Origin of the sequence: Algoriphagus alkaliphilus (assembly GCF_900103735.1) — a bacterium.
In the GTDB taxonomy this organism is placed as follows: domain Bacteria; phylum Bacteroidota; class Bacteroidia; order Cytophagales; family Cyclobacteriaceae; genus Algoriphagus; species Algoriphagus alkaliphilus.
In genome coordinates, this window is the sequence record NZ_FMXE01000041.1 from 1 (window position 1) to 40,655 (window position 40,655).

The following is a 40,655-nucleotide window of genomic DNA, read 5'->3' on the forward strand; positions in this document are numbered from 1 at the left end:
AGCTGAGGATTTAGCCCTTCTGCGATGCTTTGCTGCATGTCTCCAGTGGTGAAATACAGGAATCCATCGGTGTCAAAGAGAAGGCGGCTTCCCCAACGTGTTCCCCCGCTGACTAAGATCGAATCCGGAGCTTCAAAAAGTGTCTCTTGCCCCACCCATTGGTAATCCTTTATTTTCCCTCGGACCAATTTGGTCATAGCAGGTGAAGTCCTATCGGCTGTGTTCTTTGGATTATGACTGTAAGCGAAATAGATCCAGCCATTTTCTGAATAGTTAGGATCCAAAGCCAAATCCATCATCCCTCCAACCAAGTCAGTTCCATAGATAAAAGGAATTCCGGTTACCCGTTTGGGATCGATTTTGCCATCGACCACCCAATAAAGCTCCCCTTTGTTTCCTGAGATTAAGGCACGCTTTTCATCCACAAACTCAATTCCCCAAGGGAAAACCAGTCCTTCGGTGACTAGATTCTCCACCTTGAGGGTATAATCTTCAGTGCTGAAAGTCAGGATTTCTTCCGATTTCTCTTGGGTCGGTTGATTTTTTCTAATGCCTAAAATGTAGTCAGTAAGCTCTCCAATTTCGTGTGTGGGCAAGGCACTACCCCACTTAATCATCGTTGTATTGGGTATTCCATTGCTAATGACTTTGCTGATATCGGCAGGTTCATTTCCATACTTTAAGTTTTCTACCAAAAGTGAAGTGCCAGCCGGTGTTCCTTTTAGGTCAGCACCATGACAACCCGTGCAGTACATTTTGTAAACCTTCTCTCCATTTTGAGCTGATGCAGTGAATGCGGACAATAGTAGAGCAGTCAAAAAGATGAGTGATGGTGTAGCTTTCATAGTAAAATTCCTGAAGGGTTTTGCTTTAGGAAGATACGTAATTCTTATCGTGGGCTCATTTGATTTCGATTAGCTTCAAATATCGGTCATCCGGCACCAGACAACCAACATAGATCACTTCTGAAAAAACACCGCCAAGCCATCTTTCCCTGCCACGGCAATGTCAATTTTTCCATCTCCATTCAGGTCTCCGGTCGAAAAGTAAAGACCTGTACCTTTTCCTTCTCCAAATGGCCCATAGCTGATCACATTTTTAACAAATGTCTTTCCGTTCCATCTGAAGTAGTACAAGCCAATATCGTCCAGTTCTCCCGGGTCTTTTCCGTTATGAGCGCGATAACGCTTGCCTGTGATCAGCTCGTTTTTGCCGTCGCCGTCCAGGTCCACCCATTCCAAGGCATGGTATTGGGCGTGGTAGGGATCGATATCATGTTTGACAAATGATATTTCCCCGTCCTTTCTCACCTGTTCCATCCAATACAGGCCATAGTTGTGGCCATTGCCTGCGATGAGGTCATTCATTCCATCTCCGTTGAGGTCAGTGACGATAATAGGAATGCTGGTGTCTCCCAAATTGAAAGTCGGGTGAAAAATCCATTGCCCATACCGCAAATCGGGCGGAGCCTCATACCAGCCAAACGAACTCACCAAGTCCCCCCAGCCGTCTCCGTTGATATCCCCAAAGCCCAAACCATGACCCTGGGTTTCGAATACTTCATGCTTTTCAAATTGATTTGGTGCTACCCATTTGTAAAATGCCAGAGGCTTTCGGGGCGTGTTGGGGACGATTTCCAAGGTGCCGTCTCCATCGATATCCCAAGCCCGGATGGTTTCGATATTGCCCGTTTCGGCGATAAGATGTTCTTTCCATTCGGAGGCCTTGCCCGGATTCTCCTTCCAGGTCAGTTTGCCCTCAAACCAGCCCCCCGTGATAAAATCTACCCGACCGTCACCGTTGACATCCATGGGTATGGTGGAGAAATCCTCGTAATATTCCCCATACCGCTTCACTTGACCGATCAACTGTCGTTCGAGAAATTTCGGCCCTTTGTACCAATAGCTTCCCGAGAGCAAGTCGGGAATGCCGTCCTTGTCCACGTCCATGATCCCAACAGATTCATAGCTTTCGTAGGCGATCATCTGCTTTTCAAAACTGAGATTTTTGGATTGGGAAAAGGAAAGGACAGGTAAGACTAAGGCTAGAAGTGTGAGGCGGGTTTTCATTAATAATTTGTAAAATTTACGAAGTACGGTTTACGAAGTACGAGATACGAAGTACGAATTACGAGGTCAACATGAACCTCAATCCTATGAACAGAGAGTAAGCTCATTTATGCTGATTACTTTGCAGACAAATAGCTTACCATCTAATTTGGAATTTCGGTTTGGGTATTGAATCAACTTAATAACCAATGACTTAATAATCAATAATGAACGATGAATGTAGAATACTGAATAGCGAAGATAGCCGGACAACGATCACCGGACATCTGACATCGGTCATCGGACAACCCCACCAATAACTCAATAACCAATAACCGTAATACCGAACATCGAATTTTGAATGCCAAATATCGAAGATGTCCGAAGCCTGAAATTTTTCAATCTTCCAATTTTTCAATTTTTCAATCAAATCACTTCTCCATCGGATGCGCCTTCAACAGCTCCTCCGGAGTCCAGAAGCCATCCTTGCCCTTGACCTCTTCACGTACCTGTCTGACCAATTCGGGGGAGATGGGACTGGCTTTATTTCCAAAGGAATTTCGGACATAAGTGAGCACTGCTGCTATTTCTGAGTCATTGAGCATGCCTTCATAAGGAGTCATAGGCACTTGTCCGGGGTATTCACGTCCCGCTACTTCGATCGGCCCCATGATTCCTTTCAGGACGATTTTGATCAGTCGCTCGGGACTTCCCGTTACCCAAGGCGTGCCACGAAGTGGAGGGAATTGCGATGCGGTCAAGCCCCCACCGTCAGCCTGATGACAAGTGCTGCAGAAGCCTTCACGCCCATAGATTTCTTTTCCCAACACAAATAACTCACGGTCCGAACCGGTCAGCGAGGACTTGATATCTTCTTCCTTTTTCTGTGTGACTGAAAGTCCGTTCAAATGTGCCACGGCAGTTTCCAGGGTGCCGGGGATCCAAGTTTTGTCTTTGGGTTGTTTTTCGGCTTCCGCCAAAATCGGCAATCCAGTCTCTCTCGGCAACCAGGAAGCAGCCGCAATCGCCTCCATTCTTACTCTTCCGTGAGGATCTTTGGCCGAAGCCAGCAGCAGTTCAGCCTGATCTTTCACCTGATGCCCGGTATAGCGAAGTACCCGGGTGGATGCTGCCCTTACCCGGTGGTCAGAGGATTTCAAGAGTTCTCTCAGCAAGGGTTGATTGACTTTATTTGCTCCCCAGGAGACCCAAAGCGCTTCGAGTCGGTGATGCTCGTAATTGGGGTCATTTTTATCAAGACTTGCCACCCATTTTTCCACAGCGGCAGTCACTTCCCCCGGATCTCTGCCCCGGAGTTCACGTTTGGTGCGATAGCGGGTTCGGTATTCAGGGAGTTTCAGGTTTTCCAGCAATTCGGAGATACTTGCTCCGTCGATTTTGGCAGGTGTGACCAAAGGCCGGGAAGGATAGGTCACCCGATAGATCCTGCCATGCACATGATCTCTCAGCGGATCGCGGGCATTGTGCTGCATGTGCCCGATCAGGATATTGTGCCAGTCCACGATGTAGAGTGATCCGTCAGGAGCGATCTCCATATCCACAGGACGGAAATTTCGGTCAGTGGATACTACCAGATCCTGTCTCCACTTTGTTTTAAATCCGACAGTGTCTTCAAAAACTTGGTGTTGCTTGGTACCGAGGAAACCGATGGTATTGTTGATGATCAGGTCACCTTGGATATCCTCCGGAAAGTGGCGGCTGGAGATAAATTCCAGTCCGGAAGTAGGGCGAACCATGTGATCTTTTTCGATGAGGTTTGGCCCCTTGAAGTTGCTGTTTCCGTATCGTGGCAAGGTCGAGCCTGGAAGCATCCAGTTGACATTGGGGCCGGAGGTTTCGGCGTAGAAGTTTTGCCCCCATGCATCAAAGGCAATGCCCCATGGATTGGGGATGTTCACTTGATTCACTCGTTCCAGCTTGTGCCGTTTGGGTTCAAATCGGTAAAATCCCCCATTGGTAGCCCGAACAGGCCCGTAGGAGGTTTCCACATTGGTGTGGAGGAAAACGCCTTCTGCCATGTAAATCGCTCCGGATTCGTCCGTAGTGAATGCCGAAATCGCGTGGTGGGTGTCATGGTCATCAAATCCGCTGAGCAGGATTTCTTTTCGGTCAGCCTTGTCGTCTCCGTTTTCATCAATCAGGATGATCAGATTGTTACCCTGCGAAACGTAAACCCCTTCCGGTGAGATTTCGAAGCCTACGGGGAGGTGCAGGTTGTCTGCGAAAGTGGTTTGCTTGTCGGCTTTTCCATCGCCGTCAGTATCTTCAAGAATAATCAGCTTATCCTTTGGTCTCGGGTCTCCCGGTTTGTAGTGCGGATAGCTTGGCATGGTGGCTACCCAGAGTCTTCCTTTGTTGTCAAAGGAGAGCTGAACGGGATTGGCAAGATCAGGGAATTCATCCTCTGAGGCGAAAAGTTCGATTTTGTAGCCCTCAGGGACTTTGAGTGTTTTCAGTGCATCTTCTCCGTATTTGTATTCCAGGCTACCATTGGCTTGGGGATTGTAATTGGTTTTGACTTCCGGTAGGCTTCGTGTTTTGGCATCTGCGGCGACTAAATCCTTCACTTTACCAATTGAGGCTTCCCAAATAGCCGTATCCCGAATGGCAGTCATCTGTCGGATTTTTTCCAACTCAAAAGGATAATTATCAGGACCAAAGGGATCGTATCGACGCCCAAAGACATGGACTCCGTTCGGGATTTTGTAGTCATTGGTCCACATCCAATTTTTTTCCATCACGGCCTGATGGATCAGTTCCCGATTTGCTTCGGCATTGTGGTTTTCCTTTCCGAAAAGTTTGTCAGCCAATAAGACAGCCAATTTTGCATAGCCCTTCTCGTTTAGTTGTGAGCCATCAATGGTCAGGGGTGCTTCCGATTCCTTATACCATTTCTGACTTGGGTTAAAGGCATCGACGAAAAGCAATTCATGCTTTGTCGCCACGTCTTTCATTGCCTCAGTATAAAGTTTCAGATTTTCGTTCTCCTTTTTTCCGTCAGGGACGTCCTTTATCGCTGTGATATCTTCAAAGGCAATGGGGGAAACCAAGGCGAGTTGAGGAGTTGTTTTGCCATTGTATTGTTGGGCTATTGAATGAAGAATCCAGGCTTCCAATTCAGCTTTGAAATTTTCAAGTCCTTCTTTACCCTGAAAAGACTCATTAAAACCAAAAAATCCTATCACAATATCAGCTTGTAACCTGGTAAGCCATTGGTCGGGCTTTTCCAAAAACCCTTCACTTCCTGATCTGGTGGCATATTCGGTCTGAAAATCTTCGGCTCCCGGAAAAGCCCAAGGGTCATTTGTTCCTGATCGAGGCCTGAATCCCGGTGTGTCACCCGGGTCACTTAGATTCCGGATGAATAGTGTGCTGTCAGGATATCGGAGGTGCATTTCGGTCTCGAAAAGCCCATAGTCCATCATCCGGGATCCAAGGTTGTTTCCCAGCAGGGTGATTCGTGAATTTTTGCGGAGCTCGAGGGTTTTATCCTGGGAGCAAGAGGAAAAAATCAGCAGAAAAATTAAAAAAAGAAAGGAGGCTTGGGTGATTTTTGGGTTGATCATAGGAAGGATTGCATTTGGTGTTAAGTATAAGCAGAAAGGCGGGGAATTTCAATAAGTATAAAGTATCCCAACACTTAAATAGTATAAATAAAGATCAAATTAATGTCGGTTCAAGTATTCTTATATCTATAAAAAAGGCTGATACTATCCTGTGCTATCCTGCTTGTAGTGGATGTAATAGTACTGGTTATATTTAGTTTTGGATTGTTTTTGGGTTAATTTTTTTTAGGGTCAAGCATCCTGTACTGTCCTGCATTAAAAATTTGATTTTTAGAGGCTTATACATGATAGGGCAGGATGGGGGCTTTTATTTATATGCGGTTATTAGGTGGAAATATTTTCTGTTCAATAAAACCCACCTGTATGAATAACCATTATCTATCTAAGATGAAAATCCGACTATTCGGATTTTTGTTGCTTATGTTTTGCATAAGCGTAACGAGTTTTGGGCAGACGCAGTCTGTCCGGGGTGTAATCTCATCCGAAGGCGAACCTGTACCCGGTGCATTGGTAATTGTAAAAGGCACCCAGCGAGGTACGGTCACTGATATCGATGGGAGCTTTTCCATTCAAGCAGCCGCTGGAGAGACTTTGGTAGTCAGTTTTGTTGGCTACACGACAAAGGAAGTCGCAGTGGTGGGAAATCAGACCTCCTATACAATAGAATTGGCTCTATCTACTTCGAATCTTTCAGAGGTCGTAGTTGTAGGTTATGGTAGTCAAATTAAAAAGGAGGTTACCGGGGCCGTAGTGAGTATTGGCGGTGCTGAACTGAGAGATATGCCTGTTTCCACCATAGCTCAGAAGCTTCAGGGTAGACTGGCAGGTGTTCAGATCAATCAGACTACCGGTCAGCCAGGACGTGGAATGCAAGTGAGGATCCGAGGTCAGCTTTCAGTAAGTGGTGGTAGCGAACCATTATATGTAGTGGATGGATTTCCTATTACCGGGGATATCAATGCGATCAACCCTGATGAGATCGAAGATATCTCAGTATTGAAAGATGCCGCCTCTACTTCGCTGTATGGTTCAAGAGCTGCAAATGGAGTAGTTTTGATTACAACCAAAAAAGGAAAGGCAGGTCAAACCAATGTCAATTTGAACGTGTTTTCAGGTTTTCAGAAAGTTCCTCAGCGAGGCCGCTTGGAAATGATGAATGCTGAGGAGTTTGCTCAATTCAAGAAAGAATATTACGAGGATGCCAAGCAGCCTGTACCAAGTGTTTTTCAAGATCCTTCGATCTATCGGGACAAAACCAACGATTGGTACGATGCTCTCCTTCAGACAGCTCCAATCTCCAGCTATAATCTTACACTTACTTCCAATAAGGAGAGAGTCAATACCTCCGTCGTAGTAGGTTTATTTGATCAAAAAGGTGTCGTTGTCAATACTGATTTCAAGAGATTTTCCCTTCGCTTAAATACGGAGTATCAGCTTTCTGACAAGATAAATATTGGAGTGAATGTCGCTCCGAATTACGTATATGACAACACCCCAAGAACTGATGGCACAAGAGGAACGGGCATTATCTTTAATGCCTTGCATACTTGGCCAGTCATGCCGATCCGTGATGAGTCTGGGGAGTTGACGTTGTTCAACCGTTTTCCTGCTGAGACAGGTAACATCTTCGCTTATCCAAACTGGGTGAGATCGGCCCAAGAACTTACCAATGAGACCACACGATTAAATTTGTTGGCTACTACGTATTTGGAATGGAAGCCAATCAAGGGACTTTCCTTGAAGTCAACGTTCAATGTGGAATTGAACAATTCAAGATTTTTCTTTTCCAATCCTTCTACTGCCACTTCAGCTATAAATCAGGCCATTCCCACGATTGCGGCTTCCATCCGTGATAACAACAACAATATGTCGTGGCTGAACGAAAACATAGCTACTTATCGTAACTCGATCAAAGATCATAATTTTGAGATCTTAGCAGGATTTTCAAACCAGCATTTCCGTCTTGATCAGTCCCGTATTCAAGCAGATACTTATCCGGATGATCGCCTTCTTACTATTCAGTCCGCGGTCAACATCAATCGTGGAGGTACCTTTAACAATGTGCAGGAGTGGAGTCTTACCTCAGTTTTCTCCAGATTTACCTACAATTACAAGGGCAAATATCTTTTCACAGCTTCTGCTCGGGGGGATGGTTCTTCGCGATTTGGAGTAAACAATCGATGGGGGGTATTCCCTTCTACCTCAGTAGGATGGGTTCTTTCTGACGAGGAATTCCTTAAGGGAAATGAGAAGGTTTCCTTTGCCAAACTTAGAGCCAGTTATGGAATCACCGGTAACAACAACATCGGAAATTATACCCAATATGCCTTGATTAACAATACAGTCAATGTAGCTTTCAATAATGTTGTTACTCCCGGTGCCGCGGTTGTTTCATTGGATAATCCAAACCTTGGATGGGAGACCACCGCTCAGTTTGATATAGGGTTTGATCTTGGATTTTTGGACGATAGAATCACATTCAACTACGATTACTTCGTTAAAAACACAACTAACCTGCTTTTTGCGGTTCCGATTCCCCAAGAATCCGGTTTTACCAACTTCAATGATAACATCGGGGAGATCAAATTCTGGGGGCATGAATTCCAAATCAATGCAGTGCCTACCAAAGGAGCATTCAGATGGTCGGTCAATGCGAACCTATCATTCAATCGCAATGAGGTGATTGCCCTTGCAGATGGAATCGACAGAGTTTATGGAGACTTTCATATTACTCAGGTAGGGAAGCCATTTGCACAATTCTATGGACTCAAGAAGTTGGGTAACTATGCCAACGCTCAAGATTTGGCTAATTCCCCTGTTATTCCCGGTAGATCTACAGTGGGTAGCATCAAGCTGGAGGATTTCAACGGGGACGGTGTAATTACGTTTGGAGGAGATCGAGATGACAGGCAAATCATAGGTAACCCTTTTCCTGACTTCTCCTACGGGATTACCAACAATTTCAACTACAAAAACTGGGATATGAGCATTGTAGGCTCTGGATCTCAAGGACAAGACGTGTATATGAGACACCTTTTCTCTACTGCCAATTTGGATGGGGTATTCAATATGGTGAGAAGGGCTGGTGACCGGTTTAGATCCCCGGAAAACCCTGGTGCAGGCATATTTGGTACGACAGTAGGTGGAGGTAACGTCACGGGAATTGAACGAGACTGGCCCAACAGTAACTTCGTTTGGGATGCGTCCTTCTTTACCATCCGAAACATCACGCTGGGATACACCCTTACCAAGCTTCCTAAAGTAATTAAATCAGCCCGTTTGTATGCTTCGGCGCAGAATGTATTTGTATTCACGAATTATTGGGGAGGCCAAAATCCTGAGGTAAGTATGCAAAACAACGGTCAGGGAGATGGAGGCAATCTTAGCCCGGGAGTAGATCTAGGCCCGTTTCCTGTGCCGCGTACGATCACCTTTGGTGCAAACATCAATTTTTAATCATGGCTACTTAGTAGTTGATTACTTCCTAAACTGAACTAAAATGAAAAAATATAGCATTTTACTATTGATCCTGCTGATGTCATTCACCAGCTGTGATGACTTTCTGACCGTCGTGCCGGAGACACAGTTGAGCTCGGCTACCTTCTTTAAAACAGAAAATGATTTTATCCAGGCAGTAAATGGAGCCTATGCTCCTTTGCGAGCATATTATAATGGGCCTGCTTGGCTTTTAGGTGAATTGCACTCGGACAATACCTTTTACATGCGGAATGTCCTATTTGGGGCTGTTGAAAACTCCGAAAATCTAGCGGATTTCTCGGTGCCTGTCAGTAACGGAACTACTCCAAATACAAATGTCCTCGCCGCTTGGCGACAATTGTATCTGATTATCGCCCGTGCTAATCAAGTATTGGCTCCGATTGATGCAGTTGCGTTCAATCAGGAGTCCAAAAACAATGTAAAAGGTCAGGCACTGTTTCTAAGAGCGTTCGCCTATTTTCATTTGGTACGCTACTTTGGAAAAGTACCTCTCCACATTATTCCTGTGCCAGGCCGTGATGGTTCAGGTCTTCCACTGTCTGAGGAGGCGGCAGTCTTTGACCAGATTATAAAAGACTTGACAGAGGCCGTTCCTCTCCTTCCACAGAAAGCTCAGCAGCTACCGGGTCGAGTGACTCAAGGTGCTGCCAGAACGCTCTTGGCTGATGTGTTTATCTATCGCAAGAGATGGGCCGATGCGGAGCAGGTTTTGGCACCGGCGATCTCATCGGGACAGTACGCCTTGATGGCCTCTTATGCGATGGTCTTCCCTAAAAATTCAACCAATAAAAACAACTCCGAATCAGTCTTTGAGATACAATATCGTGAAGGGGCAGATGGTCTTCAGGGGACATTCTTGTATCAGCATTTACCCTTACCGCTTACAGTAGCCGAAGTGAGGGCTTTGTTTAACACAGGTAATCCTCAGCCATTGGATGGTCAGGGAAATAATATTCCCACACCGGATATTATTGCAGCATATGAGACTGGGGATCTCCGCAAGGATGTATCGATCGATGTCATCACCGTTTCAGGAAGGCCAGGTTCCAATAAGCTTACCCCTGTTATTAAGAAGTTTCGGGATAATCATGCCCAGCATAACAACCATGGGGTAAACTGGCCGGTATATCGCTACGCGGAGGTGTTGCTGTTGATGGCAGAGGCACTTAATGAGCAAGGGAAAACAGCTGCAGCGATTCCTCTGTTAAATCAAGTCCGTACTCGGGCAGGACTTGCTGCCACTACGGCTTCAAGTCAAGCGAATGTCCGTGAAGCAATTTTTAAGGAAAGAAGAGTTGAGCTTGCATTTGAAAATAAGCGGTGGTTTGATATCATGAGAACTGACCGTATCCAAGAGATTATTGTACCTTACGGTCGGAGAATCGTGGCTAATCCACTGAATTACTACTTTCCGCCAATTCCCGGGGCAGTTCCAAGGAATAACGTCTTTACTAATTTGGATAAATTCTATCCATATCCCGCAGCAGAAGCCGAAATTAGTCCATTCTTTTAAGTTGGTTTTCTTTAATTCAAATAGCCCGACAATCGGTAGGATTTTCCAAATCTGAAAGTTGTTGGGTTATTTTCTTCCCGGCAGGAGTAAGCAGGACAGTTAAATTCTTGACAGGAAGTAAATAGCTTTCACGAACGGCTTTTAGCCTCATTAAATTATTCTCAACTTGAACAATATGAAATTCCCATGATCCCGTATTTACGGGATCACACAGGAAGATGCCCCGAGCTATCGGGGCAGGGCATTCTCCCGATGAAAGATCGGGACAGGCTATCTGACCAAAAAAAATCAAATTATAAACAGATGAAATTTTATCTCCCTGCAATCCAATAATCCCAATACTATATGTTCCATAGAAGCACGATAAAGAATCTTTTCCTTCTTTTTGGAGTCCTTGCAATTTCGGTTGCCTGCTCCAAAAAAGAAGAAACAGGCCGGCAGCTTACCGGTAACCCTAAAATTGACAAGCTTAAACTTCCTGACGGATTCGTGGCAGAGCATCTCTACAGTCCCGGAGATAATGAGCAGGGCAGTTGGGTGGCGATGACCTTTGATGATAAGGGTAGAATGATTACCTCCGATCAGTATGGGTATTTATATCGACTCGAGCTCCCTCCAATCGGCTCTGATTCCACAGTAAAACCCAAAGTCGAGAAACTGATCGTGGGAAATGTCTCCGAACCTCAGGTAGGAATGGGCTATGCACAGGGATTGCTATATGCATTTAACTCACTTTATGTGATGGTAAATCACAACCCCAATGAGACCTTCAGCCAACCTACAGGATTATACCGGATCCAGGATTTGGACGGGGATGATCAGTATGAGAGCATCACTCAGATTCGTGAATTGAAGGGGCAACAAGGTGAACATGGTCCCCACAGCATGCGCGTCACTCCGGATGGCAAATCCATTTACCTCATCGCAGGAAATCATGTCGATGTGCCTGAGATGAATGCTTACCGCCTGCCTAATGTTTGGCAGGAAGACAACCTTTTTCCCTTAATCAAAGACCCACGAGGTCATGCCAATAACCGAATGGCTCCAGGTGGATGGATCGCCAAAATTGATCCCGAAGGAAAAAATTGGGAATTGATCAGTGCAGGATTCAGAAATGCCTTCGATTTTGATTACAATGAGGTCGGTGATATTTTCGCTTATGATGCGGATATGGAATGGGATTTTGGAATGCCTTGGTATCGCCCAACACGGATAAATCATGCCACCAGCGGCTCGGAATTTGGTTGGAGGACAGGTAACTCCAAGTGGTCACCTGTCTATCCTGACAATCTCCCCGCAGTAATAAACCTTGGTCAAGGTTCACCTACGAATGCCATGTTCGGCTTCAAAGCCAACTTCCCAAGCAAATACAAAAAAGCATTGTATGCTTTTGACTGGAGTTTTGGAATCATCTATGCCATTCACCTTACTCCTAACGGAGCGACTTATGACGCTACAGCCGAGGAATTTATTTCCGGTTCTCCGCTTCCTCTTACTGATGGGGCCATTGGCCCTGACGGGGCATTCTACTTTGCCACCGGAGGGCGAAGGTTGGACTCGGACCTTTATCGGGTGACGTACAAAGGGGAATTGGATACACATAAGCCTCTGACTGAAGCTGACCTGCCTCAGGAAGCCAAACTCAGAAGAGAACTGGAGCAATATCATCAGGCAGGGGCTCCTGCGGAGGGATTGGAAAAAGCTTGGGCTCAACTCGGACACAAAGACAGATACGTACAATATGCTGCAAGAATCGTCCTTGAACACCAGCCTGTAGCAACCTGGAAAACAAAAGCAATTGCAGAATCTGATCCCACAAAAAAGATCCATGCCATTCTCGCTTTGGCGCGTCACGCCACCGATGCTGATGCAGCACCCATGTTGAACAGTCTGATGCAGGTGGATTTCAAGGGGCTTTCTGCCAGGGACAAGCAGGATATCCTGAGAACGATGGAAGTGATCCTTTTTCGTTATGACAAAGGGGCCGCTTCAGTGAAGCCTCAATTGATTACCTACCTCGATCCAAATTTCCCTGCAAATGACAACATGCTTGATCGTTCGCTCAGTATTTTGATGGTGCATCTGGATGCGCCGAGTGCTGTGGAAAAAACATTGGCTTTGCTTAAATCTGCCAAAGACGACGAAAATTATCAAAAGACATTTACTGCCTCATCAGATTTGGTCTTCAGAAACCCGCAATACGGGATGGACATTGCCAACATGCTTGCCAATCTGCCACCTGCACAGGCGACTTTCTATGCGACGGTATTGGGTGGTGCTGACAAAGGCTGGACTGCTGCGCAACGGGAGGAATATTTCAAATGGATAAACCATGCACTGACTGCCTATAAAGGTGGAAGGAGCTATGTGGGATTCATCGACCGGGCAAGGAAAATGGCACTGGCCAGTGTGGATAAGGCAGATTTTGAGAAATATGATGAAATGTCGGGTGGAAAATTACTGACAGCCAGCGGAAATGATATTATTGAATCAGGTGTACAACCTGAAGGTCCGGGTAGAAGGTGGACAGTTGAACTGGCAGAGCCTTTAGTCGCTGATCTTGTAGGACGTGACTTGGTCAAAGGCAAAGCGATGTATGCAGCTACACTTTGTTTGTCTTGCCACACGATGCAGGGTGAAGGTGGAGCTATTGGACCGGATTTGACACAGTTGGGTACAAGATTTTCTCCTAAAGATATCTTGGTAGCTACCATCAACCCAAGTGAAACAATCTCTGATCAATATCATGCGACTGTTCTTGAACTGAAAGCAGGAGGATCCATTGTAGGTAAACTGAATGACGAAGACGGGAAGAATTATTATATCTCGCAAAACCCTTTCGCTCCAAATGATATCAAAACTGTTGCGAAAAACACGGTCGTGTTGAAAAAGAACGCGGAGGTCTCCATCATGATGCCTGGCTTAATCAATCGACTCAATGAGGAAGAATTGAAAGACTTGATGGCGTATTTGATCTCCGGTGGCAATGCTGACCATGCAGTTTACAAACAACCAACTGCACAAAGATGATTAGCTCAACCTTCAAAACCGTAAAAATATCGAGCTTTATTCTGGCGGCCATATTCACTGTGGGATGTATTTCTTCCAAAGTTGATCATGCGGAATTCGAGTCCATATTTGATGGAAAAACGCTCGATGGATGGGAATTTGATCCTGTCTACTGGAGTGTAAAAGATGGTTTAATGGTGGGTGAAATCACTCCAGAAACAGTTTTGAAAAGCAATACTTTCATCATATGGAAAGGCGGAGAGCTCGGAGATTTCGAGTTAAAAGTAGACTACTGGATTTCTGAAGCCGGTAATTCCGGTGTGCAATATCGAAGTGATCGATTTACCGAGGTCCCCTTTGCGCTTCGGGGGTATCAAGCGGATATAGATGGAGGCAATCGCTACACAGGGCAAAATTACGAAGAACGAAAGCGAACCACCCTAGCTTATCGGGGGCAAAAAACGCGTATCACTTCGCAACCGGACAGTATAACTGAACCCCGTGGTTTTGTGGAGCGAAACGCCTGGAAAGGCCTGAACTTGGTCTCCGAACTTGGAAATCGGGACGAGCTTGGTGCTTTGATCAAGAAAGGTGACTGGAATACGATTCATATTGTTGCCAAGGGAAACGTGATGCAGCATTATGTCAATGGTACTCTAATGAGTGAAGTCACCGATGACGATGCAAAAAACAGGATGCTGAAAGGCTTGATGGGATTTCAGGTGCACGTAGGACCTCCAATGAAAGTGATGTTTAAGAACATTCTTTTGAAAAAAATGTAAGAATCTGAAACTACACAAGTTCAAAGGCGCGGAGAAATCCGCGCTTTTTTTTTGACAAAAGCCTGAGATTTTTACTGGGCAGACTTGATCGAAAAGTGATTCTTTTCTTAATTTTTTTAACAAGATCAATTGATTAAAAATCCGGAGCCATAAAAAAGGGATGGCTATTTTCCCTTCCTGATAAAGTAATAATTAGGCATAGAATAATTGAAATACCAAAAAAGCGGGGATACGAAACAATTTATTGAGGTTGAAAATAAATATTTGGAATTGTTTCTCCATGTATTGTGAATGTTTTGAGTAAGGCACACATTCAGCTTAAATATTAACCAAAAACACCTTATGATAAAACTTTATTCTTTGCTGTCTTTTTCGGCTCTTATGGATTGGAGCTTATGAGAATGAGATAATCGAAAGGCACATTACGCTTTAATGGATTTTTAGTGCTAATTCAGTTCATTTTTTGACTGACGGCAAAATTCGCTTTCCCATTTTACCTATCTTAAGCCTACACTTTTCCAGGCTACCCACATACAGCAGGATAGACTCGGGAAGCCTTTTTTATAGGTTTAATTCTAGTCCATCAAACCCAAAATGAACCTCGGAAATCCCAGCAACTGGAAACATAAACTCTCCAATTCTCACCAAATCGGCGGCATCGAAACCTCGGTCATCGACAACGGGGCAGGTCGTGGAGTACGAATCGCCTGGATAAATACCGGCACCGGGCTTCGGTACAAACTGGTACTGGATCGAGGAATGGATATTCTGGATGCCTTTTTCAATGAATATAGTCTTGCTTGGATTTCCCATGCCGGGCTGACTGCTCCACAGCCCTTTTCCAATCAGGGAATTGACTGGCTTCGCACCTTTGGAGGAGGCTTGTTGACTACTTGCGGGCTTTCCAATGCCGGTCCGCCAAATACCGATGAAAGTGGTAGCAGAGGACTTCATGGCAACTATTCGAATTCTCCTGCCGAGCTCGTCTCCATCAAGCAACCGGACATTTTCTCAGGAGATTTGAGCTTTGAGATTGTGGCCAAAGTCAGGGAAACGACCACGTTTGGTCCGAGTTTGGAAATGCTTCGCACGATTTCAGGAAAGGTCGGTTCGGCCAAAATTCGGATTAAAGATCAGGTGATCAACCGTGGAAATGCTCCGGCACCCCATATGTTGCTTTATCACATCAATTGCGGTTGGCCATTAATCGATGATGGCACGCGGATCGTTTGGCAGGGAGAAAAAAAACATAAAGCCACAGACATAAACAATACGGATTTCAACAGGAGATATGAATTTACCCAATGCGCTCCACCAATGGATGCTCATACAGGATTCGGAGAAGATGTGGCATTTATCAATCCAACCGCAGATGATGAAAATCAAGTCATTTGTGGCTATGCGAATGACAATTTGGAATTGGCCCTTAAAATTTCCTTTTCAAAAACCCAAATGCCTTGGCTGATCAACTGGCAGCATTGGGGCAAAAATGAGTATGTCACAGCATTGGAACCTGCGACACATCCACCAATCGGTCAAGCTGAAGCAAGAGAGAATGGAACTTTGATTTTACTTGATCCCGGAGCTGGCAAAAAGTATGACTTGGAGTTGGAGGTGCTGACCGGAGAAAAAGCGAGAGGATTTAAGGTTTGAGATTTGAAATTTGAAATTTGGGCATTAACGATTACTGACTTAAAAAAAATACGATTTATGAATTACCACGTCAACCTTGAACAATAAGCCATATAATCAGAATTTATTTCGGATAAAAATTGAATTTAGAAAATTAAAGAACCGGAAAAACCAATTTTTCAATTTTGAAATCTTTCAATTTTCCAATCCTAATACTCAATAACCAATAACTATTCTCAAGCTTCAAAATATCGAATATTGAATTTCGAATAATGAACAGTCAATAACTCAATAACCTAATAACCAATAAAATGAGCCTAGCAAAAAAAGCCCTTGAACAAGGCGAAGGAATACTGAGATTAACCCCAACTTGGGTTCCGCGGTCCTTTTGCGTACCCGGTCGAAGAATCAAACTTCATCCCGACGATTATTATTCCTTTGGAGGAATGCGAGGAGGGATTGATGAACGTTGGTTTGCTTCGACCACACCCGCCGAAAACGGACCACTGACTTCCAAAAATGAGGGTTTGAGCCATATTGCTTTTGAAGAAGGAGGTAAGACGGAGCTTTTTCTCCTGAAAGATGCCATTGATGAGTTGGGTGCGCTGATCGTTGGTTCCAGACTTTGGGATCAGTATAAATCCTGGCCGATGTATTCCAAGTTTTTTGACAATATGGGACCGCTTCCCCATCACATTCACCCCTCGGATGAATTTGGAAAGCTGACCAATCAAAACGGAAAACCTGAAGCCTACTATTTCCCTCCTCAGGTGAATAATCATGGTGGAGATTTTCCCTATACTTTCTTCGGAATTGCGCCGGGAACGAGCAAAGAGACGATTCTGCAGTGCTTGAAAGATTTCAAAAAAGGCGACAACAAGATCACGAATTACTCTCAGGCTTTCCGACTTCAGCCGGGTACAGGTTGGGATGTACCTCCGGGAATGCTCCATGCACCGGGATCACTTTGTACCTACGAACCTCAAAAGGCCTCTGACATTTTCGCCATGTATCAGTCCTTGGTCAATGAGGCGATTATTCCGGAGGATTTGCTTTGGAATGCTACACCCAAGGACCGATGGGGAGACTACGAATTGCTGGTAGAGATGATCGACTGGGACCTCAATGTCAATCCCAACTTGATGGATAATCACTACATGGAGCCGATTCCTGTAAAGAATTCTAAAGAAATGCGGGCGCAAGGATATCATGAGACCTGGATTTGCTATCGCTCTCATGATTACAGTGCCAAAGAGTTGACGGTATTTCCCGGCCAAACTGTGGTGATCAAAGATGCTGCTGCTTATGGTTTTATCATGATGCAAGGCTATGGCAAGATGGGCGTATGGGACATCGAAACACCGGCTTTGATTCGATTTGGGCAGTTGACTCATGACGAGTATTTTGTGACAGAGAAAGCTGCGCAGGCGGGAGTGAAGATTACCAATCATTCTAAAACCGACCCTATCGTGATGCTGAAGCACTTCGGGCCAAGAAATCCTGATTTAGCAATTTCTTAGTCAACAGTCCACGGTCAACAGTTGACAGATGCCCTCGAGAAACTTCAATCTTGGTTTTAAGGATTGAGGTACGAAATGGCAAGCTGTAGACGGTGGTCTGTCGACAGTTGACAAAAAAGTTTACTATCCGATCCCAATTATTTTGTAGCACATTAATTTTCGAATTTTCCAATCTTTCAATTTTCAAATCCAAACATAACCATGAACAATTTCCCTAAACTCCACAACGCCACTTGGCCGGGACTCGTGGGCAAAGGCCCGGACTCCGAACCTGTCATTCCTTTTGATACACTTCTGTCCATGACAGCCGCTGCAGAAGTCAAGGGAGTGAAATTTGATGGAATCGATGTGGGCTTGCTCGAACCGCATTTTGATCTCAACAATCCTGATGAAGCTAGAAAGCTTGCTGACAAAGTTTCCAAATACGGCCTGAATGTTGGCTCGCTCGTCGCTCCAATCTGGGCAGGTTCAGCCATGGGCACCGCCGATCAGCGCAAAACATTTGTGGAAATGGTCCGGAAATCCTGTGAGTTTGGCCAAAAGCTGAAAGATCTTGGGGTGAGGCATTATGGAGTAGTGCGGATTGATTCTGCAGCTGGAGTTACGGATTGGGCAAAAGATCCTGTGGGAAACACCAAGCAAATTGCTGAGACTTTCCGTGAAGCCTGTGATGTTGCTGCAGGTTTTGGAGAAAAATTAGCCGCCGAAGGCGAAATCTGCTGGGGAGCCATGCACAGCTGGAAACATATGGTGGAGTTGCTCGAAATGGTAGATCGTCCAAACATTGGTTTCCAGGCAGACATGTCCCACACTTTCCTCTACACGATGGGCTACAATGCTCCTGAAAACAGAATCTTGCCTGCCGATGCAGACCTCAAGGATCGTGAGACGATTAAGGCTGCATTGAAAACAGTAACTGATGTGCTGCGTCCATGGACCATCGACTTCCACGTCGCTCAAAACGATGGGTCAGTTTTCGGTTCGGGTTCGCATGACAAAACCGGACGTCACTGTCAAGCTACCGATCCAAACGGCCTGTTGGATATTGCTCATGATGCAGGCTATTGGCTAAGAGATGAAAATGGACAGTTGACCAAAGCTTTCCAGCACATATGCTGGGATGGTTGCATGTTTCCCAATGCCGTGATGGAAAATCAGCAAACCTGGAATGATATCCTCGCAGCGATGGTGAAGGTGCGAGACGCACACGGTTGGAAAGGGTGATTTACGAAGTACGAAATACGGGCTTCAAGCTAATGTTGATGTTAGTTTTGAAAGTGGACGTTTGAGGAACTATAACTTTGCAACCTTCCAACTTTCCAACCTTACCACTTTTCAACTCAATTTTCCAATATTCCAATTTTAAAATCTTTCAATCATGAATACTAAAAAACAAATCAGAATCGGACTGATCGGCACAGGACTGATGGGCCGAATACATACCAATGGATATAAGCGATTGTCGGACTTTTTCCCAGAATACGAGTATGTTCCTGTACTTCAGGCCTGCTGTTCCAGAAAGGCAGAACGTGCACAGGCATTCGCGGATCAGTGGGGCTATAAATCCATCGAAACGGACTGGAGAAAAATCATTGCACGGGACGATATCGATGCGGTGGATATTTGTACCCCAAATGATTCTCATGCAGAAATCGCCATTGCAGCCGCCAAGGCGGGGAAGATGATTCTCTGTGAAAAACCATTGGCACGTACAGTGGCGGAAGCAGAAGAAATGGTGAAAGCTGTGGAAGCCTCCGGAGTGAAAAATACGGTGTGGTACAATTACCGTCGTGTTCCCGCTGTGACTCTGGCCAAAAATATCGTTGCCTCAGGGAAACTCGGCAAGATTTTCCACTACCGCGCCAATTTCCTGCAGGATTGGACGATCAATCCCGAATTGCCGCAAGGAGGAGATGGACTCTGGAGATTGGATGTGGATGCCGCAGGTTCGGGTGTGACGGGTGACCTCTTGGCGCATTGCATCGATACGGCGATGTGGTTGAATGGAGGCATTACCGATGTCTCAGCGGTGACCGAAACTTTTGTAAAGGAGCGGGTTCATGTGGGTTCGGGAGAAAAGAAAAAAGTAGGAATCGATGATGCCTGTATTTTTCACTGCCACTTTTCCAATGGTTCCTTGGGACTGTTTGAGGCGACACGCTATGCAAGAGGACACAAAGCACTTTACACCTTTGAGATCAATGGGGAGCATGCTTCCATCCGATGGGATTTGCATGACCTGACGCGACTGGAGTATTTTGATCATGGTGACGAAAGTCAGGTAAGGGGATGGCGATCCATTCACGTGACGGATGGGGATCATCCTTATATGAAGCGATGGTGGATTCCCGGAACTTCCATCGGATACGAGCATTCCTTTATCCACCAAGTGTCCGATTTCTTCCTGAGCTTGCAGACTGGGGAACCATGCCATCCAACTTTCCGGGATGCCTTTGAAACTCAGAAAGTCTGCGAAGCCGTCATCGAATCCGCCAATTCCAGATCCTGGAAAGACACGGGAGTGGAATGGGTGGAGAAAGTTTAAAAATCAGAAGTATAAAGTCTGAAGTCTAAAAAGTCCAAGTCGAAAGGCTTGGATTTTTTTGTTCAAATTATTTTTGATTTATATTCTTTGCATTTTTAAGAGAGTTGACCGAGATTTTGTCTTATTTTCCGTTTTTGCCAAGAATCTTCAAGAGGATTTTACCGTAACTTTATGTCATGAAGCAACTATTTGAAATAGAGACTGATAAGCCTGAGGTATTGGATGAGTTCAGGGAGCTTGCACGCAAACATAAGTTGGCCTTCCGAGAATGGAAATTGGCCAAAAATGATAATCCTTCTCCGAGTGGAGACCCTTTTTTTGATAATCCAGAAAATGTTAAGGAGATTCTTCGGAGAAAGAAAGAAATGGATGCAGGAAATATTGAGTCGGTAACGCTATCTGATGAAGCAATTAAGAAGCTTTTGGATAGTGGATGAGTTTTAAAATTGTTTTTCGTCCAGATGCGATAAAGGATATTGAGAAGATATTAAAATCTGGAAATCAACCTTTAATTAGGAAGTTTAAAAAACTTATCGAGGAACTTCAAGAACATCCAGAGACCGGAACTGGCAAGCCTGAAAGATTAAAAAATAACCTTTCAGGATTCTGGTCAAGAAGGATAAACCAAGAACACCGCCTCGTTTAATCCATTGATGGGGATAAAGTCATCGTCACAGTGGTTTCAGCTTTTGGTCACTATTAAGTGGTCTAAATGATGTTAGAAGTTTTTTCAACTCACAGTCATTAAAAATCAAAAGACTTGGATTTATTGATGTAACTCATCTTTGATTTACAATCCCTTGATGCGAGGAAATCGCAATTCCATCTTTCAGGTTGAATCCTTTCAATTTTTCTTATAAATTGATTCATGACAAAACTCCGCCACCATGAAATACCTCTGGATTCTAGTTCTTTCAGCAGCAATTTCCTTTTTTTCCTGCCAATCCCATACTCAAACTGAATCAGTCGAGTCAGACTCCACAGCAGTTGTGATGGAAGAGGATGTTCAGATGATTCCGATCACCACACCAAAGGGCGAATTTAAAGTTTATACTCAGCGGGTAGGGGATAATCCGACGATGAAAGTGCTCCTGCTCCATGGAGGACCGGGGATGACGCATGAGCAGTACGCCAATTTCAAAGACTATCTGCCACAGGAAGGCATCGAGTTTATCTGGTATGATCAGTTGGGTTCGGCACATTCTGATCAACCGGATGATTCCACGCTGTGGACGATTGAGCGATTTGTGGATGAAGTGGAGCAGGTGAGAATTGCCTTGGGTTTGAACAAGGACAACTTCTTCCTCTATGGTCAATCCTGGGGTGGAATGCTCGGGATGGAATACGCCTTTAGACACCAGGACAAACTCAAAGGTCTTATCATTTCCAACATGATGGCAAGTTTGGATGATTATGAAAAATACGCCAAGGAAGTCCTTGGTCCTCAAATGCCCCCCTCGGTTTTTGCCGAACTGATGGAAATCGAAAAGAACAATGACTTCGAAAATCCCCGCTACATGGAATTACTGGGAGCCCATCATTACCCACAGCATGTACTTCGGATGCCTCCAAATGAATGGCCTGAAGAAATCAACCGAATGATGGGACAGGTGAATCCCAATGTATATGTCTACATGCAGGGATACAGCGAGTTTGGTATCACTCCGGGAGCAAGTCTGAAAGGGTGGAATGTGAAAGATCAGTTGAAAAATATAATTGTTCCCACCTTAGTCATCGGCGGCACACATGATACCATGGATCCCAAACACATGGAATGGATGTCCAAAGAAGTGGCAAATGGACGATTTTTACTTTGTCCAAATGGCAGTCATCTCAGCCAATATGACGATCCGGAGCATTTTTTTCCGGGATTGATCCAGTTTATCAAAGACGTGGATGGAGGGGAGTTTGAATAATGTCCCATTAATTTCCGCTTCTGAGTGCGATTGATTTTCTGCTCCCTAAACTCGTAAAAGGAGAAAGTATAGTTTTGATTTTGGGTCTTTAATTCCACACTTTGTGGAATTGCCATCACTCATTTCGCCGTTTTAAATCACAATTTAAACTTGTCTTTACAAAGTGATTAAAATTAATAACGGAGTAATTCCAACTATTTTATCTCATTAAACGGAAATAAAGAAAGTTTACTGGGCTGGATTTAAGTGTTCTTCAACTTTTCAAAATATTATTTTCTTTTCTACAAAAGAACATTGAGCCAAAGAATAGGCTCCGAATCTTGGATGCACTTTTGATCTCTTTTGGAAGACAGAGCGTCACGGGGGTTTACACCGCAAACTCTTTTTTTACTTAATAAAACACAAAAAACGATGAACTCAATTGATAAACAGCAAGAAGAAACCAATAGAAAGAATTTGGTTGGACCTGAGGCTATTGATAAAATCCGATCACTGATCGACAAATCAGGCTCTTGCTTTTTTGTAACCCATGCAAATCTCAACGGTTCTCATCAATCCAGACCAATGGCTGTTCAAAAAACCGACGATGCGGGGAATGTTTGGTTTCTCAGCGCCAAAGACAGTGTGAAAAACATGGAGTTGGAGCAAAACACGAATGTGACGCTCTATTTTCAAGGCTCCTCCTACTCCGATTTCCTGGAGCTGAATGGCCATGCGGAAGTCAGCTACGACAAGGAAAGAATCAAAGAACTCTGGGATCCTACCATCAAGACATGGTTTACCGAAGGCGTCGATGATCCCAGGATATCAGTGATCCGGTTTATTCCGGATTCGGGCTATTATTGGGACAACAAACACGGAAATGCGATCGCGGGGATTAAAATTCTCTTGAGCATGATTTCCGGGAAAACCATGGATGATTCTATTGAAGGGAATTTGAATCTCTAATAGCCAATTATCAAAACAAAGAAGTGTATTGCTCCAAGCGATACACTTTTTTTATGCGCCGAGCTTCCTATATTTAAATCAATTCATTTGAAAAAGTGTTATCATTCACATTTATTCATTTGAAAAAGTGTTATCATTCACATTTATTCATTTGAGAAAGTGTAATTTCGAACCATTAACGGAATAGGATGAATCGACATTTGTTGCCCAGACTTTTGAATTGGAAGAATTCTCCCGATCGCAAACCCCTAATCATTCGGGGAGCAAGGCAGGTGGGGAAAACCTGGCTGATGCAGGAATTTGGGCGAAGCTATTTTTCGGATTTAGTCTATGTGAATTTCGAAACAAACCGTCAGGCACGGTCGCTTTTTGAGCAGGGCCTGGACTTGTCGAGAATTATCCAAGGGTTGGAAATTCAGGTAGGAAAGCCAATTGTTGCTTCTGAGACTTTGGTGATATTTGACGAAATCCAGGAATGTCAGGAGGCTTTGACAGCATTGAAGTATTTTCAGGAACAAATTCCAGAGTATGCGCTATTGGCTGCCGGGTCGCTTTTAGGTGTAGCTATGCATCAGAATTCGTCTTTTCCTGTCGGCAAGGTGGAATTTTTGAATTTGTATCCTTTGACATTTTCCGAATTTTTGGAAGCACTGGGAGAAAAGCCCCTTTCTGAACTTTTGAAGCGCTTGGATTGGGATTTGATTTCTCCCTTTCGGGAAAAATTTATACAGCTCCTTAAGTCTTATTATTTTATTGGGGGCATGCCCGAAGCGGTAAAATCTTATGTGGATCACAGGGACTTTTTTGTGGTGAGGGAGATTCAAAAGCGAATTTTGCAGTCTTATGAATTGGATTTTTCCAAACATGCACCTGTCGAAGTTGTGCCGCGGATTCGGATGGTTTGGAATGCGGTACCTGCCCAACTGGCCAAAGAAAACAAGAAATTTATATTCAGTCAATTGAGGCAGGGAGCTCGGTCCAAGGATTTTGAGTTGGCGGTCGAATGGCTTCGAGATGGTGGATTGATCCATCGGATTGCCAGGGTGAGTAAACCCGGATTTCCGCTCAAAGCCTATGAAGATTTTGCTTCATTTAAAGTGTATTTGTTGGATGTGGGGATTTTGGGTACGATGGTGGATTTGGATCCCAAATCAATCCTAGAGGGCAATCGTCTTTTTACAGAGTTTAAAGGGACCTTGACCGAGCAATTCGTGCTTCAGGAATTGACCGCGGCAGGACATTCACTCTTTTATTGGTCAGCGGAAAGAGGGATTGCCGAACTTGATTTTATCCTTCAGTTCAAGGGGAAGGTGGTTCCTGTCGAAGTTAAAGCTGAAGAAAATCTCAAGGCAAAAAGTCTGAAAGTAGTAGCTGATAATTTCCCGGAAACTACCCCAATTCGAACCTCGATGTCTGATTTCAGACAGGAATCATGGATGACAAATTTCCCGCTTTTTGCAATGGGAAGTCTAGCTGAATATTTGAAAAACGTTTCATCTTAATAGATCGACAATTTTTCTAAGTGTAATCTCAAATCACCTGATATACCGCCACAAAGTGCGCAATAGTGCCTGCAAGCACGAAAAAATGCCAAATCGTGTGGAAAAAGAGTTTCTCACTTTTCACATAAAAATAAACTCCAATGGTATAAGCCATTCCTCCAATCCCAATCCAAATTAAGGTTTCGAGGGAAATTCTCTCGACGATATCCTGAATGAAAAACACAGCCAGCCAACCCATCGTCAGGTAGATGATGATCGAAAGAATCTTGAATCTACCGGTGAAGAAAAGCTTGAAAAAAGTGCCGATCAAAACGGACCCCCAGAGAATTGAAAGGAAAATTATCGCTTTGTCCTGCTTCAGCACCGCCAAAACCATCGGAGTATAGGATCCTGCAATCAAAAAGTAGATGGCAATATGATCCAATACCTGAAGTTTGCTTTTCCACTGCGAGTTCTTTGCAGCATGATAAAAAGTCGAAAATGAGTAAACCATCAGGATGCCCACGCTAAAGGCAATTCCTCCAATCCAAGCTTTGGCATCCCCATTTTCCAGTACCTTTTGAATCAGAAAAGGAATGCCGATCACCCCTAATAGTAACCCAAGCCCATGCGAGAGAGCATTGGCTAATTCTTCCTTTTGGGTTTGAAGTCGCTTGGGCATTGGACCTGTTTTTTTTCCGAAACTACAAAGAAACCGAACTTGGTCTTTCTCCTGTTTCAGTTTTACTTCGATCAAATCCTGAAAAATATCCCTTTTCGATAAAGAAAGTGACACAATCCCCAAAGTGTACTCAGCGTCAGGATAGCTGTGATCAGTGCCAATCCATGTTCCCCTAATCCTGTCCAGCTTAGAAGACCCGTGCTGAATATCCCGATCGTTCGAAACAGCCATTTTCCCAAAATTTCAGCAAAAAGGTAAATGAAAATGGAGTTCATGCCGACAATCAGAAATGGGAAGACCCATCCTTTTTTCTTTTTGACATCTACCAACCAATAGAAAAACGCCAAAACCAACAAGGCCCAGCCTCCGGAGGCAAACACAAATGCCGTGGTGCTGATTCGCTTGATTATTGGCGTGATTCCAGCCAAGTCAAGTCCAAACCCAATCACCAATCCAACTAAGCCTGCGATGAGGAATACTTTGATTTTCTCCGAATCAGTTTTCTTGGATAGCAGCAGATTTCCACAGATCGCTCCCCAAATGGTATGCGCCGCGGTTGGGATTGCATTGATAGCGACCCATCCTCCATTATTGATTTTACCCATCAGGATTTGATCGGAGTAATTCCCGAAGTTGGTTCCGTGCTCAAAGGGGACTTCAGGGTTATAGGCTCGATACAGAATTTCGGTCAAAGCTAAAAGGGCCATTGATACTCCCAATTGCACTTTCCATCCTTTGGTCAGGAGGAAATATGTCACTAGTATGGTGAAGGAGAGTTGGGTCAGGACATTCCATAATTCAAAAACCATTTTACCTGAATAAATGCAATGCAGGCCCGTTCCGAAAAGGAAAAGCAGCATGCAGCGCTTCAAAATGTGTAGCGTGACTTTGCTGCGGTCTTCTGATATTGCCAATCGTTTGTTAAGTGAAAAAGGCATTGCAACACCTACAATGAACATGAAAAAAGGCTGAATCAAATCCCAAAACATCAATCCATTCCACTTGTGATGAGTGAATTGAATGAAAAAACCATGGAGGGCATCTCCTTCGGGGAAAATCTCCAGCAAGGTATCATAGACCAAAGCAGCCTCGGCTACCAATAAAAACATGGTCAATCCACGGTACACATCCAGGGATACCAACCTGTTGGTTGGATTAGGTGCAATTGAGTTCATAGGTTGGGGTTTTGGGTCTTTCTAAAATATAAAATCCCTGTTGGAATGCTTGAAAAAATATGATGAAGGGGTGAAAAAGCGAAGTAATCAAACAGAGCCTGTCTTCCTCAGGAAGGCCTGCTTGAGGCAACTGTTTCCAATAAAATCAAATTAAAAAAAGCCTGATCATTTTCTGATTTGGCCTTTTCCCGATCTTTATCCCGTATTTTCCCAACAATCCCGGTAATCCCTCCAAATCAAACCGTGCAATTTTGATTCTATTGCTCTCAGGATCAATCCGGTAATTTTCAGCTTCACGAAAGTCAGCTTTCTCCAAATTCGTCTGATCAAAGACGGCCCCGCTGAGTTCCGAACCCAGAAAACTTGCCCACTTAAATCCGCCTGAGAAAAATCCACCTCCAAATAATCTGGATTTTTGGAAAATGGATTTCTTAAGCTTCAGATTGAAAAAATTACAATAGGTTTCATTTGTGCCTGTCCCGAAAAATGTCCGAGTGTGACTGTATGAACAGGAAATCAGGCCGTTCGGAGCCTGATTTCACTGTATTAGTTTTAGTCGCAATAGAATCGCGATTGCATCATTTAATTCATCTGTCGAAGATCAACGGGTGATTCTCGAATTTGAAATCTCTAATCTCAAATTTATTTTTCCATCACCATTGGACCCGGCTGAGCCAAGTCGTGAATTTGCTTCAAGTCCACGAGATACACACTTCGTCCGTGTGAACCCACGATCAGGTGGTTTTCACGCTCCTGAATCACCATGTCGTAGATGGCCACATTAGGGATTTCTCCCTGGAAAAGATTCCAGTTGTTTCCTTCGTCCATGCTCACATACAAACCGTGGTCGGTACCCAAATACAGGATGTTTGGCATTTTGGGATCTTCGATGATGATATTCGTCGACTCTTCAGGCAGATTTGCTTTGATGGATTTCCAGGTTTTGCCGTAGTCTTCGCTTTTGAATACATAGGTATTGAATTCATCGTATCGGTAGCCATTCAGCGTGATATAGACCCTGCCTTCTTTGTATCGGGAAGGAGAAATGCTGCTCACCCATCGGTCCTGAGGAAGGCCTGCGTTCAGACTGGTCCAGTTGCCTCCGTTGTTGCGGGTGACCCAGACATTGCCATCATCCGAACCTGCGTAAAGCGTTCCAAATTCAAGCTGTGATTCTTCCACCACGGAAAGAGTGGCAAAAGGGACATTTCCGCTTTTTTTGTTTTTGGTCAAGTCCGGCGAGATGGTTGTCCAAGTATTTCCCTGGTCAAAGGATTGATATACGTACTGCGAACCCATGTACACGATGTCCTGATTGTGGTAGCTGAGCTCGGCTGGAGTTCTCCAATTCCAGCGGTTGGGTGCGTTTCCGATGTCATGACCCGGAGTGATTCGCTTTCTCTCGCCAGTCTTTTTGTTGATTCTGGCGTAGTTTCCAAACTGCGATCCGGTGTAGACGATGTCATTGTTTCTGGTATCAACTGCCACCACCATTCCATCACCTCCGAAAAGTGGTTCCCAGAGATCTTCTGGCTTATTGGTTGATTTGCCAAACCACACGCCATTGTCCTGCATTCCTCCATAGATATGGTAAGGTGTAGCCTGATCTACCATTACGGAGTAAAACTGTGAAATCGGCATTTGGGTATTCATGTGATCCCAACGTGCTCCTCCACCATAACTTCGATACAATCCGCCGTCATTTCCAAGTAGAATATGCTTGCTGTCTTGGGGATTGATCCACATCGCCTGATGGTCGGAGTGAGGTCTACCTATAGAATCTGTTCTGGAGAAATTCTTTCCCCCATCTCTGGAAACCAAAAGCGGCACACCCAAGACAAAAACTTCATTTTCATCTGATGTACTTACCCTAATTTCCCCGAAATAGTACCCGTAAGAATTATACAATTGGCTGATGTCAGATTCAGAGACTTTCCTCCAGGATTTTCCGGCATCTTCTGATCGGTAGACTTCTGCCCCGATGATAGGTTGGCCAAACATCGCGGCATTTGCATCCACTGCACCGCCGTTGTAGTTGGCGATTTGGGCAGTGGTGATCTTGCCTGTCTTTAAGAGACGCTTGATTTCTGCCGGGGTGTATTTGGAGGAAAATTGACTTCTTCGTGCCAGAGATTCCAGTTTTTTATCATCCAAAGCCAAAGCCTGATCCAAAGTCATATCCTTGAAGTCCTCCAGTTTCAGCGGATTTTCTTCCTGCTGCTGATTTCCCCGCTGACGGGGTGGGTCAGCCGGTTTTTCAGATTTGGCCTGATTGTCGAGCAAGGCATAGACTACCGAAGGATTGGAGCGGCTAAAGTCAAAACCTATCCGGCCGGTAAACTCATCCTGAGGGAATCCTACTACGGCTTTTTTCCAGGTATTACCTCCGTCCTCAGATCTCCAGATCGAAGAACCTTTGCCATTGCCGATAAAGTCATGCGCCTGACGGAATCGCTCCCAACTGGCAGCAAGCAAGACATCCGGGTTGGTCGGATGAATCTGAATATCGATAATCCCGGTATTGTCGTCGATGTAAAGTGTCTTTTTCCAGGTTTTGCCTCCGTCTGTTGTCTTATAGAGTCCCCGTTCCTTGTTTTTGGAGTATAGCGCGCCCATCGATCCCACCCAAACGATTTCCGGATTGGTGGGGTGAATGAGGATTTGGCCGATGTGGTGTGAATGAACCAGTCCCATCATTTGCCAGGTTTTACCTGCATCGGTGGACTTGTAAACGCCGGCGCCTGCATAGGTCGAACGGCTGGAATTGTCCTCGCCTGTCCCTACCCAAAGGATGTTGTTGTCAGAGGGGGAAAGTGCCATCGCGCCGATACCCAAAGCACCCTGATGGTCAAAAATTGGGTTGAAGGACTGTCCGTTGTCTTCCGTTTTCCAGATGCCTCCGGAGGCTGCGGCAACATAGTAGGTGTTGATGTCTTGAGCTACTTCGATATCCACAATCCGGCCGGACATATTGGTTGGGCCGACATTGCGGGCTTTGAAGTTATGGAGTGGGGTGGAGGCAAGCATGGCCTTGTGCTTGTCGACTGATTCCTGAAGGGCTTTCTCGGTAGTGGGTTTGATATCCTGTGCTTGTAGCGAGCCGAATGAAATCAGTCCCGCTGCCAGCAAGAGGAGAGATGAAGATTTTTGCATGTGGTTTTCTTTGTTCCGATGGGAATATAAGCAATCATGTCTAAACTCAGCTTATTCAGCTTTTGGACGGGAAAAGGCCTTTTTGAGTGGTGATTATTTCTGTCTCAGTTTTAGTTTGTAAAATGTCAAATACTCCTGCTCTTCACCGATAAGGTCATCGTTTCTGAGGCCATAAAAAGGTTTATCAAGGGATTCAATTCCCATCAGCCTGCTGATTGAGTTAGGAATAATAAGTTCATTGGAGAGCGTTCCATTCAGCTGGACCACTTTCAAGATCTGATTTTGAAAATTGGGATAGAGTGGGAAGTTTTTGGGCTCTTTCAACTCATTTTGAATAAATAAGTCTTCTTTAATTCCTTCATCATAGGTTATTACAAGCCCTTGTTTGGTAGGAAAAAGTTGATTGATTCTGCCGTCCAGCATTGTGGTGTGAGAAATGTATTGATAGGGTTTGGAATGCTCTCCATTGTCTTCAAATTTGCTGGGATTAAAAGGAATGGTTTTTAAAAATCTCGTACTATCCGCTAGATCATAAAGATGAATCATGGGTTCGTTATCAAGTGTTAGGTAAAGTGTATCACCTAACACACCAAAATTAACCCAAGGTCTTTCATAATATTTATCGGAAGCATACCGAGAGGTTGAAGGAATCCGGATCATAGGTTCAGCAGATCCGGTCTTTGGATCAACTTTTTCCAATAAAAAATGATCTCTGAAGAAAAATGGATCATAAGGGTTTGCGCCATCTCTTCCCGGATAATAAATGATCAAATATTTGTTCCATTCGTCTAGGACTCGGCGGGTCCCTCCACCATCTTTTGCTTCGGTAAGAAATGGAAGCTTAATTTCACGCTTAAAGCTCAAGTCAGGATTAAACTCATAGAGCCAACCGACGAAACTTGCTCCATAAAGCTCGCCTTCTGTAGTAGTTTTTAATTGCATTGGGTAGAACACTTTGTCGGGACCATCAAAAGGATAAGCTTGCTCATGAAGTATTTTTCCGCTTTCATCAAACTGGATCAGTTTGTTTTCTTTGAAATTGAAAATGATACCTTTTCCATCTCTGAATTCCGCTCCGTGAACAGTTCCCAAATAATCCACCTGAATCGAATCCTCGATGATCAGTTCCCATTCCAGAGAATCTCCAATTCTTTTTTCTTCACTAGATCCGCAACCCCAAACAAAAAATGCGGTCATCAAAACCGCACCTGACAAAAGTTTTTGCATAGCCTGATTTTTTCCTTAAGAAACTAAATCAGATTTTAAGATTCAAGAAATTGACTAATAATTATTCATATTTCGGAGCTGAATTCATCTGTTGATTGAGCAGGGCTTGTTGGTTGATTAATCCATCTTACTACGAATCAAAAAATCCACGGTTGCCGAACCGTGGATTTTAAATTGGGTTATCGAACTATCCGATCAGATTTCCTTCATCATCCCAGACAGCCACGGTGCCCCGGTCTTCAGGTTTCAGAAAAAGACTTAGATATTTCTCAGGATTGGAAAGCCCATGTTTGTCCAAAACGTTTTGTGGAACACCGTCCCAAACGTTCGGCTGATTCCCTTTGTAGCCCATGTATTTCCAGCCGGCTTCAGTGGAGAAATAGCCCGAGCAAGTGAGGTTCCGCAGCATATTAAACCAGCGAACCCCGCCGATGTATTCAGGCTTGGCTTTGTCCGGCCAAGCCACTTCGTCCACGATAGCCAAGACTTGATCTTTGGAAAGTTCATTGAAGGTCTTTCCGAATTTTTCATCCGCCTCAAAGTCCAGCCACATCAATCCCCCACGCATTGGGGTTTGGGAGTTGGGCTGATCCCGCATCATGAAGTCAATGAAGTCTGTTACTTTAAGTTCGGTCGCAGCCGGAGATTCAGCATCTGCAGGTATGATTATATCTACCAGTGTATCCAGCTTTTTTCGTTCCTCATCGGTGAAGAAAGTTCCTTCCATCAGTTTTTGATCGCGAAGGTTTTCTTCCTCGGTTCGTCCACCGGGAGTGCCTCCGGTGAAAACCTGACTTTGCACGCTTTTGTCCACCGGATCGCAACCGGTCATGAGTATTCCGGCTCCAAGAGAGCCTGTGAAGAGGAGTTTGAGATTGTCCCGTCTGTTCATGGCTTAGATGTTTTTCTTGGTTAGTTCGGAGACGATGTAGTCAGAAGTTCTCCAGGAGAGCGCAAGGATCGTCCAAGTCGGGTTTTTATCCGCCTGAGAGACAAAAGGAGCTGCATCCACCACAAAAAGGTTTTTGCAATCATGCACTTGGCAATTGGAATTGACCACGGAAGATTTCGGGTCATTGCCCATTCTCGCTGTCCCTACTTCATGGATGATTCTTCCCGGAGCAGCAAGCCCATAGAGGGTTTCAGCCCCTGGCTTTTCTCCCAAAAGTGTCGCTCCTGCACCTGTCAGAATCTCCTCAAAGGTGTCCTGCATGTGCTTGGCTTGCTTGATTTCCTGATCTGTCCAGTTGTAGTGGAAGCGAAGTACCGGAATGCCGTATTTGTCCACCACATTGGGATCGATCTCGCAGTAATTGTCATACATCGGAACACTTTCGCCTCTGCCGGACATCCCAAATGTGGAGCCGTAGATTTTTCGGATGTCTTTTTTCAAGCCCTCTCCATAACCTCCATTTGGACTTGGATTTCCAAATTCGTCTTTGATGTATTTCCGCATGGCGTCCATACCTCCTCCGGCACCGTAGGAAGGCTGACCCATGCCACCCCAATATTCGATGTGGTAGCCGCGGGCAAAGTCAAGTTTTTTATTGTCCAGCCACCAGGGTGTGTACATGTGCATGCCGCCTACCCCGTCTTCGTTGTAGCGTTCCCGATCCATCATGTCAGGCATGATGGCTGATCGGCTGGCCCCGGTAGAATCATGCAGGTATCTTCCCAAAACACCCGAGTCCGCCCCGATTCCGTTTGGATGGGATTTGGACTTGGAGTTCATCATGATTCGGGTGGTCTCGCAAGATGATGCCCCAAGTACCACAACTCTGGACTTGAGCTTGTATTCTTTCATATCGACTTTGCTTATGAAGGAAACACCCGTGGCTTTTCCGCTTTCATCAGTGGTCACTTTTCGTACCATGGAATGGGTGTAGAGGTCTACTTTCCCCTTTTTCATCGCCGGATGAACGAGACAAGTTCCTGCTGAAAAATCCGCATACACCTGACAGGCACGGTTACACTGCGCACAGAAAAAGCAAACGCCCCGCTCGTTGTTGATCGGTCGGGTCAGCATGGACAATCGCGAGGGAATCATCGGGATGGATGCTTTATCAGCTCCTTTTTTGATGAAAAGCTCGTGGAGTCTTGGCTTGGGAGGAGGGAGGAAAAATCCGTCCGGCTCGTTGTAAATGCCTTCTTTAGACCCAAACACCCCGATGAGTTTGTCGACTTTATCGTAGTAGGGTTTTACATCTTCATATCCGATGGGCCAATCGTGACCGAGACCATCGATACTGGCCCGTTTGAAATCATTCGGGCCAAAACGGAGCGAAATTCTTCCCCAGTGGTTGGTACGGCCACCGACCATTCGGGACCGGAACCAGTCAAACTGGGTCCCGTTTTTTCGGGTATAGGGTTCACCGTCGATATCCCATCCGCCGATCGCCTGATCGAAGTCTCCAAAGGGACGGATTTTAGTTCCTGCTCCTCTTCTGGGGGATTCCCAGGGTGGACGTAGTTGGGTTCTGTCCTCTTCTTTGGCAGGATCGAAATCTCCTCCTGCTTCCACTACTGCTACCGAAAGTCCAGCTTCGGAAAGAATCTTGGAAGCCATGCCTCCACCAGCTCCGGAACCCACAATGATTACGTCGTAGGCTTCAGCGGATTGTTTGATTTGAAAACTCATTCTCAAAAATTTTAATGAAGTTGAAAATATAGCTTAAAAATTTCTGGAAGGGAACAGCTTTAATTGGTTTTTTGAGAATTTAGAAAATAAAAAATTTGTGAAAAACTGATCATGAAAGATCCATCCAAACCACTAATTTTTCATTGGATCTTAAAAAATCTTTGTCTGCTGTGATTAAGGGAATAGAAAATCGAATAGAGGTTGCCAAGACAACTGCATCAGGTAATTTTAAAGAGGATTTTTGCTTGATCGAAATAGTTTTTTCCTTAATAATTGGATCAATATCAATGATTTGGCAATGACTTAATAATTCTTTGATCAATTTTAAATCATTTGGTTCTAATTTCGAAAAGCCTAGTAATTCTAATTCAACTATAAAAGAAATCAAGAGTTGCTTCTCCAATAAAAAGTACACTATAGGCTTTTCTCCTTTTAAGAAGTAAAGCAGGATATTTGTGTCTACAAAAACCCTATTCCCATTAATTCCTTAAGCGTTTTTGCACCTCTAGAGGATCTATATCTGCCTGTAATTTACCAGCAAGGTGTTCAATGCTCTTGACTTTTTTGCGTTTGGTAATCTGTTGGATTTCCTTATTCATCTCCAACTTAGTCATTCCTTTTTTCAAGATAGTTGTCATATGCAAATCAGTTGATTAATGATTCAATATAAGGCCAAATCGTCTCAAAGACAATTTTGTGACCTTCTTCAGTGGGGTGAATTCCGTCAGGCAGGTTGAGTTCGGGAATGCCGCCTACATTTTCCAGCAGGAATGGAATCAAGGTCACGTTCTTTTCAGAAGCCACTTCAGGGTAAATGGATTTGAACTCTTCCGTGTATTCCTGACCCATATTTGGTGGGATTTGCATCCCCGCTAGGATGATTTTGGTCTCAGGGTATTTTGCCCGCACCTTATCGATGATTCCGTTCAGATTCCGCTTGCTTTCGGCAGGAAGGATTCCTCTCAGGCCGTCATTGCCCCCAAGTTCCAGAATAAAAATGTAGGGTTCATCCTCCAGAAACCAATCCAAACGGCTCAAACCGCCCGCTGTGGTTTCACCACTCAATCCACCGTTAATTACCCGGTAGTTGAGTCCAAGGCTATCTATTCTTGCTTGAGTCAATCCTGCAAAACCAACTTCCTGATCGATTCCGTAGGCTGCCGTGAGGCTGTTGCCAAAAAAAAGAATGGTTTTTTGATCCGTTTTTTTCTGGGAAGATTCAATTTTAGCGACATCTGTTTGTTTTTGTTCAGTGGAAGATCCACAAGAACTCAGCGAGACTGCACTAAGAAAAAGGCTAATTAATAGTGTAGATGAATTTCGGGAGGTGAACATTTTTATTCGTTTTAATTTAAAAAGGATTTACGGATAAAAGGTTCAGATTGATCCGTGAACTCCTCTGTCTAAGACACAAAAATAGCTTTTTCTGCGTTGGTCGAGCAATTCTGCCCGTTGGTCGACTGTCTTGGAATTTATCGAACGTTTTTTCTTTTATTTAGCTTACTGTCCTGTGTCAAAACGGGATTGCTAACAAAGCGCAAGCCCTGTCGTTTGACCTTTAAAATTAACCCACCGCTTATTCATGAGCATATTATCAATTAAGAACTTGAGCAAAACCTATCAGAGCGGAAGCCGAAAGCTGACTGTCCTCGATGAGGTAAATTTTGATATCCAGGCAGGGGAAACCTTGGCAATCGTCGGTCCGTCCGGAAGTGGGAAAACTACCCTGCTTGGGCTATGTGCAGGACTTGACTCCGGATCTACCGGAAGTGTAGTCCTCAATGGTCAAGCTCTTGAAAAAATGAACGAGGACCAGCGTGCCTTCGTCCGAAACAAAGATGTGGGTTTCATTTTTCAGAATTTCCAACTCCTTCCAACCCTAACAGCTTTGGAAAATGTGATGGTGCCTTTGGAGTTGAAGAAGCGAAAAGATGCACGTCAAAAAGCACAGGAATTACTTGAAAAAGTCGGTTTGGGAGACCGGGCCACCCACTACCCGACCCAGCTTTCGGGCGGAGAACAGCAGCGGGTTTCCATTGCCAGAGCATTTGCCAACGAGCCGAAAATTCTTTTTGCCGACGAACCTACCGGGAATCTGGATACAGAAACCGGTGAAATGATCGAGAAACTCATTTTTGACCTCAATAAAGAGCAGGGGACTACCTTGGTTTTGGTGACGCATGACTTGGAGCTGGCCGCCAAAACTCAGCGCATCATTCATATCAAGGGCGGTAAAATACAGGAGGACGTTCATGCCTGATTTTGGATGGATTATAAAAATGGCGCTACGGGATGTCCGGAAGAACCTCTCCCGTTTGCTGCTCTTTGTCTCCTCCATCGTAGTGGGGATAGCGGCCTTGGTAGCAATCAGCAGCTTTGGCGAAAACCTCACCAAGGACATCGACAACCAAGCACAGGAGCTTTTGGGGGCAGACTTGGTATTGGAAAACAATAAGCCTATCGGAGGGCAGCAAGTGGATTCAATGGCTATAAAAACTGCTGCTGAGATCAATTTTGCGTCGATGGTAGCATTTCCAAGTTCCGGCGATAGCAGATTGACACAGGTCAGAGCCTTAGAGGGGGATTTTCCATTCTATGGCAAATTAGAAACCATTCCTGCGGACGCTGAGTCTGATTTTAGAGGTGGAGGCAAAAAAGCATTGGTGGAAAAAACGCTGATGGCTCAGTTTAATGCCGAAGTTGGAGATTCGATCAAAGTCGGAATTGTAACTTTTCTAATCGTAGGCGAACTTCAAAAAGTCCCCGGCCAAACCGGAATCACGGCTACAGTCGCGCCGGCGGTGTATATCCCGATGGCTTACTTGCAGGAAACCGGTCTGGTGCAATTGGGAAGCCGAGTGGAATACAATCGGTATTTGCAGTTTGAGCCGGGTACAGATGTGGAGGCTTTGATTAAGCCCTACGAGGAGCAATGGGAAATCGACCGCTTGGATGCCGATACAGTTGAAGACAGAAAGCGCTCCACGGGTAGATCTTTTGCCAATCTTTCCAATTTTCTGAGCTTGGTGGCATTTATCGCTTTGCTATTGGGCTGCGTTGGTGTGGCTTCTGCGGTTAATGTTTTTGTGAAAGAAAAATTGGCTTCGGTGGCTGTATTACGCTGTCTTGGAGTCGCATCGCTGGATGTATTACTGATCTATTTGGTCGAAATTATGGTCATGGGCTTGGTCGGAGCCTTGATCGGAGCCGGACTGGGCACGGTGCTTCAATATGTATTGCCTGCTGTTTTCTCCGACTTCTTACCGGTGGAAGTGAATGTGGGCGTGTCTTGGCTCTCAGTAGGTTTTGGAATTATTACCGGGCTTTTTGTGTCGATTCTTTTTGCGCTACTTCCTTTGCTAAAAGTGCGAAACGTATCGCCGATGGCCACGCTGAGACCGGAGACAACGGATTCAACTTTGATGAAAGATCCACTTCGTTGGTTGGTGATCGGGGGAATTCTGCTGTTCATTTGGGGATTTAGCTTTTATCTATTAAAAGACTGGAAACTCTCGCTTGGCTTCACCGGATTTGTGTTAGGCGCATTTGGAATACTTTGGGGTGTGGGACAACTGATCATGTGGTCGGTTAGAAAATTTCTACCGATTTCGCTGGAGTACACCATGAGACAGGCCTTGGCAAACCTTTATCGACCCAATAATCAGACGATCTCGCTGATTGCCACGATTGGATTGGGCACTGCGATGATAGCCACCCTATTTTTCCTCCAAAATCAGCTGCTTGAGGAAGCCAAGTTTGCAGACAAGGAAGATCAGCCTAATATGTTGATGTTTGACATTCAACCGGCTCAACTGGATTCGGTTCGCTCAAAAGTAACAGGAAGAGGACTGAAAATTCTGCAGGATGTGGCGATTGTGACGATGCAGCTGAACTCCATAAACGGGATAGACAAAAAGAAAAACGAAGAGCTATCCAAGGAGGAGAATTACTCCCGCTGGCTTTACAATCGGGAATTTCGGGTGACCTATCGCGATACTTTAATCTCTTCAGAGAAGTTAAGTTCCGGAGAATTGGTGCCCATGGGTTCTAAAGGGGATAGTATTTTTGTCTCGCTGGAAAAAGGATTTGGAGAAGGAAATGGATTCAAAATCGGCGACGAAGTGGAGTTTAATGTGCAGGGTAGGCCGATTAAGACCTATGTCGGAAGTTTTAGAGATGTGAAATTCAATCAGGTTTCGACCAATTTTCTGGTGCTTTTTCCGGATGGAGTATTGGAGCAAGCTCCAAAATTCCACGTGCTGATCACCAAAACCAAAAACGACCGGGAGGCAGCCGATGTGCAATCCGAGATCGTGAGTGCCTTTCCAAATATCTCAATAATCAATCTTGGGACAATCGTCGAAACGCTGGAAGAGATTCTGGGTAAAATCAGCTTTGTGATTCAGTTTATGGCCTTTTTCTCCATTGCAACGGGGATTTTGGTGTTGATCAGTTCGCTGATCATCAGCAAATATCAGCGGATGCGAGAGAGTATTCTCTTGAGGACTCTTGGTGCCAGTTCAGCTATTGTGACTAAAATCAACACGCTGGAATATTTCTTTTTGGGTAGTTTGGCTTCGCTTTCAGGGATACTATTATCATTTATGGCAACATTTCTTTTGGGGAAATTTGTCTTTCAAATGAATTTCAGTGTGGCTTGGAAAGAAGGGTTGGTTTTGTATCTGGCCATCACCGGACTGACGATTGTGCTTGGATGGCTGAATGGCCGAAAAATCATCAATCAACCTCCAATGGAGATATTGAGGGGAACTTGAGAAGGATAAAGGGAAGGTTTGTAAGTGGTGAGTAGTAAAAGTGGTAAGTGTTCAGTCACAGTGTGTCAGACTGAGCAGCTTGCCCGCCGTGGCGGGGAGTCGAAGTCCATTACATACTTTTGATGTATTACTGATTACAAAAAGCATCTAGTGAATCCAAGTCGATAAAATCATGTCAAGAAATAACCCTAAAGAATCCCAGGAAAAATCACTGCGACCAATGCTTGTAAAAGAACTCGAATCCAGAGTTGAAGCTTCAAAGGGAGACTTTAATGCGCGAAGGTTTAAGAGTTCGGAAGAACTTCTGAAAAAGTATGGAGGATGATACAATCAAGCATAAGGGTTTGGGAGTTGGGTTGCTTTTGATGGGAGTAGTACTGATGGAAACGGAATATTGAAATTCACTCAAAAAATCTAAAATGGGATCCTTGTGAGCCCATTTTGCATTAATAGTGGTGGCGGCATTGGGCGATTTCCAAAGTGCCATCTTTGACTCGGTAAACGAGTCGATGTTCTTTGTCGATTCGGCGGGACCACCATCCAGAGAGTTCGTTTTTCAATGGCTCTGGTTTACCAATTCCCTCAAAGGGATTACGCTGACATTCCTTGATCAGTTTATTGATTTTTCTTAGAAGCTTTATATTTACTTCAATCCAATATTGATAGTCCTCCCATCCTTTAGATAAAAAAATAATTGTCATTAGGCAAAAGGTTTAGAGTTCGATAAGGTCTCTTTTAACTCCCAGGCCTTGGTTTGCTTCATTAATGGCGTGTAACAATCTTTCAGCATTTTTAGGGCTGCTCATTAGATAATAGGTTTCCTGCAAACCTTCGTAGTCAGACTTGGACAGGACTACTACATCTTCCCCATTTGTTCTGGTGACATACAATGGTCTTGAATCATTGACTACATTATCCAAATAAGACTTCATGTTCTCGCGAAACTTAGAGTAGCTAGTGACTTCCATGATTTCTGTTTTTTTGTTAAAGTTGAGATTTCAATTCCTATTGTACAATTATTTGTACGTTTTTGTTCAAAGAGAATTAAAACGTAGCTAATCAGGAGCTGAAGTTTTGGATATTGTCTTTATATTTCATTTCTAAACTCCAAACCCATGACAACCAGGCTCTCTGCATCGGAAATAGCTCCCCTTCAATCCATCGAAGATTGGGAGGATGATCTCCTGACTCGCTATCCTGAACCTAAGGACAAGCAAGCTAAGGCCAAGGATGACTATCGGAATTACCATGATTCTGAGCGTGTGGATACTGTGCGTGAGTTTTACAAGCTCAATCATACCTATCAGACTTATGATTTTGTGGTAGAAAAGGAAAAGGAATTTTTGAAGTTTGAGAAAAAGGAAATGCCTTTTTGGGATGCAGTGAATTACTTAAATACGCTCATTGACGATTCGGATCCGGATACCAATTTGGATCAGTTGCAACATTTGCTTCAGACTTCGGAAGCTATCCGTGCTGACGGGCATCCGGATTGGTTTGTGCTGACGGGGTTTATTCATGACTTGGGAAAAGTGCTGTGTCTTTTCGGCGAACCCCAATGGGCTGTGGTTGGAGATACTTTTCCCGTTGGTTGCAAGCACTCCGATCGAATTGTTTATCCCGAGTATTTTGACCGAAATCCTGATTCTAAGGACGAGCGATTCAATACCAAATACGGGATGTATTCGCACCAATGCGGCCTGGACCAGGTAAAAATGTCTTGGGGTCATGACGAATATCTTTATCAGATGGTCAAAGATTACATGCCCGAGCCCGCACTTTACATGATCCGTTACCATTCTTTTTATGCGCAGCATCGGGAAAATGCATACGATCACCTGCTCAATGATCACGATCGCGAGATGTTCAAATGGGTGGATAAATTCAATCCCTACGATCTGTATTCAAAAGTTCCTGTTCCGCCGGATTCCAAGGCTTTGAGGCCTTATTATGAGGACTTGGTGGCGAAATATCTACCGGGTACGCTAAAATTTTAAATACCAGAATGCTTAAGATAGGCTACCTGATTAAAGAAGATTTTCACAGTGAGTCTTATATATTCCGCAAACATAGAAAAAGTGGATGAAAGGTTTTAAAAAGCCGATTCAACAATATTGGAATCTGGGTTTGAATTTCTTGACTGGACAAAATATTGATCCTAAGGGCGCGGTGGGAGGATTTGCCCCTGAATGCTTCAGGCCATAGCCGTCAGTTTAGCAAGCCAAAACACTGGTAGCGAGTTCATTTATGGTTTGGACGTAGATCCCCATTGGGATCTTTCTTCCTTTTGCCCATATTTGTATAATGTTTTTTTAGTTTAAAAAGACGGTCGATTTCACGGTTTGTCGCCTTTTTTCTTCTCCCAATATACGGATTAACAGGGTATAAATGAAAGATAATCAATGGTTTATATATAAAAAAGACCAGATTTTAAAAGAAAAATTTCTCTTAAATTTCAACCCCAAATCCATCAATTCATTAGCCAAAGAGGCCGGGTATTCGATCAGGAAGTCGAAGCTCGATGGT

31 protein-coding genes are annotated in these 40,655 nt (G+C 44.5%); 17 read left to right on the forward strand and 14 right to left on the reverse strand.

Annotation, left to right across the window (positions count from 1 at the left end; translation table 11 throughout):
- The 3 genes from BLQ81_RS19675 to BLQ81_RS19685 all read right to left on the reverse strand — a co-directional run.
- Positions 1 to 845 (reverse strand): PQQ-dependent sugar dehydrogenase (locus tag BLQ81_RS19675; protein ID WP_175454290.1); only part of this gene is annotated, 845 nt, incomplete at its 3' end.
- Positions 846 to 959: 114 nt separating this feature from the next.
- The gene (locus tag BLQ81_RS19680; protein WP_092734082.1) at positions 960 to 2,069 is read right to left on the reverse strand and encodes an FG-GAP repeat domain-containing protein; all 1,110 of its coding nucleotides are present in this window, start codon (positions 2,067 to 2,069) and stop codon (positions 960 to 962) included.
- Positions 2,070 to 2,479: 410 nt separating this feature from the next.
- Positions 2,480 to 5,635, reverse strand: coding sequence for a PVC-type heme-binding CxxCH protein (locus BLQ81_RS19685; RefSeq protein WP_092734085.1), 3,156 nt, complete (start codon positions 5,633 to 5,635; stop codon positions 2,480 to 2,482).
- A gap of 363 nt (positions 5,636 to 5,998) precedes the next feature.
- Here BLQ81_RS19685 and BLQ81_RS19690 point away from each other — a divergent pair, with 363 nt between their 5' ends.
- The 13 genes from BLQ81_RS19690 to BLQ81_RS19755 all read left to right on the forward strand — a co-directional run bounded on the left by BLQ81_RS19690 (position 5,999) and on the right by BLQ81_RS19755 (position 24,500).
- Positions 5,999 to 9,091, forward strand: a complete 3,093-nt coding sequence (locus BLQ81_RS19690) for a SusC/RagA family TonB-linked outer membrane protein (protein ID WP_092734088.1) — start codon at positions 5,999 to 6,001, stop codon at positions 9,089 to 9,091.
- 43 nt (positions 9,092 to 9,134) lie between these two features.
- Complete coding sequence (locus BLQ81_RS19695) at positions 9,135 to 10,646, forward strand: RagB/SusD family nutrient uptake outer membrane protein (RefSeq protein ID WP_092734091.1); 1,512 nt, start codon at positions 9,135 to 9,137, stop codon at positions 10,644 to 10,646.
- 345 nt (positions 10,647 to 10,991) lie between these two features.
- Positions 10,992 to 13,676 carry a c-type cytochrome gene (locus tag BLQ81_RS19705; protein WP_092734097.1) on the forward strand — a complete coding sequence of 895 codons (2,685 nt, stop codon included), beginning with the start codon at positions 10,992 to 10,994 and terminating at the stop codon, positions 13,674 to 13,676.
- Positions 13,673 to 14,437: a 3-keto-disaccharide hydrolase gene (locus BLQ81_RS19710; RefSeq protein WP_092734100.1), complete on the forward strand. Its 765-nt coding sequence runs from the start codon at positions 13,673 to 13,675 to the stop codon at positions 14,435 to 14,437. Before BLQ81_RS19705 ends, BLQ81_RS19710 begins: the two co-directional genes overlap by 4 nt.
- Positions 14,438 to 15,031: 594 nt before the next feature.
- Positions 15,032 to 16,090: an aldose 1-epimerase family protein gene (locus BLQ81_RS19715; protein WP_092734103.1), complete on the forward strand. Its 1,059-nt coding sequence runs from the start codon at positions 15,032 to 15,034 to the stop codon at positions 16,088 to 16,090.
- A 290-nt stretch (positions 16,091 to 16,380) separates the two neighbouring features.
- A complete protein-coding gene (locus BLQ81_RS19720) occupies positions 16,381 to 17,589 on the forward strand; it encodes a cupin domain-containing protein (RefSeq protein ID WP_092734106.1) in 1,209 nt (402 codons plus the stop codon).
- Between the two features lie 201 nt (positions 17,590 to 17,790).
- The gene (locus tag BLQ81_RS19725) at positions 17,791 to 18,813 is read left to right on the forward strand and encodes a sugar phosphate isomerase/epimerase family protein (RefSeq protein WP_217636692.1); all 1,023 of its coding nucleotides are present in this window, start codon (positions 17,791 to 17,793) and stop codon (positions 18,811 to 18,813) included.
- Positions 18,814 to 18,967: 154 nt separating this feature from the next.
- Positions 18,968 to 20,134 carry a Gfo/Idh/MocA family protein gene (locus tag BLQ81_RS19730; protein WP_092734112.1) on the forward strand — a complete coding sequence of 389 codons (1,167 nt, stop codon included), beginning with the start codon at positions 18,968 to 18,970 and terminating at the stop codon, positions 20,132 to 20,134.
- A 176-nt stretch (positions 20,135 to 20,310) separates the two neighbouring features.
- Positions 20,311 to 20,571 carry a hypothetical protein gene (locus BLQ81_RS19735; RefSeq protein WP_092734114.1) on the forward strand — a complete coding sequence of 87 codons (261 nt, stop codon included), beginning with the start codon at positions 20,311 to 20,313 and terminating at the stop codon, positions 20,569 to 20,571.
- Positions 20,568 to 20,780, forward strand: a complete 213-nt coding sequence (locus tag BLQ81_RS19740; protein WP_092734117.1) for a Txe/YoeB family addiction module toxin — start codon at positions 20,568 to 20,570, stop codon at positions 20,778 to 20,780. Before BLQ81_RS19735 ends, BLQ81_RS19740 begins: the two co-directional genes overlap by 4 nt.
- A 241-nt stretch (positions 20,781 to 21,021) precedes the next feature.
- On the forward strand, positions 21,022 to 22,050 hold the full coding sequence (locus BLQ81_RS19745; RefSeq protein WP_092734120.1) for a proline iminopeptidase-family hydrolase: 1,029 nt from the start codon (positions 21,022 to 21,024) through the stop codon (positions 22,048 to 22,050).
- 411 nt (positions 22,051 to 22,461) lie between these two features.
- Entirely contained in the window at positions 22,462 to 22,998 is a 537-nt protein-coding gene (locus BLQ81_RS19750; protein WP_092734123.1) for a pyridoxamine 5'-phosphate oxidase family protein, read from the forward strand.
- A 188-nt stretch (positions 22,999 to 23,186) separates the two neighbouring features.
- Positions 23,187 to 24,500, forward strand: a complete 1,314-nt coding sequence (locus BLQ81_RS19755; protein WP_092734125.1) for an ATP-binding protein — start codon at positions 23,187 to 23,189, stop codon at positions 24,498 to 24,500.
- A gap of 28 nt (positions 24,501 to 24,528) precedes the next feature.
- Here the strand turns inward: BLQ81_RS19755 and trhA are convergent, their stop codons facing one another.
- The 9 genes from trhA to BLQ81_RS19800 all read right to left on the reverse strand — a co-directional run bounded on the left by trhA (position 24,529) and on the right by BLQ81_RS19800 (position 34,689).
- Positions 24,529 to 25,161, reverse strand: a complete 633-nt coding sequence (trhA, locus tag BLQ81_RS19760; protein WP_139183684.1) for a PAQR family membrane homeostasis protein TrhA — start codon at positions 25,159 to 25,161, stop codon at positions 24,529 to 24,531.
- Between the two features lie 71 nt (positions 25,162 to 25,232).
- Positions 25,233 to 26,336, reverse strand: coding sequence for an acyltransferase family protein (locus BLQ81_RS19765; protein WP_092734131.1), 1,104 nt, complete (start codon positions 26,334 to 26,336; stop codon positions 25,233 to 25,235).
- A 145-nt stretch (positions 26,337 to 26,481) separates the two neighbouring features.
- Positions 26,482 to 26,856 carry a pentapeptide repeat-containing protein gene (locus BLQ81_RS22985; RefSeq protein ID WP_092734134.1) on the reverse strand — a complete coding sequence of 125 codons (375 nt, stop codon included), beginning with the start codon at positions 26,854 to 26,856 and terminating at the stop codon, positions 26,482 to 26,484.
- Between the two features lie 122 nt (positions 26,857 to 26,978).
- Positions 26,979 to 29,489 carry a WD40/YVTN/BNR-like repeat-containing protein gene (locus BLQ81_RS19775; RefSeq protein WP_092734137.1) on the reverse strand — a complete coding sequence of 837 codons (2,511 nt, stop codon included), beginning with the start codon at positions 29,487 to 29,489 and terminating at the stop codon, positions 26,979 to 26,981.
- 93 nt (positions 29,490 to 29,582) lie between these two features.
- Positions 29,583 to 30,716, reverse strand: a complete 1,134-nt coding sequence (locus BLQ81_RS19780) for a hypothetical protein (protein WP_245693322.1) — start codon at positions 30,714 to 30,716, stop codon at positions 29,583 to 29,585.
- A gap of 187 nt (positions 30,717 to 30,903) precedes the next feature.
- Positions 30,904 to 31,608, reverse strand: a complete 705-nt coding sequence (locus BLQ81_RS19785) for a gluconate 2-dehydrogenase subunit 3 family protein (RefSeq protein ID WP_092734140.1) — start codon at positions 31,606 to 31,608, stop codon at positions 30,904 to 30,906.
- A gap of 3 nt (positions 31,609 to 31,611) precedes the next feature.
- Positions 31,612 to 33,354, reverse strand: coding sequence for a GMC family oxidoreductase (locus BLQ81_RS19790; protein ID WP_092734143.1), 1,743 nt, complete (start codon positions 33,352 to 33,354; stop codon positions 31,612 to 31,614).
- A gap of 109 nt (positions 33,355 to 33,463) precedes the next feature.
- Positions 33,464 to 33,838 carry a type II toxin-antitoxin system VapC family toxin gene (locus BLQ81_RS19795; protein WP_092734146.1) on the reverse strand — a complete coding sequence of 125 codons (375 nt, stop codon included), beginning with the start codon at positions 33,836 to 33,838 and terminating at the stop codon, positions 33,464 to 33,466.
- Between the two features lie 161 nt (positions 33,839 to 33,999).
- Positions 34,000 to 34,689, reverse strand: coding sequence for an arylesterase (locus tag BLQ81_RS19800; protein WP_092734149.1), 690 nt, complete (start codon positions 34,687 to 34,689; stop codon positions 34,000 to 34,002).
- Positions 34,690 to 34,936: 247 nt separating this feature from the next.
- Here BLQ81_RS19800 and BLQ81_RS19805 point away from each other — a divergent pair, with 247 nt between their 5' ends.
- The 3 genes from BLQ81_RS19805 (at position 34,937) to BLQ81_RS22405 (ending at position 38,454) form a co-directional block, all read left to right on the forward strand.
- Entirely contained in the window at positions 34,937 to 35,614 is a 678-nt protein-coding gene (locus BLQ81_RS19805) for an ABC transporter ATP-binding protein (RefSeq protein WP_092734152.1), read from the forward strand.
- Positions 35,607 to 38,129 carry an ABC transporter permease gene (locus BLQ81_RS19810; RefSeq protein ID WP_092734155.1) on the forward strand — a complete coding sequence of 841 codons (2,523 nt, stop codon included), beginning with the start codon at positions 35,607 to 35,609 and terminating at the stop codon, positions 38,127 to 38,129. Before BLQ81_RS19805 ends, BLQ81_RS19810 begins: the two co-directional genes overlap by 8 nt.
- A 172-nt stretch (positions 38,130 to 38,301) precedes the next feature.
- A complete protein-coding gene (locus BLQ81_RS22405) occupies positions 38,302 to 38,454 on the forward strand; it encodes a hypothetical protein (protein WP_175454292.1) in 153 nt (50 codons plus the stop codon).
- Between the two features lie 121 nt (positions 38,455 to 38,575).
- Here BLQ81_RS22405 and BLQ81_RS19815 read toward each other — a convergent pair whose 3' ends face one another.
- Together BLQ81_RS19815 and BLQ81_RS19820 are read right to left on the reverse strand one after the other, a co-directional pair.
- The gene (locus BLQ81_RS19815) at positions 38,576 to 38,830 is read right to left on the reverse strand and encodes a Txe/YoeB family addiction module toxin (RefSeq protein WP_092734159.1); all 255 of its coding nucleotides are present in this window, start codon (positions 38,828 to 38,830) and stop codon (positions 38,576 to 38,578) included.
- A 12-nt stretch (positions 38,831 to 38,842) separates the two neighbouring features.
- Positions 38,843 to 39,097: a type II toxin-antitoxin system Phd/YefM family antitoxin gene (locus BLQ81_RS19820; RefSeq protein WP_092734162.1), complete on the reverse strand. Its 255-nt coding sequence runs from the start codon at positions 39,095 to 39,097 to the stop codon at positions 38,843 to 38,845.
- A gap of 147 nt (positions 39,098 to 39,244) precedes the next feature.
- Between BLQ81_RS19820 and BLQ81_RS19825 the strand changes: the two genes are divergently transcribed.
- Entirely contained in the window at positions 39,245 to 40,126 is an 882-nt protein-coding gene (locus tag BLQ81_RS19825; RefSeq protein ID WP_092734165.1) for an inositol oxygenase family protein, read from the forward strand.
- Positions 40,127 to 40,655 lie beyond the last annotated feature (529 nt).

Coding starts and splice junctions, on each gene's coding strand:
- BLQ81_RS19680 (WP_092734082.1), bottom strand. CDS start 2,069: ATGAAAACCCGCCTCACACTTCTAGCCTTAGTCTTACCTGTCCTTTCC.
- BLQ81_RS19685 (WP_092734085.1), bottom strand. CDS start 5,635: ATGATCAACCCAAAAATCACCCAAGCCTCCTTTCTTTTTTTAATTTTT.
- BLQ81_RS19690 (WP_092734088.1), top strand. CDS start 5,999: ATGAATAACCATTATCTATCTAAGATGAAAATCCGACTATTCGGATTT.
- BLQ81_RS19695 (WP_092734091.1), top strand. CDS start 9,135: ATGAAAAAATATAGCATTTTACTATTGATCCTGCTGATGTCATTCACC.
- BLQ81_RS19705 (WP_092734097.1), top strand. CDS start 10,992: ATGTTCCATAGAAGCACGATAAAGAATCTTTTCCTTCTTTTTGGAGTC.
- BLQ81_RS19710 (WP_092734100.1), top strand. CDS start 13,673: ATGATTAGCTCAACCTTCAAAACCGTAAAAATATCGAGCTTTATTCTG.
- BLQ81_RS19715 (WP_092734103.1), top strand. CDS start 15,032: ATGAACCTCGGAAATCCCAGCAACTGGAAACATAAACTCTCCAATTCT.
- BLQ81_RS19720 (WP_092734106.1), top strand. CDS start 16,381: ATGAGCCTAGCAAAAAAAGCCCTTGAACAAGGCGAAGGAATACTGAGA.
- BLQ81_RS19725 (WP_217636692.1), top strand. CDS start 17,791: ATGAACAATTTCCCTAAACTCCACAACGCCACTTGGCCGGGACTCGTG.
- BLQ81_RS19730 (WP_092734112.1), top strand. CDS start 18,968: ATGAATACTAAAAAACAAATCAGAATCGGACTGATCGGCACAGGACTG.
- BLQ81_RS19735 (WP_092734114.1), top strand. CDS start 20,311: ATGAAGCAACTATTTGAAATAGAGACTGATAAGCCTGAGGTATTGGAT.
- BLQ81_RS19740 (WP_092734117.1), top strand. CDS start 20,568: ATGAGTTTTAAAATTGTTTTTCGTCCAGATGCGATAAAGGATATTGAG.
- BLQ81_RS19745 (WP_092734120.1), top strand. CDS start 21,022: ATGAAATACCTCTGGATTCTAGTTCTTTCAGCAGCAATTTCCTTTTTT.
- BLQ81_RS19750 (WP_092734123.1), top strand. CDS start 22,462: ATGAACTCAATTGATAAACAGCAAGAAGAAACCAATAGAAAGAATTTG.
- BLQ81_RS19755 (WP_092734125.1), top strand. CDS start 23,187: ATGAATCGACATTTGTTGCCCAGACTTTTGAATTGGAAGAATTCTCCC.
- trhA (WP_139183684.1), bottom strand. CDS start 25,161: ATGCCCAAGCGACTTCAAACCCAAAAGGAAGAATTAGCCAATGCTCTC.
- BLQ81_RS19765 (WP_092734131.1), bottom strand. CDS start 26,336: ATGAACTCAATTGCACCTAATCCAACCAACAGGTTGGTATCCCTGGAT.
- BLQ81_RS19775 (WP_092734137.1), bottom strand. CDS start 29,489: ATGCAAAAATCTTCATCTCTCCTCTTGCTGGCAGCGGGACTGATTTCA.
- BLQ81_RS19780 (WP_245693322.1), bottom strand. CDS start 30,716: ATGCAAAAACTTTTGTCAGGTGCGGTTTTGATGACCGCATTTTTTGTT.
- BLQ81_RS19785 (WP_092734140.1), bottom strand. CDS start 31,608: ATGAACAGACGGGACAATCTCAAACTCCTCTTCACAGGCTCTCTTGGA.
- BLQ81_RS19790 (WP_092734143.1), bottom strand. CDS start 33,354: ATGAGTTTTCAAATCAAACAATCCGCTGAAGCCTACGACGTAATCATT.
- BLQ81_RS19800 (WP_092734149.1), bottom strand. CDS start 34,689: ATGTTCACCTCCCGAAATTCATCTACACTATTAATTAGCCTTTTTCTT.
- BLQ81_RS19805 (WP_092734152.1), top strand. CDS start 34,937: ATGAGCATATTATCAATTAAGAACTTGAGCAAAACCTATCAGAGCGGA.
- BLQ81_RS19810 (WP_092734155.1), top strand. CDS start 35,607: ATGCCTGATTTTGGATGGATTATAAAAATGGCGCTACGGGATGTCCGG.
- BLQ81_RS22405 (WP_175454292.1), top strand. CDS start 38,302: ATGTCAAGAAATAACCCTAAAGAATCCCAGGAAAAATCACTGCGACCA.
- BLQ81_RS19815 (WP_092734159.1), bottom strand. CDS start 38,830: ATGACAATTATTTTTTTATCTAAAGGATGGGAGGACTATCAATATTGG.
- BLQ81_RS19820 (WP_092734162.1), bottom strand. CDS start 39,097: ATGGAAGTCACTAGCTACTCTAAGTTTCGCGAGAACATGAAGTCTTAT.
- BLQ81_RS19825 (WP_092734165.1), top strand. CDS start 39,245: ATGACAACCAGGCTCTCTGCATCGGAAATAGCTCCCCTTCAATCCATC.